Annotated in this window: 56 protein-coding genes (2 of these 56 only partly in view); 39 read left to right on the forward strand and 17 right to left on the reverse strand. The window is 59.9% G+C overall.

Annotated features, from left to right (window positions below; translation table 11 throughout):
* The 3 genes from ACVDG9_RS02830 to ACVDG9_RS02840 form a co-directional block, all read left to right on the forward strand.
* On the forward strand, nt 1–133 hold the 3' end of the coding sequence (locus tag ACVDG9_RS02830; RefSeq protein ID WP_031268898.1) for a phosphomannomutase/phosphoglucomutase. It extends 1,367 nt beyond the left edge of the window; 133 of the gene's 1,500 nt are visible here — the last part of the coding sequence; the start codon falls outside the window, past its left edge; its stop codon occupies nt 131–133.
* Nucleotides 134–213: 80 nt separating this feature from the next.
* Complete coding sequence (locus tag ACVDG9_RS02835) at nt 214–1,212, forward strand: aldose epimerase family protein (protein ID WP_447237256.1); 999 nt, start codon at nt 214–216, stop codon at nt 1,210–1,212.
* A 54-nt stretch (nt 1,213–1,266) separates the two neighbouring features.
* Complete coding sequence (locus ACVDG9_RS02840; protein ID WP_022999743.1) at nt 1,267–2,295, forward strand: histone deacetylase family protein; 1,029 nt, start codon at nt 1,267–1,269, stop codon at nt 2,293–2,295.
* A gap of 84 nt (nt 2,296–2,379) precedes the next feature.
* Here the strand turns inward: ACVDG9_RS02840 and ACVDG9_RS02845 are convergent, their stop codons facing one another.
* Nucleotides 2,380–3,000, reverse strand: a complete 621-nt coding sequence (locus ACVDG9_RS02845; protein WP_447237257.1) for an HAD family hydrolase — start codon at nt 2,998–3,000, stop codon at nt 2,380–2,382.
* 84 nt (nt 3,001–3,084) lie between these two features.
* Between ACVDG9_RS02845 and phnD the strand changes: the two genes are divergently transcribed.
* Nucleotides 3,085–4,029, forward strand: a complete 945-nt coding sequence (phnD, locus tag ACVDG9_RS02850; RefSeq protein ID WP_447237258.1) for a phosphate/phosphite/phosphonate ABC transporter substrate-binding protein — start codon at nt 3,085–3,087, stop codon at nt 4,027–4,029.
* Between the two features lie 27 nt (nt 4,030–4,056).
* Here the strand turns inward: phnD and ACVDG9_RS02855 are convergent, their stop codons facing one another.
* The 5 genes from ACVDG9_RS02855 to ACVDG9_RS02875 form a co-directional block, all read right to left on the reverse strand.
* Complete coding sequence (locus tag ACVDG9_RS02855) at nt 4,057–5,241, reverse strand: acetate/propionate family kinase (RefSeq protein WP_447238278.1); 1,185 nt, start codon at nt 5,239–5,241, stop codon at nt 4,057–4,059.
* Nucleotides 5,242–5,243: 2 nt separating this feature from the next.
* Nucleotides 5,244–6,656, reverse strand: a complete 1,413-nt coding sequence (locus tag ACVDG9_RS02860; protein WP_022999747.1) for a bifunctional enoyl-CoA hydratase/phosphate acetyltransferase — start codon at nt 6,654–6,656, stop codon at nt 5,244–5,246.
* A 195-nt stretch (nt 6,657–6,851) separates the two neighbouring features.
* The gene (locus ACVDG9_RS02865; RefSeq protein WP_022999748.1) at nt 6,852–7,442 is read right to left on the reverse strand and encodes a hypothetical protein; all 591 of its coding nucleotides are present in this window, start codon (nt 7,440–7,442) and stop codon (nt 6,852–6,854) included.
* A 1-nt stretch (nt 7,443) separates the two neighbouring features.
* Nucleotides 7,444–7,998 carry a TadE/TadG family type IV pilus assembly protein gene (locus ACVDG9_RS02870; protein ID WP_031268901.1) on the reverse strand — a complete coding sequence of 185 codons (555 nt, stop codon included), beginning with the start codon at nt 7,996–7,998 and terminating at the stop codon, nt 7,444–7,446.
* A gap of 27 nt (nt 7,999–8,025) precedes the next feature.
* Nucleotides 8,026–8,490: a pilus assembly protein N-terminal domain-containing protein gene (locus ACVDG9_RS02875; protein ID WP_055657461.1), complete on the reverse strand. Its 465-nt coding sequence runs from the start codon at nt 8,488–8,490 to the stop codon at nt 8,026–8,028.
* 527 nt (nt 8,491–9,017) lie between these two features.
* On the opposite strand from ACVDG9_RS02875, the gene ACVDG9_RS02880 reads away from it, so the two are divergent.
* From ACVDG9_RS02880 to ACVDG9_RS02920, 9 genes are all read left to right on the forward strand, one after another.
* Nucleotides 9,018–9,206 (forward strand): Flp family type IVb pilin, encoded by a 189-nt coding sequence (locus ACVDG9_RS02880; RefSeq protein WP_022999751.1) that lies wholly within the window; start codon nt 9,018–9,020, stop codon nt 9,204–9,206.
* A gap of 152 nt (nt 9,207–9,358) precedes the next feature.
* Nucleotides 9,359–9,865: an A24 family peptidase gene (locus ACVDG9_RS02885; RefSeq protein WP_022999752.1), complete on the forward strand. Its 507-nt coding sequence runs from the start codon at nt 9,359–9,361 to the stop codon at nt 9,863–9,865.
* A gap of 393 nt (nt 9,866–10,258) precedes the next feature.
* Nucleotides 10,259–11,029 (forward strand): Flp pilus assembly protein CpaB, encoded by a 771-nt coding sequence (cpaB, locus tag ACVDG9_RS02890; protein ID WP_031268903.1) that lies wholly within the window; start codon nt 10,259–10,261, stop codon nt 11,027–11,029.
* Nucleotides 11,030–11,067: 38 nt separating this feature from the next.
* Nucleotides 11,068–12,477: a type II and III secretion system protein family protein gene (locus ACVDG9_RS02895; RefSeq protein ID WP_077290872.1), complete on the forward strand. Its 1,410-nt coding sequence runs from the start codon at nt 11,068–11,070 to the stop codon at nt 12,475–12,477.
* A gap of 16 nt (nt 12,478–12,493) precedes the next feature.
* On the forward strand, nt 12,494–13,198 hold the full coding sequence (locus ACVDG9_RS02900) for a CpaD family pilus assembly protein (RefSeq protein ID WP_208984400.1): 705 nt from the start codon (nt 12,494–12,496) through the stop codon (nt 13,196–13,198).
* Nucleotides 13,199–13,207: 9 nt separating this feature from the next.
* The gene (locus ACVDG9_RS02905) at nt 13,208–14,515 is read left to right on the forward strand and encodes a CpaE/TadZ family protein (protein ID WP_367020181.1); all 1,308 of its coding nucleotides are present in this window, start codon (nt 13,208–13,210) and stop codon (nt 14,513–14,515) included.
* Nucleotides 14,516–14,546: 31 nt separating this feature from the next.
* Nucleotides 14,547–16,067 (forward strand): TadA family conjugal transfer-associated ATPase, encoded by a 1,521-nt coding sequence (locus ACVDG9_RS02910; RefSeq protein WP_367020180.1) that lies wholly within the window; start codon nt 14,547–14,549, stop codon nt 16,065–16,067.
* A gap of 7 nt (nt 16,068–16,074) precedes the next feature.
* Nucleotides 16,075–17,094: a type II secretion system F family protein gene (locus tag ACVDG9_RS02915; RefSeq protein ID WP_022999758.1), complete on the forward strand. Its 1,020-nt coding sequence runs from the start codon at nt 16,075–16,077 to the stop codon at nt 17,092–17,094.
* An 8-nt stretch (nt 17,095–17,102) separates the two neighbouring features.
* The gene (locus ACVDG9_RS02920) at nt 17,103–18,080 is read left to right on the forward strand and encodes a type II secretion system F family protein (RefSeq protein ID WP_022999759.1); all 978 of its coding nucleotides are present in this window, start codon (nt 17,103–17,105) and stop codon (nt 18,078–18,080) included.
* Between the two features lie 224 nt (nt 18,081–18,304).
* Here ACVDG9_RS02920 and ACVDG9_RS02925 read toward each other — a convergent pair whose 3' ends face one another.
* The gene (locus ACVDG9_RS02925; RefSeq protein WP_051990112.1) at nt 18,305–19,081 is read right to left on the reverse strand and encodes a tetratricopeptide repeat protein; all 777 of its coding nucleotides are present in this window, start codon (nt 19,079–19,081) and stop codon (nt 18,305–18,307) included.
* Between the two features lie 188 nt (nt 19,082–19,269).
* Between ACVDG9_RS02925 and ACVDG9_RS02930 the strand changes: the two genes are divergently transcribed.
* The 3 genes from ACVDG9_RS02930 (at nt 19,270) to ACVDG9_RS02940 (ending at nt 21,987) form a co-directional block, all read left to right on the forward strand.
* Nucleotides 19,270–20,658, forward strand: a complete 1,389-nt coding sequence (locus ACVDG9_RS02930) for a leucyl aminopeptidase family protein (RefSeq protein WP_075283133.1) — start codon at nt 19,270–19,272, stop codon at nt 20,656–20,658.
* Between the two features lie 72 nt (nt 20,659–20,730).
* Nucleotides 20,731–21,081, forward strand: a complete 351-nt coding sequence (locus tag ACVDG9_RS02935; protein WP_006934185.1) for a MarR family transcriptional regulator — start codon at nt 20,731–20,733, stop codon at nt 21,079–21,081.
* A 33-nt stretch (nt 21,082–21,114) separates the two neighbouring features.
* Complete coding sequence (locus ACVDG9_RS02940; RefSeq protein ID WP_447237259.1) at nt 21,115–21,987, forward strand: C40 family peptidase; 873 nt, start codon at nt 21,115–21,117, stop codon at nt 21,985–21,987.
* Between the two features lie 93 nt (nt 21,988–22,080).
* On the opposite strand, the gene ACVDG9_RS02945 is transcribed toward ACVDG9_RS02940, so the two are convergent.
* Nucleotides 22,081–22,647: a hypothetical protein gene (locus tag ACVDG9_RS02945; RefSeq protein ID WP_447237260.1), complete on the reverse strand. Its 567-nt coding sequence runs from the start codon at nt 22,645–22,647 to the stop codon at nt 22,081–22,083.
* A 78-nt stretch (nt 22,648–22,725) separates the two neighbouring features.
* Nucleotides 22,726–23,913 carry a DNA recombination protein RmuC gene (locus ACVDG9_RS02950; RefSeq protein ID WP_035908085.1) on the reverse strand — a complete coding sequence of 396 codons (1,188 nt, stop codon included), beginning with the start codon at nt 23,911–23,913 and terminating at the stop codon, nt 22,726–22,728.
* A 161-nt stretch (nt 23,914–24,074) separates the two neighbouring features.
* Here ACVDG9_RS02950 and def point away from each other — a divergent pair, with 161 nt between their 5' ends.
* The 5 genes from def (at nt 24,075) to truA (ending at nt 27,750) form a co-directional block, all read left to right on the forward strand.
* Nucleotides 24,075–24,593 carry a peptide deformylase gene (def, locus tag ACVDG9_RS02955; RefSeq protein WP_031268905.1) on the forward strand — a complete coding sequence of 173 codons (519 nt, stop codon included), beginning with the start codon at nt 24,075–24,077 and terminating at the stop codon, nt 24,591–24,593.
* A 37-nt stretch (nt 24,594–24,630) separates the two neighbouring features.
* Complete coding sequence (locus tag ACVDG9_RS02960; protein ID WP_206904084.1) at nt 24,631–25,263, forward strand: MarC family protein; 633 nt, start codon at nt 24,631–24,633, stop codon at nt 25,261–25,263.
* Between the two features lie 156 nt (nt 25,264–25,419).
* Nucleotides 25,420–26,358, forward strand: coding sequence for a methionyl-tRNA formyltransferase (fmt, locus tag ACVDG9_RS02965; RefSeq protein WP_447237261.1), 939 nt, complete (start codon nt 25,420–25,422; stop codon nt 26,356–26,358).
* Nucleotides 26,359–26,380: 22 nt separating this feature from the next.
* Nucleotides 26,381–26,920, forward strand: a complete 540-nt coding sequence (locus tag ACVDG9_RS02970) for a GNAT family N-acetyltransferase (protein ID WP_447237262.1) — start codon at nt 26,381–26,383, stop codon at nt 26,918–26,920.
* Nucleotides 26,920–27,750 carry a tRNA pseudouridine(38-40) synthase TruA gene (gene truA, locus ACVDG9_RS02975; RefSeq protein WP_447237263.1) on the forward strand — a complete coding sequence of 277 codons (831 nt, stop codon included), beginning with the start codon at nt 26,920–26,922 and terminating at the stop codon, nt 27,748–27,750. Before ACVDG9_RS02970 ends, truA begins: the two co-directional genes overlap by 1 nt.
* 19 nt (nt 27,751–27,769) lie before the next feature.
* Here the strand turns inward: truA and ACVDG9_RS02980 are convergent, their stop codons facing one another.
* Together ACVDG9_RS02980 and ACVDG9_RS02985 are read right to left on the reverse strand one after the other, a co-directional pair.
* Nucleotides 27,770–28,597 (reverse strand): DUF2189 domain-containing protein, encoded by an 828-nt coding sequence (locus tag ACVDG9_RS02980; protein WP_229005653.1) that lies wholly within the window; start codon nt 28,595–28,597, stop codon nt 27,770–27,772.
* A gap of 376 nt (nt 28,598–28,973) precedes the next feature.
* On the reverse strand, nt 28,974–31,157 hold the full coding sequence (locus ACVDG9_RS02985; protein WP_447237264.1) for a mechanosensitive ion channel domain-containing protein: 2,184 nt from the start codon (nt 31,155–31,157) through the stop codon (nt 28,974–28,976).
* Nucleotides 31,158–31,452: 295 nt separating this feature from the next.
* Between ACVDG9_RS02985 and ACVDG9_RS02990 the strand changes: the two genes are divergently transcribed.
* From ACVDG9_RS02990 to ACVDG9_RS03000, 3 genes are read left to right on the forward strand one after another with little or no spacing between them, the layout of a single operon-like run.
* Nucleotides 31,453–31,878 (forward strand): DUF805 domain-containing protein, encoded by a 426-nt coding sequence (locus tag ACVDG9_RS02990; protein WP_031268909.1) that lies wholly within the window; start codon nt 31,453–31,455, stop codon nt 31,876–31,878.
* A gap of 43 nt (nt 31,879–31,921) precedes the next feature.
* Nucleotides 31,922–33,094, forward strand: a complete 1,173-nt coding sequence (gene dapE / locus ACVDG9_RS02995; RefSeq protein WP_228869913.1) for a succinyl-diaminopimelate desuccinylase — start codon at nt 31,922–31,924, stop codon at nt 33,092–33,094.
* Entirely contained in the window at nt 33,091–33,684 is a 594-nt protein-coding gene (locus ACVDG9_RS03000; protein ID WP_022999774.1) for a hypothetical protein, read from the forward strand. Before dapE ends, ACVDG9_RS03000 begins: the two co-directional genes overlap by 4 nt.
* A gap of 75 nt (nt 33,685–33,759) precedes the next feature.
* On the opposite strand, the gene dapD is transcribed toward ACVDG9_RS03000, so the two are convergent.
* Nucleotides 33,760–34,614 carry a 2,3,4,5-tetrahydropyridine-2,6-dicarboxylate N-succinyltransferase gene (gene dapD / locus ACVDG9_RS03005; protein WP_088665171.1) on the reverse strand — a complete coding sequence of 285 codons (855 nt, stop codon included), beginning with the start codon at nt 34,612–34,614 and terminating at the stop codon, nt 33,760–33,762.
* A 262-nt stretch (nt 34,615–34,876) separates the two neighbouring features.
* On the opposite strand from dapD, the gene ACVDG9_RS03010 reads away from it, so the two are divergent.
* Nucleotides 34,877–35,782, forward strand: a complete 906-nt coding sequence (locus ACVDG9_RS03010) for an EamA family transporter (RefSeq protein WP_022999776.1) — start codon at nt 34,877–34,879, stop codon at nt 35,780–35,782.
* Between the two features lie 163 nt (nt 35,783–35,945).
* Complete coding sequence (locus ACVDG9_RS03015; RefSeq protein WP_075283123.1) at nt 35,946–38,621, forward strand: bifunctional diguanylate cyclase/phosphodiesterase; 2,676 nt, start codon at nt 35,946–35,948, stop codon at nt 38,619–38,621.
* 35 nt (nt 38,622–38,656) lie between these two features.
* On the opposite strand, the gene dgoD is transcribed toward ACVDG9_RS03015, so the two are convergent.
* Both dgoD and ACVDG9_RS03025 read right to left on the reverse strand, forming a co-directional pair.
* Complete coding sequence (gene dgoD, locus ACVDG9_RS03020; RefSeq protein ID WP_022999778.1) at nt 38,657–39,805, reverse strand: galactonate dehydratase; 1,149 nt, start codon at nt 39,803–39,805, stop codon at nt 38,657–38,659.
* A gap of 52 nt (nt 39,806–39,857) precedes the next feature.
* Nucleotides 39,858–40,607: a FadR/GntR family transcriptional regulator gene (locus ACVDG9_RS03025; protein WP_088665178.1), complete on the reverse strand. Its 750-nt coding sequence runs from the start codon at nt 40,605–40,607 to the stop codon at nt 39,858–39,860.
* Nucleotides 40,608–40,831: 224 nt separating this feature from the next.
* Between ACVDG9_RS03025 and ACVDG9_RS03030 the strand changes: the two genes are divergently transcribed.
* The 10 genes from ACVDG9_RS03030 (at nt 40,832) to ACVDG9_RS03075 (ending at nt 50,498) form a co-directional block, all read left to right on the forward strand.
* Nucleotides 40,832–41,815 (forward strand): arabinose ABC transporter substrate-binding protein, encoded by a 984-nt coding sequence (locus ACVDG9_RS03030; RefSeq protein WP_055657489.1) that lies wholly within the window; start codon nt 40,832–40,834, stop codon nt 41,813–41,815.
* 68 nt (nt 41,816–41,883) lie between these two features.
* Nucleotides 41,884–43,389, forward strand: a complete 1,506-nt coding sequence (gene araG, locus ACVDG9_RS03035) for an L-arabinose ABC transporter ATP-binding protein AraG (RefSeq protein WP_022999781.1) — start codon at nt 41,884–41,886, stop codon at nt 43,387–43,389.
* 15 nt (nt 43,390–43,404) lie between these two features.
* On the forward strand, nt 43,405–44,346 hold the full coding sequence (gene araH / locus ACVDG9_RS03040; protein WP_022999782.1) for an L-arabinose ABC transporter permease AraH: 942 nt from the start codon (nt 43,405–43,407) through the stop codon (nt 44,344–44,346).
* Complete coding sequence (locus ACVDG9_RS03045) at nt 44,346–45,239, forward strand: aldose 1-epimerase (RefSeq protein ID WP_447237265.1); 894 nt, start codon at nt 44,346–44,348, stop codon at nt 45,237–45,239. Before araH ends, ACVDG9_RS03045 begins: the two co-directional genes overlap by 1 nt.
* A complete protein-coding gene (locus ACVDG9_RS03050; RefSeq protein ID WP_447237266.1) occupies nt 45,232–46,011 on the forward strand; it encodes an SDR family oxidoreductase in 780 nt (259 codons plus the stop codon). Before ACVDG9_RS03045 ends, ACVDG9_RS03050 begins: the two co-directional genes overlap by 8 nt.
* 108 nt (nt 46,012–46,119) lie before the next feature.
* Nucleotides 46,120–46,893, forward strand: a complete 774-nt coding sequence (locus tag ACVDG9_RS03055; RefSeq protein WP_447237267.1) for an SDR family NAD(P)-dependent oxidoreductase — start codon at nt 46,120–46,122, stop codon at nt 46,891–46,893.
* A gap of 167 nt (nt 46,894–47,060) precedes the next feature.
* Nucleotides 47,061–47,531, forward strand: coding sequence for a MerR family transcriptional regulator (locus ACVDG9_RS03060; protein ID WP_447237268.1), 471 nt, complete (start codon nt 47,061–47,063; stop codon nt 47,529–47,531).
* A 90-nt stretch (nt 47,532–47,621) separates the two neighbouring features.
* Nucleotides 47,622–48,179: a GbsR/MarR family transcriptional regulator gene (locus ACVDG9_RS03065; RefSeq protein WP_022999787.1), complete on the forward strand. Its 558-nt coding sequence runs from the start codon at nt 47,622–47,624 to the stop codon at nt 48,177–48,179.
* A gap of 175 nt (nt 48,180–48,354) precedes the next feature.
* Nucleotides 48,355–49,002: a DUF4166 domain-containing protein gene (locus ACVDG9_RS03070; protein ID WP_447237269.1), complete on the forward strand. Its 648-nt coding sequence runs from the start codon at nt 48,355–48,357 to the stop codon at nt 49,000–49,002.
* A gap of 2 nt (nt 49,003–49,004) precedes the next feature.
* Complete coding sequence (locus ACVDG9_RS03075) at nt 49,005–50,498, forward strand: TIGR01777 family oxidoreductase (protein WP_447237270.1); 1,494 nt, start codon at nt 49,005–49,007, stop codon at nt 50,496–50,498.
* A 322-nt stretch (nt 50,499–50,820) separates the two neighbouring features.
* On the opposite strand, the gene ACVDG9_RS03080 is transcribed toward ACVDG9_RS03075, so the two are convergent.
* On the reverse strand, nt 50,821–51,579 hold the full coding sequence (locus ACVDG9_RS03080; protein WP_447237271.1) for an IclR family transcriptional regulator domain-containing protein: 759 nt from the start codon (nt 51,577–51,579) through the stop codon (nt 50,821–50,823).
* Nucleotides 51,580–51,784: 205 nt separating this feature from the next.
* On the opposite strand from ACVDG9_RS03080, the gene ACVDG9_RS03085 reads away from it, so the two are divergent.
* From ACVDG9_RS03085 to pcaF, 3 genes are read left to right on the forward strand one after another with little or no spacing between them, the layout of a single operon-like run.
* Nucleotides 51,785–52,516: a 3-oxoacid CoA-transferase subunit A gene (locus ACVDG9_RS03085; protein ID WP_062491943.1), complete on the forward strand. Its 732-nt coding sequence runs from the start codon at nt 51,785–51,787 to the stop codon at nt 52,514–52,516.
* Nucleotide 52,517: 1 nt separating this feature from the next.
* Nucleotides 52,518–53,186 (forward strand): 3-oxoacid CoA-transferase subunit B, encoded by a 669-nt coding sequence (locus tag ACVDG9_RS03090; protein WP_447237272.1) that lies wholly within the window; start codon nt 52,518–52,520, stop codon nt 53,184–53,186.
* A 1-nt stretch (nt 53,187) separates the two neighbouring features.
* Nucleotides 53,188–54,390, forward strand: coding sequence for a 3-oxoadipyl-CoA thiolase (pcaF, locus tag ACVDG9_RS03095; protein WP_447237273.1), 1,203 nt, complete (start codon nt 53,188–53,190; stop codon nt 54,388–54,390).
* A gap of 66 nt (nt 54,391–54,456) precedes the next feature.
* Here the strand turns inward: pcaF and ACVDG9_RS03100 are convergent, their stop codons facing one another.
* Nucleotides 54,457–54,837, reverse strand: a complete 381-nt coding sequence (locus ACVDG9_RS03100) for a hypothetical protein (protein ID WP_447237274.1) — start codon at nt 54,835–54,837, stop codon at nt 54,457–54,459.
* Nucleotides 54,838–54,967: 130 nt separating this feature from the next.
* On the reverse strand, nt 54,968–55,683 hold the 3' portion of the coding sequence (locus tag ACVDG9_RS03105; RefSeq protein WP_023002264.1) for a LysR substrate-binding domain-containing protein. 148 nt of this gene lie beyond the right edge of the window; the window shows 716 of its 864 coding nt (coding positions 149–864); its start codon lies beyond the right edge, outside the window; it ends in the stop codon at nt 54,968–54,970.

The raw sequence follows: 55,683 nt of genomic DNA on the forward strand, positions 1-55,683 counted from the left end.
CTCCAACAAACCGGAGCTGGTGGTCGTGGTCGAGAGCCCGGTTTCGGAAGACCGGCTCCACGCCATGTTCAAGGCTGTCGACGGCGTCCTGCGCGAGAACTCGGAAGTGGGCGACTACAACCAGACGCTCTGACCACTTGACCGATTGACGAAAGGCGGCGGATAGTTCCGCCGCCTTTTGCGCATCCTGCCGCCTTCTCGCCGGAGACTTTCATGATCAAGGAATTTGGGGTTCTGCCAGACGGGACCGTTGTCCAGGAAATTACGCTGGCAAAAGGGTCTCTGGCTGCCTCCATTCTCACTCTTGGAGCGATTATCCGCGACCTCAAGGTCGATGGTGAGACGGTGGTGCTGGGCTTTGACGATCTCCAGAGCTATCTGGATCATTCGCCCTATTTTGGCGTGATTGCCGGGCGCTGTGCCAACCGGATCGGCGGTGGCCAGATGACGATAGACGGGGTCACCTACCAACTCGACCAGAACGAACGGGGTATCAACCACCTTCACGGTGGCTCGCTCGGCTTCTCCAGCAGGGTCTGGCAGATAGAGCAGCACGACAAGGCCAGTGTCCTGCTGAAGCTTGTCTCCGAAGACGGCGACATGGGGTATCCGGGCCGGGTGGAGGTGCTTGCCCGCTATACGTTGACCGGCACCGGTGCGCTGCGTCTGAAAATCACCGCAACCACCGACAAGACGACGCCGGTCAATCTCACTCAGCACGCCTATTTCAATCTGGATGGCAGCAGCAATATTCTGGACCATACGCTGGAAATCGCTGCCGAGACCTATCTGCCCGTGGACGAGGCGCTGATCCCGACCGGCGAGATCCGCAACGTGGCCTGGACGCCATACGACTTCCGCGACGGGCGCAAACTGCGGCGTAAGGCGGGTGAGGAGAACGTGGTCTTCGATCACAACTTCTGCCTTGCGGATGCACCACGCGAGGGCGTGGAATTCGCTGCTGCCCTCGAAGACAGTTCCGGCAATCGCCGCATGGAAGTCTGGACGAGCGAACCCGGCCTGCAGCTTTATGATGCGCAGCGGATCTCGGTGACGGTTCCCGGGCTGGACGGCAGGCACTATGGGGCCCATGCCGGGCTGTGCCTTGAAGCGCAGCGATGGCCGGACAGCGTCAATCACGACGGGTTCACACCGGTTTTGTTACAGCCCTCAGAGACTTATACTCATGTTACGGAATTCCGTTTTTCCTGAAATGGGTTACATTAGCGCTGCTGTGTGAGACAACAGGGGACTTGGGGGCAACTCGTGAAGACGGTTTTTTCAAACACCCAGCTCGCGCATGCACCGGCGCAGGAAATATCAGACGGCGAACTGAAGCCTGCTGTCGAGATCCCGAGCCGCGCCGAAATCGTGCTCAAGACCGTGCGGGAGCGCAATGTCGGTGAAATCGTTGCGCCGGAGGAATTCCCCGTCCGTCCGCTGCACCGGGTGCACGCCCCCGAATACGTTTCGTTTCTGGAAAGCTTCTGGGAAAAATGGACAGCCGCAGGGCGGTCGCGGGAAGCCTTTCCCTTCGTCTGGCCTATCCGCAGCCTGCGTCAGGATGTTCAGGTCGAACATATCGACGGCCTGCTCGGACGGTACTCGATGGATGCCGGTACGCCGCTCGGCGAAAACACCTACAAGGCGGCGCGGGCGTCAGCCGACACGGCCCTGACTGCAGCCCGCCTGCTTCTCGATGGCGAGAAATCGGCTTTCGCGCTTTGCCGGCCACCAGGACACCACGCGGGCTATGACTTCTTCGGTGGATACTGCTTTTTCAACAACGCTGCTGTCGCGGCGCAGTATCTTCGGGACTACGGACTGCATCGTATCGCAATCCTGGATGTCGACTACCACCATGGCAATGGCACCCAGGCGCTGTTCTATGACCGGCCGGACATCCTGTTCCTGTCGATCCATGCCGACCCTAAACACGAATATCCCTATTTTCTTGGGTTTGCCGACGAGACCGGTGAACATGCCGGTACCGGGTTCACCCGTAACTGGCCTTTGCCGCTCGGCACCGATTGGGACAGCTACACACCGGCACTCGAGGAAGCCTGCCGTTGGCTGCTGGTGTACAAGCCAGAAGCGTTGATCGTCTCGCTTGGCATGGATTGCTACGAGAACGATCCGATCTCCGGCTTCAAGTTCAAGAGTGAAGACTACATCCGGCTTGGCCAGAGGCTCGCCAAGGTCGGCGTTCCGACCATCTTCCTGATGGAAGGCGGCTATGCGGTCGACGCACTGGGCACCAATTGCGTCAATGTGCTTGAAGGCTTCGAGGGGTAAGACCTCTTCGCCGGGACTTGAGTGCGACGGATCCTGAGAGGAGGCCTTGCCGCCTCCCAAATATTGGTCTCTTCCTCGTGGCAATTACCCGTTCAGCAGACCAAGCTGTTTCAGTTCCGCGCGCAGACCCTCAGCCCCCTTGAAGTGATGGGCTGACATGCCGGCTTCTCTGGCAGCCTCGACATTGCGCTCGCTGTCATCGATGAAGAGGCATTGCGCGGCGGTCAGTCCGTTTCGCTCCAGCAGGATTTCGTAGATGCGCAGGCCGGGCTTGATTTCCTTTTCAGCGCCGGAGACGACGATGTCGCGGAAGCTGGTCTTCAGAAACGGAAACCGTTCCTGGGCCTGGACAAACTTGTCTTCTGAAAAATTGGTAATTGCATAAAGGGGCGTCCCCTGAGCCTTGAGCTCTGCAAGCATGTCAGGCGTACCGGGAATTTCGCCGGGCACCATGTCGTGCCAACGTTCGCTGTAGGCGGCAATAAGCTCGGCCTTGTCCGGATGCTGGCGGGACAGAACATCAACGGCTTCCACCCAGGGTCGGCCAAGATCCTGCTGCAGGTTCCACTCCATTGTGCAGACCGTCGTCAGGAAGTCTTCGCGTGCATCGTCATCGGGAATGAGCTCGCGATAGAGATATTCGGGATTCCATTCGATCAGGACATTCCCTATATCGAAGACGACGGTCGTGATAGCATCGTTCATGTGGGCGATCCGGCTTTCTGGCGGAAGTTGTTCAAAAGGCGAGATAAAATTTTGCAAGTTTCATCAGAAGGTTATGTCGGCAATATGGCACTTGTAAATCTCCTGTTCCGCTGGCTGGCCCCCATTCTCGCGGCAGTCTTTCTCACCGCTGCCACCGCCAGCGCACAGGATCCGGAACCCCTGCCCGATCGGCTGCGCCTCGGTGTAGTCGTGGCGGCAGATGAAGGGGCCCGCGACCGGGTGGAGCCTTTCCGCCTAGCGCTTGAGGAAATTGCCGACCTGCCGGTTGACCTCTTTCTGATGGATACCATGGCCGATGCTGTTGAGGCGCTTGCTTCCGGAAAGATCGACTATGCTCGCCTTTCACCATCTGCTTATGCTGCCGTGCATCAGCTCTGCAGTTGCGTTGAGCCGTTGGTCACCGCCGCTCCGGATGATTTTCCGGCGCGCTTTTATGCCCTTCTGATCGCGAAGCGCGGCGCAGAGCAGGGAACCCTGGCAGACCTCAAGGGGAAGCGCCTTGCTGTCGGTGGTACCGACTCCGTGACCGGTTATCGTGTTCCGCTCGCCAATCTGGCGGCTGACGGTGTCGACGCGCGCGCGCATTTCACCGCTCTTGTTGAGGTGAAGGACCCTGTTGAGGGCCTCCGCGCCGTTCTGGACGGCCGGGTCGATGCGACCCTTGGCTGGTCGTCATTGGCGGGGGAGGCAAAGAATGGCTATACGGCCGGAACACTCAATGACTTTTATGTTTCGGGAGAGCGCGGTTTCAAGGATCTGGAAATCATCTGGCGCTCGCCGCCGATCCCCTATTCCGCTCACAGTGTGCGCAAGGATTTACCTGACGCGTTGAAACGGCGTCTCAGGGCCGGGTTGATGGACATGCGCCGGGAAGCACCCGACGCCTATCTGGCCATAGAACCGGACCTGCCGGGCGGTTTCGAGCCTGTGGTGCATGCCGACTACCGGCCGGTGCTGCGCACCTACGAGGACGATTACGCCACGCTGCTGGATCCAGCAGGCCGCTGAAGGAACCCTGCAGCGGTTGAACGATCGTCAGGCACCAGCGGCGGCGCTGCCCAGAAGCCGTTCGGTGTGGCGCCGGATCATTGCCTCTTCGTCGGTCGGAATGACCAGTACATTGATGCTGGAGGTATCGGTGGAGATCGTCTCTGCTCCTGCCTCGTTCCTGACCGGGTCGATTTCAAGACCGAGCCATTCCTGACCGGCACAGACCTTCTCACGGACCAGGGCAGCGTTCTCGCCGATCCCACCGGTAAAGACCACGGTGTCGAGACCGCTCAGAACGGCGGCCATGCCTCCGAGTTCCCGCCGGATGCGGAAGACGAAATAATCGATGGCTTCGGCGGCTTTCGGATCGTCGCTCTGCGTCAAGGTGCGCATGTCCTGGCTGATGCCGGAAAGCCCCTTGAGCCCGGACTGCTTGTACAGCAGATCGGAGACCGCATCGGGGCTCATGCCCTTTGTCGTCAGCAGATACAGCACCACGCCCGGATCGAGCTGGCCGCAGCGCGTGCCCATCGGCAAGCCGTCAAGCGCGGTGAAACCCATCGTCGAGCCGATGCTCTGGCCTTCTCGAATAGCGCACATGGAGGCGCCGTTGCCGAGGTGGGCGACGACTAACCGGCCTGTATAGATTTCAGGATGAGCCTGCTTCAGATAGGAGCATATGTACTCGTAGGACAGGCCGTGAAAGCCGTAGCGGCGTACACCTTCGTCATAGAGAGGCCGGGGCAGGGCAAAGGTATCGTTGACCCAAGGGTGACTGCGATGGAAGGCGGTATCGAAACAGGCGACCTGCATGGCCTCAGGAAAGGCTTCCCTGGCTGCGGTGATCCCTGCCAGATTATGCGGCTGATGCAGGGGCGCAAGCGGTTCGAGCGCCTTTAGGTCCTCAAGGATCTCAGCCGTCAGGCGAACCGGTTCGGTGTGGGTGACACCGCCGTGGACGACCCGATGACCTACTGCATCGACGCTGCGTCCACCAAGTTCCTGTTCCAGAACCGGCAGGAGTGCTGCGAGCGAAGCCCCGTGGCTTCTGCCTTCGTCCGCGGACAGTTGCCGGTCCACCCTTGTGCGGGAAACCCGTGAGGCAAGGGAGATATGCGGCTGGGCACCCAGTCCGGAAATCTGCCCCTTGAGTTGAACGGTGTCACCCGAATAGAGGGTGAACTTGATCGAGGATGAGCCCGAATTAAGGACAAGAATGACCGGGTCCATGGTCACTCGCCGTCCCGGTCGAGGATACCTGCCGGATTGCCGGTTGCCTGCCAGTGCATGTAGAGCAGGGCGAGGGCACAGGAGGCGAGGCGGGCCCGGCTGTCGTCGGCTCTGCTCGTCAGCATGATGGGGACCTTCGCTCCGATCACAAGCCCGGCCGCTTCCGCGTGAGCGATAAAGGTCAATTCCTTCGCGAGCATGTTGCCCGATTCCAGGTTCGGTACGATCAGGACCTCTGCATGTCCGGCAACCAGCGAGGTGATGCCCTTGGTCCGGGCTGCCTGCACATCGACCGCATTGTCCATTGCCAGGGGACCGTCGACGATCGCACCGGTGATCTGTCCACGTTCGGCCATCTTGGAAAGAACCGCCGCATCGAGACTGGACGGGATCGCCGGGTTTACGGTTTCGATGGCGGACAGGACCCCGACGCGCGGCATTTCCAGGCCGAGAGACAGGGCGGCGTCAATGGCGTTCTGGGTGATGTCGACCTTGGTATTGAGGTCGGGCGTGATGTTGATTGCAGCATCCGAAATCAGGACCGGGGTCTTGCGGCCCGGGATGTCCATCACAAAGACATGGCTGATACGCCGTTTGGTTCTGAGCCCGCCATCGCGTTTGACCACGTGGTGCAGAAGATGGTCGGTGTGAAGGTGACCCTTCATCACGGCCTTGACCCGGCCTTCATGGACCAGGGCAACGGCACGGCCGGCCGCTTCCATTTCATCTTCGATATCGATCAGCTCATACGGACCGAGATCTTCATCAAGTTCTTTGGCCGCAGCTTCAATCCGGCTCTTCGCGCCAATCAGAATCGGCATGATCAACCCCTCGCGGGCGGCCATCAAGGCACCTTCCAGCGAGTTGGGATCGTCCGGTGCAGCCACCGCGGTCGGCAAGGCAGGCAGTGTCTTTGCCAGTTCGATCATCCGGTTGAAGTGCCGGTGACGCTGCACCAGGATCGCTGGAATGTCGCTGGAATCGAATTCGATAAGCTCTGTCGGTGCGGCGACTTCGGCAACGCCTTCAACAAGGCGGGTACCGTCTCCCCGTGTTACCGACATGTCGAACAGGACAATGTTGTCCGGACGTTTTTCGGTTGCCGTGACCCTGACATGCAGTTTGTCGCCGACCGCAGCTCCGCTCAGAAAGCGGAACGACTGCGCCTTGTAGATCGTGCCGGGTCCGGGAAGGATGTTGCCGAGCACCGCGGAGGCAAGCCCCCCGACCCACATGGCCGGTGCGACCGGTTTGTCGACCAGGCCATCGCCGGTCCAGTCCGTGTCGGGAAGATGTATCGGATTGTGATTGCCGGAAGCGTGCGCGAAAACCAGAAGGTCGTTGGAGGAGCATTCGCGGACGATTTCTGCGGTATCGCCGACCTTGATCTGATCGTAAGTCTTGTTTGTCGCCATCGGTTCAAAAATCCCATACTTAAAAGTGCATATTGCGACGCAGCATTCCGGAGCAGATTAGCCGGAATGTGCGACGTTACAAATACGGGAGTTAGCGTAGGCGCGTGTCCGGCCGATTGAAACGGGATCACGTAACGCGAAACAGACAGGTTCTGGCGCTGCAGTTCCCGTTTCCAAGACGTTCGGCGTTTATCTTCAGCAGGCCGGACACTTGACGGTATCGGTCAATCGCGGGCGCAGATAATAGGTATCGCTCAGGTCGATCGAGGATGCCCGGGAAAAATACTCGGTAAAAAGCCCGGAGAACGTCGGCACATAGTTCAGGTTGGTCTGCGTCACGACGATGGAAGTGTTCGCTGCGGCCACCGTGGCAGGCAGTTCGATCGGCGGTGTCGACCCTTCCGCCCACGGGCTGCCGCCTTTGGACGAATAGCTCCAGTCGACAGCGGGATCACCGTCCTCGTCGAAGGTTACACTGGCGACAATCGTTTCCAGATTGGTATCCGGATAAGGATCCAGGATCTTGCCACCCAGAGCCATCATGGCGCTCAGGTCGGCAGGGGTAATGGTTTGCGCCTGGGCCACAAGGTCGGCGACCGAGTTGGCTATGCGGCTGACCTTCCGGTCATAGTTCAAGGTGCCCGTGACCTCTTCCATGCCGATCAGCAGGATCAGCAGAAAAGGCAGGATCATCGAAAACTCGATTGCGGACACGGCACGCTTGTCGGCGTGGAAGCTCCTCAGGCCGGCAAGCCGGCGCCGGAAGTGGCCGAAATGACGAGGCATCTTAGTTCCAGGGTTCATTTCGAAACACCAATGTAGAGGTGAGATAGCGTTCGCTGCCATGATCGGCGAGGTTGAGCGACAGAAGCGACGTGATCATCGGCCACCTGTAGATGACGTTGACCACGACGATCTCGCCCGCACCGGCGTCTTCGTAGTTGGACTCTTCCTTCAGGTTGCCGTCTTCATCGTAAAGACTTTCGCCGGCGGATTTGGCCAAGGCAAAGGCATCGACCTTGTCGACGTCGACCACCAGGCGATCCAGTGAACAGAGAAAGTCCGGCAGGTTGCCGCAAATCCGGGTCTTGAAGGTGGCAGCGTCATAACCGCCATCATGTGCCTGGCCGGTGCGGATTTCGCGGGACGCATTGATCACGGCATTGTCGACCATCCGGTTGACGAAATGGGACAGGCCCACCTCGATGATCCCGAAAACGACTGTAAAGAAGGGCAGGGCGATCAGTGCGAATTCGACGGCTGTAGCGCCACTGTCGTTCTTGCCGAAGGACGCACGCCCTCTTTTCCGTCTCGAGACGAGGAGCCGTTTCAACAAGCGCATTCGGTGACTACTCCGTTAGGGGACCCGTTACTGCTGCCCGCCGGCTGCCTTGGTCGCCAAATCATTGCGTGCGCTTGCCTGATCTGCGGTTTCCTTGAAGGCTTCAATCGAGTCCCCGAGGCGCAGGACCGGTTCGCATGCCGGATTGCAGGACAGCGATTCCCGCGAGGCCTTCCTGTATACGGAGACGACGTCATCATCCGACGCCTTCACCGTAATGACTTCGTCGACGATCGGCTTGTTGTCACCATCAAGGATCACGAGGTTCGTTGTGCCGTAGCTCTTGCCGGTAATGACGACGGTGTTCTGATCGAACATCGCGACGTCCGCGATAAAGGGGTTGCCGACAATAACCGCTGCGGCGCCGTCCTCGATCCGAAAGACCTTGGCGCGATCGACCGTAACAAGCACAGGGCCGTCCTGTGCGACCGCAACGGTCGCGCCAAAGGCAACGGCGAAAAGGCTTGTCCATCTGATTAGCTGCGCAAACATGCCTATGGATACTCCAATTGTGCATTTCCATAGAAGATCATGCGTCAAACGTGGTGAACGATCTGCTAACGACCCGGCGAAGGAAGTGTAAATGGATGTTCTTTTGCTTTTTCAGGGACAATTCTACGTTTGTTTTGCCTTTATTCGTGGGTGCGTGGATATTCTTCTCCCTCGGTAAAATTTCAGAGGCGGGAAGAAAAATAGAAGTTCGGGGAATTAGCGTATAAGGCCGATCAAGCCCAAAATAAAATCTAAGAAACAAACTGGACAAATCGCGTGAGTATGTAGATAATTCTGTATGAAATTGAATTATACGTGTTTATATTAAAGTTTTTTGATCGTATTAACGAAATTTTATTTATACGTCTTGTTAACTATAGTAATAATTGCCAGCATTCTTTTTGGTCGGGATGGTAAATTTAACTGCTTGGAAAGCTCTCTGTCCTAGGGTGAGCCTATGTCCAATCGGACACAAAAGATCCGACGGACTTGAAGCTGTCAATTCAGTGGTACTTGGAGCAAAACACATGAAATCTCTTATCAACCGTTTCGTAAAAGACGAATCTGGCGCAACTGCAATCGAATACGGCCTCATCGCTGGCCTGCTGTCCATCGTCATCATCGGCGCACTGGCAGCAACCGGTACGTCCCTGAGCGCGATCTTCACCCGCATTCAGACGCAGCTCGGCGTTGCAGCTACCGACATCGCTTCCTAAGCGTCGTCTGGCGGCTCAAGCTGCCAAACAGGTTGAACAAGAACGGGCGGTTTTTCCGCCCGTTTTTTGTTCTGCCGGGCCGTATTTCCGCGAAATGTTAACCTCTGCCCCCTAGCCTTGAGGCATCAGGTTTTCAACGAGACGAATGTTCCATGGTTCAGGCCGCAATTCTCGTCATTTTTCCGATGCTGGTCGCCTTTGGCGGCGCATCCGATCTGCTGACAATGACTATCCAGAACCGGGTTTCCCTGCTGCTGATCGCTGGGTTTGCCATTCTGGCGGTCGCGACAGGCTTGCCGTTGCAAGCCTGGGGGATGCATGCTCTCGCATTTGCGGTTGTCTTTGCCCCGTGTTTCCTGTTCTTCGCCTTCGGATGGATGGGCGGAGGCGACGTCAAGTTCATCAGTGCCATTGCGCTCTGGATTGGCTTTTCGCACGAACTGCTGATGTTCGTTCTCTTTGTTGCTGTCTACGGCATGTTCCTGACGCTGGGGCTTTTGGCCTTACGGCAGAATGCGGTGGTGCCGTCCGTGCTTTATAGGCAGGAATGGTTCGCTCGTCTGCATGACAGCAAAAGCGGCATTCCCTATGGCATCGCAATCGCGATTGCCGGTCTTCAGGTCTATTCCTCTACTTATTGGTTCGACCTCATTCGTTGAGGTCTTGTCCTGATGGGCTTTGGCTGCCGGGTCGAATCGCGCCTGGCCGAAGACCTGTTGGCGTTCGACTACCTTTATGGGTCATCACTTTGAAGTGAGCAATTTGCCCCTGGTTGGCAAATGCTAGCCGGCGAACGGATTTTTCTGCTTCAGGCCGCAGCAATCCAATTTGTCTGCAGGTGTTTCAGATAAGCAAAAACACGGTCTTTGAAGCTGTGAGACGGTGTTGTGGCTCAGTATTCGTTGCAGAATGCATCAATTTAAGAAAGTGTTCAGTAAAGTTAACGAATATTAACCGAAAACATCCATATCTGATTAACCATGTTTTGACCAATTACCCCTCATCCTAGTCGGGAACAGCGCATGTGCGCATTGGAATATTGGGTTTTGGTCATGAAAATCGCGCGAATTTTCGTCCTGGCAATTGCTGTAGCGGCAGGCATCATCGCTTTCCGCATGGTCATGATGTCGGGCAACAAGCCAGCAGAGCCTCAGATCGTACAGGCACCTGCCGCCGAGCAGACCAAAACGCAGGTTTTGGTTGCCCAAAGGGATATTCCGCTCGGTGCCAAACTCACGGCGGACGACATGAGCTGGGCGAAATGGCCTGAAGATGCCGTTCCCTTCGGAGCCGTAACGAAAGAGGCCTCGCCTCTGGCCAACGAGGAATATGAAGGCCGAATCGCCCGGGCACCGATTTTCGCAGGTGAGCCCGTTCGCCCCGAGCGTCTTATTAATACCGACAAGGGCTTCATGGCGGCGATCCTGCCCAAAGGCAAACGCGCCATCGCCGTCAGCGTGGAAGCGGAAACAACGGCAGGCGGTTTCATTCTGCCGGGCGACAAGGTCGACCTGATCCTGACCCGCAAGTCGGATACGGGCGCTCTCAGCGAAACGATCCTGGAAAACATCCGCGTCCTGGCAATCGATAGCACGACCGCAGGCGAGCAGGACCAGAAGAACCTGTCACCAAAGCGCACGGCCACGCTGGAACTGACCCTGCCTCAGTCCGAGGTGGTCGCTCAGTCGCAGCAGATCGGCACGATCGCGCTTGCCTTGCGCAGTGCCCAGGATTCCGCCGATGACGCAGACGACGAGGGCGGTCGCCGCCGAGGTGTCAGCTACGTGAAATATGGCGTGACGAGCCAGGCAGGTGCGCAATGAGCCCGGTTGAAAACAGAACGTCCAGCAAGAGGGGCGCGATGAAAAACTATCTTCACAAGCTGGCTGCCACGGCTGTTTTGCTCGGAGGACTGATGGGCGTGTCGGCTCCGGCAGCACAGGCGGAAGGCAACTTCCCGAGCCAGGTCCATATCGCCGCCGGTGAACGTGCAACGGGCCGCATCCTGAACGTCGGCGTCGGCCGGTCGGTGGTGGTCAATCTCGCGGAAGACGCAGCCGATGTGCTGGTGTCCAACCCGGAAATCGCTGATGCCGTCCTCAGAACACCGCGCCGCATCTTCGTGATCGGCAACACCGCGGGTCAGTCTCGACTGGTTCTGTTCAGTCGCAGCGGTCGGGAGCTGGCCAGCTTCGACGTCCGTGTCGAAAAGGATACGTCCGATATTACCCGGATCATCCGGAAGCTTATTCCCGGTTCCAACATTTCCGCAGAATCGATCAACGGCAGTGTTGTGCTCAGCGGAACGACCAAAAGCACGCTGGAAGCCCAGCAGGCAGCGGATATCGCGGCGAAGTTTCAAGGTGCCAAGGGCGCAAGCGAAGTCATCAATCTGATTTCCGTCGCTGGCAAGGATCAGGTTCACCTGAAGGTCACGGTCGCGGAAGTCGAGCGTTCGATCATCAAGCAGCTCGGAGTCCAGTTCCAGGGCACGATCGGCGTTGGCAATTTCACGCCCTTCATGTCCAGCCTGCCGAACTTCACCGTGAACCCTTCCATCGTGAACCAGGCAGTTGGCGGTACGCAGCTGTCTGCGGGAGCGACGAGCATAACCGCACAGGTGGAAGCCCTGCAGCGTGAGGGCGTCATCCGCACGCTGGCTGAGCCGACCCTGACCGCGATTTCCGGCGAAAACGCAAGTTTCCTCGCAGGTGGCGAATTCCCGATCCCGATTTCCCAGCAGGACGGCGAGATCAGCGTCGAGTTCAAGAAGTTCGGTGTCGGTCTCGACTTTACGCCCGTGGTTCTATCCGAAGGTCGGATCAGTCTGCGCGTGAAGACCGAAGTCAGCGAACTGAGCAACGATGGCGCGGTCTCCGCAGGTGGGATCACCATTTCCGCCCTGAAAGTACGCCGTGCGGAATCAACCATGGAACTGCCGTCCGGCGGCACGCTGGTGATGGCCGGCCTTCTGCAGGAATCCTATCAGCAGGCTATCGAAGGTGTTCCGGGGCTGATGCAGATCCCGATCCTGGGCGCGCTGTTCAAGAGCCGCGACTTCCTGCGTGAGCAGACGGAACTGGCGGTCTTCGTGACGCCCTACGTGGTTCAGCCGGTTGCAGTGAGCAAGCTGCAGCGCCCGGACAAGAACCTGATGGCGCCGTCGGATGCCGAGACGATTTTCCTGAACCGGCTTAACAAGATCTACAACCCGACCGGAGCCGCCGCCGAAGGCATCTATCACGGTCAGGTTGGCTTTATCTACAAGTGAGAACGGACGGATGAACATGTCAAACACGGTCCGCAGCAAGACGCTCTCGCAAACCGCACTTGTGGTCTTTGGGTGCCTGATCGCAGCCGGCTGCCAGAACCAGTCGCAGAGCCAGCTTCTGGCGTCTCACGACTACAGGCTGATGCACCCGATCGTGATCACCGAAGAGCCGGAAACGCTGGATCTCCCTGTTGGACGCAACACGCGTAACATCAACGGGCCGATCGAAAGCACCATTGCCGCCTTTGGCCAGCAGTCCCGGCAAAAGGGCGATGGATCCGTCGAGATCCTGGTGCCGTCTGGTGGGGCCAACGAGGCAGCGGTTCATTCCATCACGCCGAAGATCCGTCAGGCATTGCAGCGCGGGGGCGTTTCAAGGAACAGGATCAGCACCAGAACCTACTCGGTGGGTGATCCCGGAGCGGATGCACCGATCCGCCTGTCCTATGCGCGCATGCAGGCAACTGCGGGCGAGTGCGGGGCCTGGCCGAAAAACATCGGTGGCGGCTTCGGCGAAAACATCAACTACGAGAACTTCGGATGTGCCAGCCAGGCGAACCTGGCGGCGATGGTCGACAATCCGTCCGACCTGATCACGCCGAGAGCATCCGATCCTTCCGATCAGGGCCGGCGTGCTGTGGTCATAGAAAAATACCGGAAGGGCGAAGTCACCGCGGGTGACTTCAACGAAGGTGTCGGCGCCGAAGTTGCCGAGGACTAGGGGATAGCTATGAGTGCCAACCCAGACTTGAAAGATATGTCCGGCTACATGGATCCCATTTCCGAGCCTGCGGATAACAACTATGCGGGCAGCGACGATGGTCTCCATATCGGCTCCATCCCGCGCATCACGGTGCACGGCTTCTGCCTGACCGACGCCACCATGCGGGTGGCGGAAGCAGCCATGGAAGACCGGCGCATGGCAAAGGCGCACCTGAAGCTGGATATGGGCGGTATTCCGGCGGCGATCGAAACCTTCGAACAGGCTCCGACACCGAACCTGATCATCGTTGAGACGTCCGGCAGGCGGGAAGACCTTCTGTCGAGCCTCGATCATCTGGCGGAATACTGCGACGCCGGTACAAAGGTGATCGTCATCGGTGATGTCAACGATGTCATGCTGTATCGCGATCTGATTTCCCGCGGCGTCAGCGAGTATTTGATCACGCCTGTCAGCGTGTTCCAGCTGATCGGCTCAATTGCCAACCTTTATGCCGATCCCGAGGCTGAGCCGCTTGGCCGCACCATCGCGTTCTTCGGCGTAAAGGGAGGCTGCGGTGCTTCGACAATCGCTCACAACGGAGCCTGGGCACTTGGCCGCGTGTTCCAAAGCGAGGTCGTGGTAGCAGATCTGGATCTGCCATTCGGCACGGCCGGGCTGGATTACAATCAGGATCCTCTCCAGGGCGTTTTTGAGGCCGTGTCTTCTCCGGAGCGCCTGGACGAAACGTATCTCGATCGCATCCTGTCCAAATGCAATGAGCACCTGAGCCTGCTGGCCGCACCGGCAACGCTCGAACGCACCTACGACTACAGCGAGAAGTCCTTCGACCTGCTGGTCGAGACAATGCGCGCCGGGGTGCCGAGCGTCGTGCTGGACGTGCCGCATTCCTGGAATGCCTGGGTCAAGAACACACTGCTTGGCGTCGACGAGATCGTGCTTGTCGCGGAGCCGGACCTTGCCAACCTTCGCAATGCCAAGAACGTTGTCGACATGTTGAAGCAGCTGCGGCCGAACGACCGCCCGCCGCATCTGATCATAAACAAGGTCAACGTTCCCAAACGCCCAGAGATCAAGCCGGAAGAATTTGCCGGAGCACTCGGCCTGTCGGTTCACGCGATAATCCCATTTGAACCGCAGCTGTTTGGAACCGCCGCCAACAACGGTCAGATGATTGGTGAGATTGACGGCAAACACGCGATTGCGCGCGTATTCGATGACCTGGCACACACCATCTCCGGCAAGGCCCAGCCCGTCAGGGCGTCCAGGTCGAGCCTCGGTGGTTTGCTTTCGAAACTGAAGCGGAAGGCCGGCTAGGCCGGCCTGAGAGCGGAGCAGATAGTTCGTTATGTTTGGTAGACGTGGCAGCTCATCGTCTGGACCCCAGACCCTTCGGCCAGGTGGCATACCCGGGTTGCAGGACACGCCTGCGCCGGCGGAACAGGCTAAACAACCGGATCAACCGGCGCCGCAGAAGATCCAGACCGAGCCTTCCCAGCCGGCGGCCGCGCCGACACCTCCGCCACCGCCTCCGCCGCCCGAGCCCCAGCCGGCTGCCCCGGCAGCTCGGAAGAAGAACAGCGAATATTACGAGACCAAGGCCCAGATCTTCAACGCGCTGGTCGAGGCGATCGACCTGTCACAGCTGGCTCGTCTCGATGCCGAAGATGCTCGCGACGAGATCCGCGATGTCGTGAATGACATCATCGCGCTTAAGAACGTGGTGATGTCCATTTCAGAGCAGGAAGACCTGCTGGAAGACATCTGCAACGACGTACTTGGTTATGGTCCGCTGGAGCCTCTGCTGGCTCGCGACGACATCGCCGACATCATGGTCAATGGCGCGCACACGGTCTATATCGAAACCTCCGGCAAGGTTGAGCAGACCGGTGTGACGTTCCGCGACAACGCGCAGTTGATGAACATCTGCCAGCGCATCGTGAGCCAGGTCGGCCGCCGCGTTGATGACAGCAGCCCGATCTGTGACGCCCGTCTTCCCGACGGCTCCCGTGTCAACGTTATCGCGCCACCGCTCGCCATCGACGGGCCGGCCCTCACCATTCGTAAGTTCAAACGCGACAAGCTGACACTTGACCAGTTGACCAAGTTCGGTTCGATCACGCCGGAAGGGGCGACGATCCTGCAGATCATCGGCCGTTCGCGCTGTAACGTGCTGATTTCCGGCGGTACCGGTTCGGGCAAGACGACGCTGCTCAACTGTCTGACTGCCTATATCGAGAGCACCGAACGCATCATTACCTGCGAAGATTCTGCCGAACTGCAGCTGCAGCAGCCGCATGTGGTGCGCCTGGAGACGCGTCCGCCCAACCTGGAAGGGGAAGGCGAGATCACTATGCGCGATCTCGTCAAGAACTGCCTGCGTATGCGTCCTGAGCGGATCATCGTGGGCGAAGTGCGTGGCCCGGAGGCATTCGACCTCCTCCAGGCCATGAACACCGGTCACGACGGCTCCATGGGAACCCTGCACGCCAACTCCCCGCGTGAAGCCCTGTCCCGTCTGGAATCCATGATCACCATGGGCGGTTTCTCGCTTCCGTCCAGAACCCTGCGCGAGATGATCGTCTCGTCAATCGATGTGGTGGTCCAGGCAGCGCGTCTTCGCGACGGTTCCCGCCGCATCACCCATGTGACGGAAGTAATGGGCATGGAAGGCGACATCATCACCACCCAGGATGTCTTCCTCTACGATATTGTCGGCGAAGACCCGAACGGCAAGATCATCGGCCGCCACCGCTCCACCGGAATCGGTCGTCCGAAATTCTGGGAGCGGGCAAGATACTTCGGCGAAGAAGCCCGTCTGGCACAGGCACTGGATGCTGCCGAGATGCCTGAATATGTAGCTGATTGAGGACCCCATGTCCGGACTTGAAGAGTTTCTCACGCCTGAAATCACCGGCCTGGCCGTCGCCGCCCTGGTGATGCTTGCCGTTGGCGGCATCATCTACAGCCTGTTTCAGCCTGCTCTGTCCGGCTCCAAGCGGCGCGATCAGCGCGTGAACGCGGTCGCAGCGCGGCCCCAGAGCGAAAATCAGCGCAAGGCCCTTCGTGATGTCGACCGGCGCAAACGGTCGATCCAGGATCAGCTGAAGGAATTCGAGGTACGGCAAAAGGCCAAGCAGGACAAGCAGCAGAAGGTCTCGCTGAAGGTCAAGATCGAGCAGGCCGGCCTGGCCTGGGAGACCCATCATTTCGTGATCTTCAGTATCGTTGCCGGTCTGGTCTTCCTGATCCTGGGATTGATTTTCAGCGGAAATCTGCTCATTGCGGCAGCCTTCGGCTTTGCCGGCACGCTGGGTTTCCCCCGCTGGTACGTTTCCAGCAAGCGCAAGCGCCGCTTCAACGCGTTTCTCGACGAGTTGCCGAACGGCGTCGACATCATCGTGCGCGGCGTCAAGGCCGGTCTACCACTCAGCGACTGCATCAAGGTGGTTGCCCGCGAAGCCCGCGAACCTGTCGCGACCGAGTTCCGCAAGATCACCGAAACCCAGATCATGGGGATTTCGCTTGCCGAAGCGGTCGGCAAGTTGCCCGAACGAGTTCCGCTGGCAGAAGCCAACTTCTTTGCCATCGTGGTTGCCATTCAGCAGAAGGCTGGTGGTGGCCTGGCCGAAGCATTGAACAACCTGTCCAAGGTGCTGCGCGGCCGCAAGGCCATGAAGCGCAAGATCAAGGCACTCAGCGCAGAAGCGAAATCCTCCGCCGGGATCATCGGTTCACTTCCGTTTTTCGTCGGTGGGATCATGTACCTCATTTCGCCGAACTACATTCTGGTCCTGTTCGAGACCACAGCCGGAAACATCATCATCGCTGGCTGCCTGTTCTGGATGTTCTGCGGCATCATGGTGATGCGCGCGATGATCAACTTCGACTTCTAGGAGACGACATGGATATCGATACCATCGCATCCAGTCAGTTTCTGGCAGCTGTTCTGGCCATGGTGGCGGTCACGGGAACCATCTTTTCCCTGGTGATGCCACTTCTGTCCCGCGACACGTTGAAATCGCGGATGAAATCGGTCGCGATCGAGCGCAACAAGCTGCGCGCCAAGGAGAGGGCCCGTCTTCAGGCAGCCCAGGCAGACGCAAAGGCTTCCCTGCGAAACCAGCCCAAGGCGCAGATGAAAAGCCTTGTCGACCGGCTGAATCTCAAGGAAGCGCTTTCCGATGAGAGCACGGTCGAAAATCTCAGAATGGCCGGCTACCGCGGTTCCGCACCGCTTTACTACTTTCTGGTTGCGCGCATAGCGTTACCTGTCGGTATCTTCGCCTTTACGGTGGCCTACGCATTTCTCGTGCTGCCCGACGACTTCCCGGCATTGTCGAAGCTCTGCTTCTGTCTGGGTCTTGCCGGCCTCGGCGCTTTCATGCCGAACATCTATCTGAAGAACAAGATCGACAAGCGCAAGCTGACCATCCAGCGGGCCTGGCCGGATGCGCTGGATCTCATGCTGATCTGCGTGGAATCGGGCATGTCCATCGAAGAAGGCTTCAAGCGCGTTGCGGAAGAAGTCGGTGTGCAGTCGGTTGAGCTGGCAGAAGAATTATCGCTCACGACGGCCGAACTGTCTTACCTGAGCGACCGCCGTATCGCGTATGAAAACCTGGCGAAACGCACGGGTGTCGAAGGTGTGAAGAACGTCATGATGGCGCTTATCCAGGCCGAGCGTTACGGTACACCTGTCGGCACGGCCTTGCGCACGATGGCGGACGACACCCGCGAGCAGCGCATGCAAATGGCCGAACAGAAGGCTGCATCCCTGCCGCCGAAGCTGACGGTGCCGATGATCATGTTCTTCCTGCCTGTGCTGTTCTTCATCATCATGGGGCCGGCAGTGATTCAGGTGATCAACACCTTCCAGTAGGCAGCAGGTTTGCTCTCCGGCGGGCTTATCGCCGGAGGGCCAGGGGTCTCTCAGCGACAACCGAAAACCGGATGCGTCAAACGCGCAAAAGGAGTGCCGATGTTGAGCAGCACTCCTTTGGTCGTTTTTCCGAATTTTCTGGATTTAATTCTGGCCCGACGCGGGCAGTTCAAGGCCGTACAGTTATTTAGAAAAGCGGAATTTATTGAAACCGCGCTGTTGCCTCAGCCCTGCTGGCGCTTCTGCATCATGGTGCGCAGATAGGCGATGTTGGCCTGGGCCTGCTGCGGATCGATCTCGGACTGGGCCACCTGGATGGCTTCGTCAAACTTGCCCTGGATGCCAAGCACCAGGGCCAGGTTCTGGCGAACGCGGCTGTCTGCGCCGGGCAGGGTGGCTGCCTTGCGCAGGGTATATTCCGCGTCGGGCAGATCATTGGACAGCAGATATGACAGGCCCAGGTTGTTCAGGAGACTGGGATCGTTTGGCGCGATGATAAGCGCCTGCTTGTAGAGGCTGCGGGCCTTGTCGTGGTTGCCGGTCTGATCATAGATCGCCGCTTCAGCGGACATCAGCCTCCAGTCCGGCGTGTCCGGCCTCTGGGCACCACGAATGACGTTCAGCGCTTCGTCGAAACGGCCGTTCATCGCCAGAACCTTGCCATAGGCGGAAGAGATTTCCCGGTCCTTGGGATGTGCGATCACGCCGGACCGAAGAACGGCCATGGCCTGCGGTATTTGTCCGTTCTGGCTGAGAGCGCTGGAATAGCCAAGAATGGCACTGCGGTCTTTGCGATCGCGCTCATAGGCCTTGGACCATTTGGACACCTGTGCCAGTGCCTGCGAGGAGCCCGGCGAAGTGTAGCCGGAGGCAGGGGAGTGCGTGCCGGTGTTGGCGCGGTTGGAAGCACAGCCAGTGACAACGACAAGCGCCGACATGGCCAGCAGCGTCGTAGCGAGACGAGTGCGACGGCGAACGGAACCGGTTCTGGGCGATTGCATTTCCAACATCCTTGTTGTCGGCGGCTTTCAGGTTTCCTTATGAGAAATAGATAATTAACCCTAATGCTTGGTTAAGCACCGTTGCGAAATGCGAGAAGCGGTGCGCATCGACACGCACCATATTGCGTCCGAACGCCGGGCATCCTAGGTCTTGAAGATCGAATCCAATCTCCAACGGAGGTCCTCCCGTGCGCGAAAGCCTAGTCCGCAAGAGCGATGTTTCCAGCTCCACGCCCATCCACGCCGTCACCGAGGCAAGCCTGCCCCAAGTTCTGGACGGGCTCGGATCAGCAGCATTGAACTGGTGCAAGGTCAACGATTTTGCAGGCAAGCCCGCAACATCCCTGCTTGTCCCGGGAGCAGACGGTGCCGCGGTGCTGTTCGGCGTAGAGGATGGCGGTCTGTCGCATCCGCTGGCACTAGGCGGCCTGGTCGCGGGACTGCCGGAAGGCGATTACCATCTTGCCGAGGGGTTTCCGGATCCCGAACAGGCGGCGCTCGGCTTTGCCCTCTCCACCTATTCCTTTACCCGCTACCTGAAAAACGAAGGCAAGACCCGCCGTCTTGCCGTTGACGAGACCGTCGACCTGGATCGACTCGGAACGATTCTCGACGGGGTCCAGCTGGCGCGTGATCTCATCAATACGCCCGCGAACGATCTTGGACCGGGGGAACTGTCCCAGGCCGTTGTCGCCCTGTTCAAGCAGCATGGCGGCACTGGGCGTATCGTCATCGGGGAAGACCTTCTGGAAGAAAACTTCCCGATGGTGCACGCAGTCGGCAAGGCCAGCAGCCGGGCGCCGCGCCTGGCAGACTTCACCTGGGGTGACGAAGCCGCGCCCAAGGTCACTTTGGTGGGCAAGGGCGTCATCTTCGATACCGGCGGTCTCAACCTGAAACCGGGCTCCTCCATGGCGCTGATGAAAAAGGACATGGGTGGGGCGGCCAATGTGCTGGGCCTTGCATCCATGATCATGGCGTCAAAGCTTCCTGTTCGCCTGCGGGTCATCGTTCCCTGTGTCGAAAACGCTGTTGCCGGAAACGCCTTCCGGCCGGGAGACATCCTGCCGAGCCGCAAGGGGCTGACCGTTGAAATCGGCAACACCGATGCCGAAGGCCGGTTGATCCTGGCCGACGCCCTGGCGCTTGCAGACGAGGAGAGCCCGGAAATCCTGATCGATATGGCAACGCTCACCGGTGCTGCCCGCGTTGCTCTGGGGCCGGATCTGCCGCCTTACTACACGGACGACGAGGAACTTGCCGAGGACATCGCGGTCATGGCCGAGGCTGCGGCCGACCCGCTGTGGCGCATGCCGCTGTGGCAGCCCTATCTTAAATATCTCGACAGCAAGGTTGCCGATATCAATCACATCAATACATCCGGCGCTGGATTCGCTGGGTCGATCACGGCGGCGCTGTTCCTGTCCCGCTTTGTCGAGAACACCAGCAGCTGGGTTCACTTCGATATTTTCGGCTGGACCCCGATGGAAAAGCCCGGAAAACCGATGGGTGGGGAAGCCCAGGGCATTCGTGGTCTGTTCGATGTCCTCTCGGAGCGTTTTGCGGGCGCACAATAACGGCTCCGAAACGTTTTCGTGCTTCGATGGTCATGGAGATGGATGGGGGAAAAGGATGGGACCCTGTAACTCATGGCCGTCGAATTGCGCGCCTCGCAGGCGCTGAAACTGATGCACGAGGTCAATCTGGCGCTTGTTCGCGATAGCGAACAGGATCTTTCCGCGCGCCAGTTGACGATCCTGATGACAGTCTATCTGGAGCCACCGCCGCATACGGTGCGCGGGTTGGCTGCCAAGTTGAATGTCACCAAACCTGCCATCACCCGGGCGCTTGACACTCTGGGCGGTATGCGGCTTTTGTCGCGCAAGCGCGACGAAGCCGACAAACGCAATGTGATCATCACTCGCACGGTGGAAGGCGCGCTTTATCTGGAGCAGCTTGGCGATCTCGTGGTGGAAAAGGCCCGGGAACTGCCGCGCTGACAGTCCAATCCATTTCGGGATCGACTATCGACCATGACCGAGACCTTCGACCGCCGCCGCCATCCGGTCCGTGCCGACCTTGCCGCCATCGACTATGAAGGCCGGGCAACCGCTAGCCGTTTCGCCGAGGGCGAGGTGTTTCAGGTCATTGCCGACCAGCTGCCGATCCGGCCTGAACCGCGTCCGGACCGGCCGATCGACACCGAGGCCCTCAGCGGCGAGTGGGTGACGGTTTACGAGCAGGCACCGGAAGGCTGGGCCTGGGGACAGCTCGACACGGACGGCTACGTCGGCTGGTTCTCCTCCGACGACCTTGGGCCGGTGAAGCCGGCAACCCACCGGGTGCGCGCCCTTCGGACCTACCGTTACCCGGTTGCCGACCTCAAGTTTCCGCCACTCGGGCTCCTGTCCATTGGCTCGCTGGTCACGGTTATCGGTGAAACCGAAACGCGTGGGCTGGCCTATGCACTCCTCAGCGATGGTTCGGCGGTTGTTGCCAAACATCTTGTGCCGCTGGACGCCGTTGAGGATGACTGGGTGGCTGTCGCCGAACAGCTGATCGGCACGCCCTACCGCTGGGGTGGACGCTCGAGCCTGGGTCTCGATTGCTCAGCGTTGGTGCAACTTGCGGCGCAGACAGGCGGACATGGCCTGCCGCGCGACAGCGACATGCAGGAAGCGGAAGCCGGCGAAGCCGTTCCGCACGACGATCCGGCCGCATTGAAACGTGGTGATCTGCTGTTCTGGAAAGGCCATGTCGGCATCATCGCGGGCGAGAACCGCCTTTTGCACGCCAACGGCTTCACGATGACCGTCGCCTATGAGCCACTGGACAAGGCAATTGATCGCATCGCGGCAACGGAATGGGGCGCGATCACGAAGGCGCGGCGCCTGCCGGAGTTGTAAGTGGACAAGAGGTAGCAGTGCCCCGGGCATTCAAGTGCTCGCCCGGGGTCTTGTCGGCTGTGGTCTTGTGTTTGTCTAATCTACGCGAATTTCTCAGCCGGGGAACGTCTGGACGCCAATGGATTCGAGTGCGCCAGACTTCGGGTTCTTGACCAGGCAAAGCTGGCTTTCAGTTCCCTGAATGAAGCAGACCATGGGACGCTCTTCCTGGCGGGCCCGCTCATAGATCTCCCGTGTCACGCCTTCTTCTGCATAAAACGGAAATTCGCCGGCCTGCGGGCCTTCAGCACCTTCCGGCCAGACCGGCAGCTTGGCGGATGTTGCGACATCGGTATAGCCGCTGATCCAGTCCAGCAGGGCTGCCTGCATGTCGGTGAGGGTTTCGATGCCGTAAAAACCGAACAGGTCGTTCTGATCAAAGGTAGCCTGATATTCAATGCCACCGGACTGATTGAAGACCGCGAGCGAGACTTCCGCAGACCCGCATTCGCCCTGTGCATCGGCTTCAACCGAATAGGTGTCCAGCCAGACCGCTTCGACGGACTGCGAGCATTCTTCCGCCGCTGCATTCTGGCTCAGCGGGAACGCGAGCCCCCCAACCACCACGCCGGTGATTGCGATGTTAAGTGTCTTGGAAAAAAGGAAATTCCGGAACGACATACCTGCCTCCAAATCGACTCGGATCGAGCCGGCCGGACTGTAGACCCGAGGTAGAACAGCAGCAACAGATTTGCTGCGTCACCCCTTCGGTGTCATCGCCAGCTGGGGTTCGGCACTGGAAGTGTCCTTTGCCACGCTTTCGAGTTCTCCCAGCTCGAGATCCTCGATTCGGCGGCTGCGCTTGGAGATCTTGTCGGAGGAAATCAGGATCTGGTCGATATCCTTGTTCGCCTGGGCGAAATGGGCCTGAAGTTTGCCGACGCGGTCGTTCAACCGGCTGACATCGGCAACCAGGTGGCCGACTTCCGCCTGGATCAGATGGGCTTGCTCGCGCATCTTGGCGTCGCGCAGCACCGACTGGATCACCTGGATCGACAGCATCAGCAGCGACGGCGAGACGATCACCACCCGGGTGCGGTGCGCCTTCTGGATCAGATCCTCGAAGCTCTCGTTGAGTTCTGCAAACACGCTTTCCGATGGCACGAACAGGAACGCGGTATCCTGCGTCTCGCCGGGCAGAAGGTATTTCTCGCCGATGTCCTGAATGTGTTTGGTGAAGTCGCGGCGAAACTGGGCCTGGGCATATTTCAGCTGGTCGTCGGTTTCCGCATTGCGAAGCAGGTTGAAGGCTTCCAGCGGAAACTTGGCGTCGATGGCCAGGGGCGGCGCACCGTTCGGCATGTGGATCAGGCAGTCCGGGCGGCTGTTGTTCGACAGCGTTGCCTGGAAGGAATAGGTGCTGGGCGCCATCTGGTCCTGGACAATCGCTTCCATCCGGCCCTGACCGAAGGCGCCGCGGGTCTGCTTGTTGGACAGGATAGCCTGCAACTGGCCAACCTGGCCGGAGAGATCGGTAATCGTGCGCTGCGCCCGGTCGATCACCGCCAGCCGCTCGTGCAGGTGCCTGAGGCCGTCCTGCGTTCGCTTGCTGGTGTCGGCCATCGAAAGGTTCAGCTTGTGGCCCATGCCGTCCAGACGCTCGTTGACGGCGCGCATCATGTCGGACTGCCGCGAGCCGAACACTTCCGCCATGGTCTGCATGCGGCCGGTCATTTCCCCCTGAGATTTCAGCAGTTGCGAGAGATGGCTTTCCAGCTCGTGAATGCGCTCGCCGGCCACTGCGTCCGATTCGGCACGCAAACGGATCTCCCGCATGGTCTTCAGGACCAGCCAGACAATCAGCGCCAGAAGAAAAAGGCCGCCGGCGATGGCAGCTTCCAGAACCGTCACCGGACGGCCACTCAAATCGAACAGGATCTCATTCATGAAACAAACATAGAACGATTCGGGGCGAAGGCCCATCCGCGCGGCAGGAGAGAGCTGTAGACTTCTACCAGGTAGCAGGTCCGGTCGAAGGCGTTGAAAACGGGAGGCTGCCGCGCTATTTCCGCGTTGACCGGAGCGCTCCGATTTCTTATGTCAGGCGCATGACAATACGCCCGATCATCACCATTCCCGATCCGGTCCTGCGCGAGGTGTGTGCACCTATCGTGACCGTCGACGACGACGTCCGCAAACTGGCCGACGATATGCTGGAAACCATGTACGATGCCCCCGGTATCGGACTTGCCGCCAGCCAGATCGGGCTGCTGCAACGCATCTTCGTGCTGGACGTCGCCAAGGAAGACGCGCCGAAAGAGCCGATGGTGTTCATCAATCCGAAGATCGTCTGGTCGAGCGAGGACCTGTCCGTCTATCAGGAAGGTTGCCTGTCGATCCCCGATTACTACGAGGAGGTCGAGCGGCCTGCCGAAGTAACGGTCCAGTTTCTCAACCGGGAAGGCGCCGAACAGGAGATCAAGGCCGACGGGCTTCTGGCAACCTGTATTCAGCACGAGCTTGACCATCTCAACGGGAAGCTGTTCATTGACTACCTGTCGAAGCTGAAGCGCGAACGCGTTGTCAAGAAATTCACCAAGCAGGCAAAGCTGGCCGGAAAACTCTGATCCGCTGCTGCCTGGCTGAAACCGGGGGGCGGCATAAATGGATCAGGTCCTGTTCCTGAAACTCTTCGCTGCGCTCTTTGCAATCATGAACCCGATTGCAAACCTGCCGGTGTTCTTGTCGCTCACCGCCGACAAAGGGCCGGGGTTTGAGCGCAAGGTTGCCCTGACGGTGCTGGTTGGCCTTGCCCTTGGCTCCGCATTCATCGGCCTCACGGGCGACGCCATTCTCAAGGTCTTCGGCATCAGCCTGGATGCATTTCGGCTTGCCGGTGGTTTCCTTATTCTCCTGATCGCGCTCAACCTCATCTCCGGTGAGAAGAGCAAGGCGCATCATGGGACGGACGAGGAACAGGAACATCATTCCGAACAGGACAATCCTGCAATCTATCCGCTGACCGTACCAATCCTGCTCGGACCGGGAACGATCTCGACCATGATTATCTACCGTGGCCAGGTCACGGATCTTTCCCACGAAATTGCGTATATCGCTGCCATCGCCGCCTCCATCGCCGTTCTCGTAGGCACGTTCTTCGCCGCCCCGTTCCTGTCGAAGTTCCTCGGCCAGACCGCAACCAGCGTCATGAGCCGCCTGATGGGGATGATCTTGGCGGCTATTGCGATGGAAATGATGGTCGGAAGCCTAAAGGTCCTGCTGCCAGGCCTGGCTTGAAGCGAGCTGACGCCACGCGGCAGGCCTGATCGATTTCGCACTTCCAGGAAGGAGTAGCCCTGGGTGCAGGGGCGCCAACAACGCACGCTGCCCCCTTGCAACACCCGCCGCGAGACGCAATAAGGGCGCAGATCTTCAAAACCCCTCAGGAGCCTCATGTCCTTACGCGTCATCTTCATGGGCACCCCGGATTTCTCGGTGCCGACCCTCATGGAAATCGTCGGCCAGGGCCACGACGTGGTCGCCTGCTATTCGCAGCCGCCGCGTCCTGCGGGCCGGGGCATGGACCTGAAGAAATCGCCGGTTCATGAGGCCGCTGAATCTTTCGGTATTCCGGTGTTCACGCCGCAGAGCCTCAAAGGAGCAGAAGAGCAGGAGGCCTTTGCGGCCTTGAATGCAGATGTCGCGGTGGTGGTTGCCTACGGCCTTCTCCTGCCGAAACCGATCCTGGAAGCGCCGGAATACGGTTGTCTCAACCTTCATGCTTCCATGTTGCCACGCTGGCGCGGCGCTGCGCCCATCAACAGGGCGATCATGGCAGGTGACAAAGAAACAGCCGTTCAGGTGATGCGCATGGAAGAGGGGCTCGATACCGGCCCCGTGTGCATGTCGGAAACCGTTGCCATCGGCGAGAACATGACGGCCGGTGACCTTCACGACAAGCTGTCTTCGCTCGGCGGGGATCTGATGGTTCGGGCGCTGGCGGCCTTGTCGCGCGGGGCGCTTGGAGACCAGACCCAGGCAGAGGACGGTGTCACCTACGCGGCCAAGCTCTCCAAGCAGGAAACCCGGATCGACTGGTCGAAACCGGCTGCGGAGGTTCACAACCACATTCGCGGCCTGTCACCCTTTCCCGGTGCCTGGTGCGAAATGCCGCTCGGCGGCAAGATGGAACGGGTCAAGGTTCTGCGCAGCACGCTTGGCGAGGGCTCCGGCACGCCGGGAGCCTTCCAGACCGGCGGGGATGTGCCGGTGATTTCCTGCGGTGCGGGTGCCGTACGTCTGGAACAGGTTCAGCGGGCCGGCAAGAAGCCGATGAGCGGCGCGGAATTCCTGCGCGGAGCATCGCTTTCTGACGGCACGGTTCTGGACTAATCTGAGGTTCGAGGAGACCGACATGACCCAAGCTGCCGAAGCTGCCGGCCTTGCCATCAGAAACGTAACTTCTGACGATGAAGCTTCCGTCAGAGAGCTGGTCACCGCTGCCTTTCCATCCGACATGGAAGCCCGCCTCGTGCATACGCTGCGTCATTGCGGCGCTCTGGTGCTGGAACAGGTCGCGGTCGATGCCGACGGCCGGATCGTCGGACATATCGCCTACAGCCGTGTCACCCCGGCTGCCATCGGTCCGGGGCAGGGCATGCAGGTTGTTTGCCTTGCGCCTGTTTCCGTCTGGCCGGACCTGCAGAAGACCGGCATCGGTTCGACGCTGATCAAGGCTTCTCTGGAAAGCCTGAAGGATCTGGGAGAGGACCTTGTTCTGGTGCTCGGCCCGCCGTCCTATTATCCGCGCTTCGGTTTCGATCCCGTGCTGGCACGCAAGGTGCAGGGACCTTATGCGGGCGATGCCTTCATGGCGCTTGCGCTGACGGAAGCCGGATCGCGGGACCTGCCAATCGAGGTGGCCTTCGCCACGCCCTTTGAAGAATTCGAGTAATGCCCCGCTACAAACTGACGGTGGAATATGACGGCAGGCCGTTCAGCGGCTGGCAGCGCCAGGCGAACGCGCCGTCCGTCCAGGCGGTGATCGAACGTGCCGTCAAGGCATTCTCCGGTGAGGAGGTGACCATTGGCGGCGCCGGTCGCACAGACACCGGCGTCCACGCCACCGGGCAGGTCTGCCATGTGGATCTTTCGAAGGCCTGGGACGCAAGAACGGTCATGGGGGCACTGAATTTCCATTGCCAGCCCCATCCGGTGGTGATCCTGGATGCTGCGGAAATGCATGAAGGCTTCGACGCGCGCTTTTCCGCGATCCGACGCTCCTACCGCTATCGCATTCAAAATCGCCTGCCGCCGCTCACCCACCAGCTTGGGCTTGCCTGGCATGTGAAGGTGCATCTCGATGCGGACGCCATGCACGCGGCCGCGCAGGAATTCGTCGGTCATCACGACTTCACCACCTTCCGTCACACGCGCTGCCAGGCAAAAAGCCCGGAAAAGACACTGGAGGAATTCCGGGTCTACCGCGAGGGCGAGTTCGTCATTGCCGAATGCGCCTCACGGTCGTTCCTCCACAATCAGGTGCGCTCGATGGTCGGCTCCCTGCGCCTGGTCGGTGAGGGCAAATGGGGGCCGGGTGATGTCACCAGGGCCCTGCAAGCCCGCGACCGGAACGCCTGCGGCCCGGTGGCGCCGGCAGACGGGCTTTACCTGACCCGTGTCGACTACCGCTCGGCGGAAATGGACATCGAACTCAAGAAGGACTGGCAAGCCCGCAAAGCCATGTTGGACGCCGGAGAAGGCGAAGAAGACGGCGACGCGTGAGAGGATACTCTTTAGCTCGTCACAACGTCTCCTCGGGTATCTCCACGCATTTCTTGTAAAGGTGCCAGGTCGTATGACCGAGGATCGGCAGGGACACGACTAGACCCAGGAACGCCGGTGCCATCGAGACGATCAGAACCGCGGTTACGACAAAGGCCCAGCCGATCATCGGGACGGGCGATGTGAACACGGCGCGCACGCTGGTGATCATGGCTGTGATGAAGTCCCGGTCCTCCTCCATCAGCAACGGGAAAGACACCACGGTCAGCGAGAACAGGATCAGCGACAGGATTGCACCCACCACGTGGCCAACGGCCAGGAACATCAGGCCTTCCGGGGTGGAGATGACCTGGGTCAGAAACTCGTCGAACGAGGCAAACGACCGGAAGCCGAGGAACAGCGCGAGCAGCAGGCGCACCTGATACATCCACATGATCTGGATGAACAGAACCACGAAGGCCATCCAGGAAAGTTCCCGCCCCTTTTGGGCCCACATGGTGCCGAAGATGCGTGACCAGGAAAGCTCCTCACCATTTTGGAGACGCCGGCTGACCTCGTAGAGACCAACCGCGGCGAATGGCCCGATCAAGACGAAACCGGCCGCTGCCGGATAGGACAGGTAACTCATGTTGAGGGCGGCCGCGCTCAAGACGACGAACAGGCCTCCAAGAGCGAAAAACGCGCCGATCGCGAGGCCGTAGACCGGCGCCCTGCGGAAATCGGCCAGGCCCGCAGCGAACGCGTCGATCACGTCGTTGACGGTAATCTTGTTGACCTTTGGCATGGGCCGCAATCCAGCTGTTGCGGATGCCCCGCTACCGTGCGGGGTTGACGTGTTGTCACTCATCAGGCGGCTTCCTCCCAAAAGCATATTGCCTGCCCGCCTCCCGCGGACAGGCAATCTTAGGCACGGAACGGTGTCCGGCTCAATCGGGAGAAGGGCTTATGCGCCGGTTAAATCCGATCGGAAGCACGGGCTGAATCGCGTGACGGGTTATCCGGTCGTGAAAATGGGGAGCAGGGCTTTGGGCCCATCCTTCGAGACGGCCTGGTGGCCTCCTAAGGATGAGGCTGCGGTTTGCTGAAGCCTTTTTTCCCCGTATCGCCTCATCCTGAGGAGCCGCGATAGCGGCGTCTCGAAGGATGGGCCACAAACGCTGTGCCCACCGCTCTCACAGGCGAAGCGGCAGGCCGTTATGTTGCAGGCGAAGCAAGGCAGAGCCTCACTCGGTAGCCGGCTTCTTGTCCATGTCGGCGGCTGCGGCAGCCGCAGCTGCTGTGACGGCTTCCTTTTGCTTGTCGTCCAGCTTCGCGGTGTCGGGAATGTTGACCCGCACCTCCTTGCGCGCGAACTGGATGCCGTTTTCCTCGAACGCTTGTTGAACGCGCTTGTAGATTTCCTTGCGGATGCCGAACTGCTTGCCGGGTTTGGTGGTGTACTTGCCGCGCACCACGATGCCGACGTCGTCAACATCGGCAACGCCCTGTCCCTTGAACGGGGCCAGAATGTCGTCCTTGAACTCTTCCATCTCCATGATTTCCTGGCCGATCCGCTTGAAGAGCTTGCGAACCTTCTCGACATCCGTGTCGAAAGGAACGGTGAACTTCAGCTTCATGATCACCCAGTCACGGGACAGGTTGGTGAGCTTCGGAATTTCGCCATAGGGGACGATATGAACGGCACCACGCGTGCCGCGCAGCTGCAGGGACCTTATCGAGATTTTCTCGATAGTGCCCTGTGTACCGCCCGCATCGATGAATTCACCCAGACGGAAGGCGTCGTCCATCAGGAAGAAGATGCCTGAGACCACGTCGCGCACCAGGGTCTGCGCCCCGAAGCCGACTGCCAGGCCAACGACACCGGCACCGGCCAGAAGCGGCGTGATGTTGATGCCCAGCTGGCTGAGGGCGAGCAGTGTGGTCAGGGTCAGGATCGTGATCTGCACGACGACGCGGATCAGAGGCAGGATCGTTGCCAGGCGCGACTTGCCGGCCCCGCCCATCTCCGCGTCTTCATCTTCGTTGGAAGGCGGCGGCGAATCCTTGGCGAGCTGGTGGGCAACCCAGAGATTGGTGATTTCCCAGGCAAGGTAACCGGCGGCCAGAATAAGCAGGAAGATAACCGTATGCCGGGCGACCGAGGACCCGTCTTCCGCGCCGAGCGCGAGCAGATTGAGACCATAGATCCTGCCGACCATCAGCACCAGGAAGGCAAGCAGGGCCACGCGGGCAATGCGCACGTAGCTGTGCCGGGTCTGCATATGGGCAGCTTCCGCAACCGGACCTTCCCCGCGCATGGGCGGAACGATGTGGGAGACGATGCCGCGGACCATCGTGTCGAGAAACGGCGCGAACACGACCAACGCGATCACGGCGAGAGAGCGTCCCGCGGTCAGCGCTTCGATGCCCATGCTGGTTGTTATCTGAACCAGCAGCCAGTTGAAGGCGATGAAGGCAATCGAGAAGTAGGGCCAGAACCGGGCCATGCGTTCCAGGCCGCTGGTTGGCTGGTGCTCATCACCAAGAATGATGCTCGTCAGGCCATGACGGGCGTTCCAGATGACCATGGCGATCCAGAGATTGACGCCAAAGCCGATGAAGAAGCGGAAGGTTTCGGCAACATCTCCGTCGCCGGCCTCAATCATGATGTTACGCAGGAAGAACGTGACGCCAACAAAGGCGAAGAGGCTCGTGAAGCTGCGGTAAAGCGACTTGGCGGTGGTGTCGTCCGCAGTGACGAGGCGCAGCTCGCTCCGATGCGGGGCCAGGGCAAAACGCAGCAGGGCTGCGACGATGCGTGGCAGGAAAACGATCCAGAATACCGCCTGAAAGGCGAAGGCTCTGGCGACAGGATCGAAAATCGCGATCTTGCCGACAGCGAAGGCGACGATTGCAAAAACAATCAGCCCGCCAAGATCAAGCGCGGCACGTGTGGAGACCAGTTTGACAGTTTCAAAGAGGCTGTGGGGCGCATGGCTCTGGATCTTTTCCCGGCGGGAAGCGAAAAGCCGGTTGACCAGGAATTCGGCGGCAAACCCGGCTGCCAGGATGAGGGCGATCGCACCAATGAAGATATGCACCGGTCCTGCGACCGTTCCCGCAAACAGCGCGCCGATACTGGAGAAAAGGCTGCTGAAGAGTTCCGGCAAGGTTCTGAAATTGTTGGCAATCAGCGCGCCGAACTGATCGGCAGCGGTCTGTACCTTCTCGATCAGTTCGACTTCTTCTGACGGAGGCGGGGTCTGCGCGCCCTTGGCTGCGGCACCTTGCTGCAGCAGGGTCATCAGGTCGGTCAGCGCCTTCACCTGTTCCGGATCGAGATCGGAGACAAGCTTTTCCATGGCTTCGGGCTGAAGCTGCGACGGAAGGTTTTTTCCGGTGTCCTGTGCGTTGGCCGGCAGTGCCATAGTGGACAAGAACGCCAGAAATACTGAGAATGCACAGGCAGTTAGTCTAGTCTTCCAGGCACCGGTCATCAGCGAGCCCCCTCGTCGGCAGTGAACCTTTAAAATTAGGATTGGCACGCCGAACGTGCAAAATCCATTAAAATTACCCAAGGTAATAGGGGTGCAAACTATACGACTGGCACAATTCGCATGATTACGCACTGGCCAAGGCCGGTGCGACTGTGTAACAGACCTTGATCCGGCCCGCGTATGCGTCTACCTCCTTGCCAGATCAATCGAACCTGAGCTGGATGGAATGACAACGCCCCCACAGAGCGCGAATACTGCCCCGGGGCCGATCTGGGCCCTTTTGAGCCCTATCGGTCGTATGGGCCGGGAACCCTATTGGCTGTGTTTCCTTGTCAGCTGGATCATCTTCGGCATTGCGCTGCGGATATGGTGGCTTTCCTCCGCTGAAACGCCGACGCCTGAATCCATGATTTCCGGCGACTACATCGGCACGAATCCGCTGTTTCCGGTTCTGTTTTTCGTTCTGCAGTGGGTGGAACTGGCACTGGTCGTCAAGCGGCTGCAGGACATCGGTCAGAGCGGGTTCCTCGCACTTTTGATCTTCGTTCCGATCCTGAATGTGATCATGCTGATCTTTCTCGGCGTTGTGCCGAGCCAGGGCCAGCCGAACCGCCATGGCCCGATGCCAAACAGCTACTGGCGCAAGCGCTGAACGCGCGTGAGCCTTGCATACGACTAACCAAAGAGACTGTTTCATGCCCACTTCCGCCGTCGCAATCGCACAGGACCTGATCCGTTGCCCGTCCGTGACCCCTGCCGAAGGCGGCGCGTTGGCATCGCTGGAAGCGTTGCTCGGCAAGGCCGGGTTTGCCGTGTCGCGCGTCACGTTCCAGGACGAGGACACGCCGGACGTGGAGAACCTGTTTGCCTTCATCGGCAGCGGTGCACCGCATTTCGTCTTTGCAGGCCACACGGATGTGGTTCCGGCCGGTGCCGAGAGCGACTGGCGGCACGGCCCGTTTGAGGGGACCATCGACAACGGCATGCTGTTTGGCCGGGGCGCAGTCGACATGAAAGGCGGCATCGCGGCCTTTGCAGCAGCAGCGCTTGATTACGTTGCCGAAAAGGGCCCGGATTTTGGCGGCACGATTTCCTTTCTCATCACCGGCGACGAGGAAGGCCCGGCAGTCAACGGCACCGTCAAGCTGCTTCAGTGGGCCAGGGAACAAGGGCATGTGTTCGATGCCTGCATCGTCGGCGAGCCGACCAATCCGGATGTGCTCGGCGATGCCATCAAGGTCGGGCGGCGCGGATCGCTGTCCGGCACCATCACGGTCCGGGGTGTCCAGGGCCATGCCGCCTACCCGCATCTGGCTGACAACCCGATCCCGGGCCTGGTTCGCCTTCTGGCCGCGCTTGACGCGCTGGAGCTGGACAAGGGCAACGAACGCTTTCAGCCGTCCAATCTGGAGATTGTCTCCGCTGATGTCGGTAATCCGGCCTTCAACGTCATCCCGGCGCGGGCGGAAGCCCGTTTCAACATTCGCTACAATGACGAATGGACGCTGGAGAGCCTCAAGGCCCGCATCACCGAGACGCTTGAAGCGGTAGACCTTGGAAATCTAGCGCTTGGGCTGGAGTTCAAGCGCGATGCCAGCGAATCCTTCCTGACACGGGACGAAGTCCTGATTGAGGCCCTGAGCAAGGCTGTGGAAGCGGAAACCGGCCGGGTTCCGGAGCTTTCAACGGGCGGAGGAACATCAGACGCCCGCTTCATAAAGAACTACTGCCCGGTCGTGGAATTTGGCCTTGTCGGCCAGACGATGCACAAGGTGGACGAATGTGTCGCGGTTGAGGACCTTGACCGGCTGGCAGCAATCTACAAAAAATTCCTCTTCAGCTATTTTTCCGGAGCAGACGGGAATTGATCAGCAAGGTCGAAATTCGCGCGGCATTGGACGGGTCCTGGTTGCTTCTGCGCAACCGTCCGGAAGGAATGGCGTTTTTCGACCAGTCCATTCAGGGGTTCTGGCGTTCGTTCTCCGTCATCTTTCTGCTGGTGCCGGTTTACGTGGTCAGTTGCCTTGCGGAAAAGCGGCTCTTTTTCGCCGAGAACCTCTACCATCCCGACGCCTTTCCGAACGGTAGCTACTGGTTTGCCCAGTTCCTGGGAATGGGCGTCGACTGGCTGGCACTACCGTTGTTGCTGGCGTTGCTGGCAGCGCCGATAGGCATTTCGAACCGCTACGTGTCTTTCATTGTCGTACGCAACTGGACAAGCCTGCTCGCGTCGGTGCCGTATCTCTTTACCTACATCCTGTTTCTTCTGGACGTTATCTCGCCTGGCATCGTTGTCTTGTTATCGCTGACCTGCCTCTTTGTCGTGATCTGGTATCGCTACCAGGTCGCCCGCATCGCGCTTCAGACAACCGTGAGCCTGACCATCGGCGTCGTCGTCCTGGATGTGTTGCTCACGCTCGTGATTTCCCAGGTGGTCGGGCTTTTGTGGGGCGCATGAAAAACCCCGCCGGGTTAGGGCGGGGCTTTCCGGATTTCCAGATGTCGGAGCGCTCGCGGCGCCCCCTGGTCTGCGTCAGTCGCGCAGAAGTTCGTTGATGCCGGTCTTGGAGCGGGTCTTTTCGTCAACCGTCTTCACGATTACGGCGCAGTAAAGGTTCGGAGCGGCTTCGCCGTTGCCCATCACGCTGGACGTCGGCATGGAACCTGCGACAACCACGGAGTAGGGCGGTACTTCGCCGTAGGTGATCTCGCCGGTCATGCGGTTGACGATGCGGGTGGACTGGCCAATGAAGACACCCATGCCGAGCACGGAACCTTCGCGCACGATGCAGCCTTCGACCACTTCGGAGCGTGCGCCGATAAAGCAATTGTCTTCGATGATCACCGGACCGGCCTGGAGCGGTTCCAGAACGCCGCCGATGCCGACGCCGCCGGACAGGTGGACGTTCTTGCCGATCTGGGCGCAGGAGCCGACGGTCGCCCATGTGTCGACCATTGTGCCTTCGTCAACAAAAGCACCGAGATTGACGAAGGACGGCATCAGGACCACGCCTTTGCCGATAAAGGCAGAGCGGCGAACGATGCAGTTCGGCACGGCGCGGAAACCGGCGTTTTCAAAATCCATGCCGCGCCAGCCGTCGAACTTGGACGGCACCTTGTCCCACCAGGTGGCGTCGCCGGGGCCGCCCTTGATGATGTCCATCGGGTTCAGGCGGAACGACAGCAGAACAGCCTTCTTGGCCCACTGGTTGACCGCCCAGTCGCCATCCTTCTTCTCCGCAACGCGCAGCTTGCCACGGTCGAGCAGGTTCAAAGTTTCCTCGACCGCGTCCCGGACTTCACCGGTGGTCGTGGTGTCGATGGCGGCACGGTCTTCGAAGGCGGCGTCGATGATCTTGGACAGGGAAGCGAGATCGTGGGTCATCAGGCAGATGGTCTCCGGGCGTTAACATTTCTGGCGCGGACCTAAGCCGCCCGGCAAGGTGCTGTCAAGCACGGGAGGGTCGGCAGATGTCCTGTAGCCGTCAAACAAGCAGCCATTCTCGGGGGAATGCTGGCTGGATTACACCTGCCGTCCAGGTCGATGAGTTGAGAAAAAATAAAATGTTGGTTGCGATCACGGCAGTTTAAAGCGGCGACCAAATCGCTAGGGTGAAATCAATTCAACAAAATCGACAAGAGTACGTTCCGTGGAATTATGGATCCCGATCACCATTGCAGCAGCGTTCTGCCAGAACCTGCGTACGGCCCTCCAGAAACACCTGAAAGGTCAGCTTGGTACCACCGGGGCGACATTTGTGCGGTTCGGCTACGGCGTGCCTTTCGCGATCGCCTATGCCGCCGTGCTGCACGTCGTGTTCAAGTTCCCGCTGCCTGAACCGACACCGACGCTTTTGATTGCCGGTGCCCTGGGTGGTCTGGCGCAGATCCTCGGCACGTTTCTGCTGATCCACCTTTTCTCCTTCCGCAACTTTGCTGTCGGGACCGCCTATTCCAAGACAGAACCGATCCAGGCGGCGCTCTTCGGCTTCGTCGTTCTCGGCGAACACATTTCCCTGGCGGCTGGACTGTGCATTCTGGTCGGCGTCATCGGTGTGGTGGTCATTTCGTTGGCACGGGTTCCGTTGACACTGGCTGCCATCCGCACGTCGCTAGTCGGACGTCCGGCATTGATCGGCCTTGCCTCGGCTGCCTTTTTCGGTGCGTCCGCCGTCGCCTACCGCACGGCTTCACTGTCGCTGGAAGGCACCGGGGTGCCGATGCAGGCCGCCTACGCGCTGGTTTATGCAACGGCTTTTCAGACAATCGTCATGGCAAGCTGGATGGTGCTGCGTGAACCCGACCAGTTGCGCGCCAGCCTTCGCGCCTGGCGAGCAGCCGTCTGGGTTGGCGCTTCCGGCGTGGCCGGGTCTGTGGGCTGGTTCACGGCAATGACGCTGCAAAATGTCGCCTATGTGCGCGCACTTGCCCAAGTCGAGCTCGTGTTCACCTTTCTGGTGTCATGGCTGGTGTTCAAGGAAGCGATCGCCCGGTCCGAGATTTTCGGCTGCATGCTCATCGTTGCGGCGGTCGTGGGGGTTATCCTGCTACGTTAGAACAGCACATAAGCTCTGAAGCAATATCGCTCAATCCCTTCAGTCAAACTGTAAAGTGACCTTTAGGCATTTGTTTCGTTTTTAAGGTTATTCTGAGATAAGCTCCAAGACTGCGGTGTCCTGATCGTTGGCCATTGGAGATTTCTCGACCTAACGAGATGAGATGCCGAAGACATTTTTTTCCCGAATTGGAGCCAGTCATATTCTGACACGGCCCAGCCTGGCCAGCGTTGCGGCGATCGGCATTGCCCTTGCCGTGACAATTGCTGCCGGAATATTCGCGGAAGTTCAGAACCGGTCCGTGCATCTGCAAAGTGCGCGCGCGAATGTCGCCGAGCAACTCGGCATTGTCCGTGCCCGGCTGGAAGGCAACATCAACAGCAACCTGCAGCTTGTCCGGGGGCTTGTCGCGCTGATTGCGACACAGCCGGATATTGATCAGGACCAGTTCGGCCGGATTTCCAGTGGTCTCATCGGCAATCACTCGCAGCTTCGCAATGTCGCCGGCGCACCGGATCTTGTCGTCAGGCTGATGTATCCGATGACCGGCAACGAAAAGGCCATTGGGCTCGATTACCGGAAAAACGAGCAGCAGCGTGATGCGGCCCTTCGGGCGGTGAATTCGGGCGAGATGGTGCTCGCCGGTCCCGTCGATCTTTTGCAGGGGGGCAAGGGGTTCGTCGGACGCTTCCCTGTCTTTACCGAAAATGATGATGGCACAAGGCGCCTTTGGGGGCTGGTTGCTGCTGTCGTCGACGCCGACAGGCTTTATGCGGATAGCGGCTTGCTGGACGCTGCGCTTCCCGTGGAAATCGCGATCATGGGCCGCGATGCGACCATGGCGGACAAGTCGGTTTTCTTCGGGGACGAGAACATTCTGTCCCAGAACCCTGTGTTGTCCGAGGTGGTTCTGCCGACCGGGCGTTGGCGGATTGCGGCGATCCCGCGTGGTGGTTGGTCGGCAATGCCGGACAACGCCTGGAAAGTCCGCTTGCTGATGCTGGCCGGGGGACTGCTGGTCCTGTTGCCGATCTTCATCGCCGGACAGCTGTACGATCAGCGGCGCGGGCATATCCGCGAACTGAGACGCCGCCAGGTGCAGATGGAAGGTCTGTCTCAGCGCCTGAAGCTTGCCCTCGATACCTCCAAGATAGGGATCTGGGAACTGAATCTGGACACTGGTGTGTTGACCTGGGACAGCCGGATGCGGGAGCTTTACGATATCCCGGAGTGGCGCGACACGTCGCAATATGACGTCTGGTCCGAGTGCCTGCACCCGGAGGATCTGAAGCGCGCCGAAAAGGAATATTGGGACGCGATCGACACCGGCGGAACTTATCATTCCGACTTCCGTGTGATCCTTCAGGACGGCTCCACCCGCTGGATCCGGGCTATCGGCGCCGTTCACACCAACACTCGCGGCCAACGTTACATTCTGGGCGTCAACTGGGATGTTTCCCGGGATTTCCAGCTCAAGACCCGGTTGCTCAACGCCAAGCAGAATGCCGAAGACCGGAACCGCGAACTGGAGGATGCCCGTGCGCTGATGGAGCACCATTCGCTGCACGACAGTCTGACCGGTCTCCCGAACCGCCGGTTCCTGGACCGGCAGCTGTTGGACGAGCAGGCCCCGCACAAGCCGACGGCGCTGCTGCATATCGATCTCGATCGCTTCAAGCATATCAACGATACGCTTGGCCACGCTGCCGGCGACTCGATGCTTACCCATGCCGCGTCGGTGCTGATGGAAAACGTCAGTTCCAGCGAGTTCGTCGCCCGCATCGGCGGTGACGAGTTTGTCATTGCCATCACCGAGCCGACCGACGAGAAAAGCCTGGCCGCCCTTGCTGAAAAGATCATCGAGCAGATGCGTCAGCCGGTGACTTTCGAAAATCATCAATGCCGCTTCGGCGTGTCCATCGGCATTGCCATGGCCGACACGACCTTGAGCGACTACGGTCGGCACCTGCTGGTTGATGCGGACATCGCACTCTACCGGGCCAAGAGCAACGGCCGCAACCGGTTCGAATTCTTCTCCGACACGCTGAAGTCGGAAATCGTCCGCAACAAGCAGGTTGCCGACGACATCCTGTGTGCATTGGAGCGTCAGGAATTCCTGCCGTACTTCCAGCCGCAGTTCGATGCGAGAACGCTGGCGATCACCGGTGTCGAGGCACTGGCGCGCTGGAACCATCCCACCGAAGGCATTCTGACACCGGACGTATTCCTGAAAACGGCCGACGAGCTTAATGTGGTGCCCCTGATCGACCGGATTATTCTGGAACAGACCCTGTGGCAGTCCGCACGCTGGAAAGCGGCCGGGATCCACATTCCGAAAATGTCGGTCAACGTGTCGGCTGGCAGGCTCAACGACGCAAACCTGATGCAGAGCCTCGACGGTCTTGCCTTCGAACCCGGGTCACTGTCCTTCGAACTTCTGGAATCCATCTTCCTGGACGACAAGAACGATCTTATCGCCGCCAATTTCGAACACCTGCGGGACATGGGCATCGACATCGAGATCGATGATTTCGGCACAGGCTATGCCTCCATCGTCAGCCTCATTCACCTGCGTCCGAAACGGCTGAAGATCGATCGTCAGCTGGTCATCCCGATCACCCATTCGGAAGGCCAGCGCCGCCTGGTGGCATCGATCATCGAAATCGGGCAGTCGCTTGGCATCAAGGTTGTCGCCGAAGGCGTGGAAACCATGGAACATGCCAGGATCCTGCGTGATCTCGGCTGCGATGCCCTGCAGGGCTATGCCTTTGCACCGGCGATGCCCTCGGACAGGCTGATCGAATTCGTTCGCGAGGAGCGCTGGCGCGAGGCGTCCTGAGACGCCCCGTCAGGGTTCATTCAAGGTCGCTCAGGTCACCACTCGGCGAGACTTCCGTCTTCATGACGCCATATGGGATTGCGCCAGCGGTGGCCTTCCTTGGCGCGCTCGACGACATAATCCTCGTTCACCTCGATGCCGAGGCCTGGTCCCTGCGGGATGGCGGCAAAGCCGTCCGCATAGGCGAAGACATCGGCATTGGTGATGTAGTCCAGCAGATCGTTGGACTTGTTGTAATGGATGCCGAGGCTCTGTTCCTGAATGAAAGCATTGTAGGACACCGCATCGACCTGGAGGCAGGCGGCAAGGGCGATGGGGCCAAGCGGGCAATGGGGCGCGAGCGCAACATCGTAAGCTTCGGCCATCGCGGCGATCTTCCGGCATTCCGTGATCCCGCCCGCGTGTGACAGATCCGGCTGGATGATGTCCACATAGCCGTCGGACAAAACAGACTTGAAGTCCCAGCGGGAATAAAGTCTTTCGCCAAGGGCAATCGGCGTCGAGGTGTGATTGACGATATCGCGCAGGGCTTCCTTGTTTTCGGAAAGCACCGGTTCTTCAATGAACATCAGCTTGTAGGGATCAAGTTCCCGCGCCAGGACCTTGGCCATGGGCTTGTGCACCCGCCCGTGGAAGTCCACAGCAATGCCGATGTCCGGACCAACGGCCTCGCGCACACTCGCGATCGCCTCCACAGCCTTGTCCAGCCGTGAGTTGCTGTCGACGATCTGGAGTTCGGCGCAACCGTTCATTTTCAGCGCCTTGAAGCCGCGCTCGACCACCTGCCTGGCGTTGTCTGCCAGCTCCGAAGGCCTGTCGCCTCCAATCCAGGAATAGACCTTGATCCTGTCCCGCACCTGGCCGCCAAGCAGCGAGTGAACTGGCTGGCCGAGAGCCTTCCCCTTGATGTCCCACAAGGCCTGGTCGATGCCTGCAAGGGCGCTCATGTGTATCGCGCCGCCCCGGTAAAATCCGCCTCGATAAAGCACCGTCCAATGGTCCTCGATCAAAAAGGGATCCTTGCCGATGAGATAGTCGGAAAGTTCATGGACAGCCGCTTCCGTAGTCAGGGCACGGCCTTCGACCACGGGTTCGCCCCAGCCGGTGACGCCTTCATCGGTTTCGATCTTCAGGAAAAGCCAGCGCGGCGGCACGATATAGGTCGTGAGTTTGGTGATCTTCATTCTTTAAGTTTCCGGCAAAGGCGACGTCATCGGGCGGCAGGCGAAGGGGTGGTCAGAGATCGACACGCCCGGCAGCAGCCTGGGCCGCAGTCAGGTCATGCTCGGCCAGGTCCAGCATCCGGTTCGAGGCTTCCCGGGCTCGCGGCGCATCGCGCAGGCGCAGGGCATCCACAAGTTCGCCATGCAGTTCGATGGCAAGGTCCCGGCTCTCCACCGCAGTGTTGGACGCATGCAGCGTATAATGCAGGGCCGTATGAATGGCACTGGAAAGACGCCGAAACACCTGATTGTGGCTGGCGGCCATAAGCACGCTATGGAAATCGACGTCCGCCTCGGTGAAGGCTTCTGGGTCGGAATTTGAGTCGCGCATCCGCATCCAGGCCGCTTCCAGCGCCGCAATTTCCTGCAAGGTGGCACGTTTGGCCGCAAATTCCGCTGCTGCCGGCTCAATCGTGCGCCGGGCTTCCAGGATGCATCCAAGCAGGTCGAACTCATGGATGAAGGGGCCGATCCAATCGAGCACTTCCCCATCCAGTATGTTCCAGTCCTCCCGGTCGGTCACCACGGTTCCCACGCGAGGCTTCACCCGCAGCATGCCTTTGGATTCCAGAACCTTGATGGATTCGCGAATGACCGTGCGGCTGACGCCATAGATTTCGCACAGGTCGTTTTCTCGCGGGAGCTGAGCGCCGACCGGATATTTTTCAGAGCAGATGTCTTCCGCCAGAGCCGCCGTCACATTCTTTCGCACGCGAGGGCGCTTGCCACTGTTCTGATCAGCGGTCGCTGTCTCCTCCCTCAACGTTTCCAATGGCCTGCTCCCTGTTTGTGGCGGAATGAGATCCCGCATTTTTAGCGGATTTTTTGCTCTGCGCGAACTGCGCGTTTGACCGTCCGTCATCGAATGTCGGGCAATCTTATCCGATACATCATACAAAGGCAATTGACTGGTATGATGATTCACAGTAGGTCTGTTGAAGCGCCCCGGGAGGCTGGGCGCCTCGAAATGAATTGGGAGGTTCTGCAATGCGTGTGTTGAAGAAAGCCGTTCTGACCGGAGTGATGGCCCTTGCCCTCGTCGGTTCTGCCCATGCCGCTGACGTGAAAATCGGTTTCGTCGTCAAGCAGCCGGAGGAGCCCTGGTTCCAGGACGAGTGGAAGTTTGCCCAGAAGGCTGCCGAGGAAAAGGGGTTCACCCTTGTTGAAATCGGCGCACCGGATGGAGAGAAGGTTCAGGCAGCGATCGATAACCTGGGTGCGCAGGGCGCGCAGGGCTTCATCATCTGCGTGCCGGATGTGAAGCTCGGACCGGGGATCGTGGCCAAGGCAGCCGCCAACGACCTGAAGCTGATGACCGTGGATGACCGACTTGTCGGCGCTGATGGCGAACCCATCGAAAGCGTGCCGCACATGGGCATTTCCGCGGTAAAGATCGGCGAGACCGTCGGTCAGTCCATTGCGGCCGAGATCGAGGCGCGCGGCTGGGACATGTCCGAAGTGGGCGCGATCCGCGTTTCCTACGACCAGCTTCCGACGGCCGTTGATCGGGTCGAAGGCGCTATCGCAGCTCTGACGGCTGCCGGCTTCCCCGCGGAAAACATCTATGACGCACCCCAGGCCAAGACCGATACCGAAGCGGCCCTGAACGCTGCCACCACCGTGCTCAACCAGCACGCGGACGTGAAGAAGTGGATTGCCTTCGGTCTGAACGACGAAGCCGTTCTCGGCGCCGTCCGGGCCACGGAATCGGTCGGCATCCCGGCTGAGAACGTCATTGGCGTTGGCATCGGAGGTGCTGAATCGGCCATCAACGAGTTCAAGAAACCGAGCGCGACCGGTTTCTACGGTACGGTCATAATCTCGCCGAAGCGCCACGGTTATGAAACCGCACTCAACATGTACGAGTGGATTGCCAACAACAAGGCACCGGAGCCGCTGATCCTGACGTCCGGCTCGCTGGCCCTGCGCGACACCTATGTGGACGTGCGCAAGGACCTGGGCATCGAGTGATCCGTCCCGACTGACACCTGATCCGGCGACCGGTCTTGCGGTCGCCGGGGAACTGTTGCGCGAGCGTCATGTCTTATCTGTCAGTACAAAACATATCCAAGAGCTACCCGGGCGTTCAGGCCCTATCGGACATCTCCTTCTCGGTGCAGAAGGGAGCCGTACATGGGTTGATGGGCGAGAACGGTGCCGGCAAGTCCACCCTGATCCGGGTGCTTTCCGGCGACCAGTCCGCGGACAGCGGATCCATTTCCATCGACGGGATCGAGCAGAACTACGGGTCTGTGCGCGATGCCTTCGAGGCCGGAGTGATCGTGATCCACCAGGAACTCCAGCTGGTGCCGGAGCTGACGGTGGCAGAAAATCTCTGGCTGGGCCGGTTTCCCAACCGGGGTGGCGTCCTCGAAGGCCGGCGATTGGTCGAGACCGTGCGCGACCGGCTTGAGGAGATCGGCGTCGATGTCGATCCCAATGCCAAGGTCGCTTCGCTGTCCATCGGTGCGCGCCAGATGGTGGAAATCGCCAAGGCCGTGATGATGGAGGCCCGGGTCATCGCACTGGACGAGCCGACGTCATCCCTGTCCTCCAGGGAAAGCGAGATCCTGTTCAAGCTGATCGCCCGGTTGAAGGCCAAGGGCACGGTGATCCTCTATGTGTCTCACCGGCTGGAGGAAATCTTCCACCTCTGCGACAGCCTGACGGTTTTGCGGGATGGCCGTCTTGCAGCCCATCACCCCGACATTGCCAATGTGACCCGCGACCAGATCATCGCCGAGATGGTCGGGCGTGAAATCGGCAACATCTGGGGCTGGCGTGAGCGGTCGTTCGGGCCGGTGCGGCTGGAAGTGTCCGGCATGTGCGGTGAAAAGCTTCCCGGACCGGCCGAATTCTCGGTTCGGCAGGGCGAAATCCTGGGCTTCTTCGGCCTGATTGGCGCCGGACGCAGCGAGTTGATGCGCCTTGTCTATGGTGCGGACACGCGGCGCGGCGGCACGGTCTCCATCGACGGCAAGGAAGTGCCTGCGGACAATCCGCGCGGTGCCATCAATGCAGGGCTCGTGTTGTGTCCGGAAGACCGGAAACACGACGGCATTATCCAGGGGCGGTCCATCGAGGAAAACATAGCCATTTCCTCACGCAGGCACATGTCCTCCTTCGGCATTCTCCAGCTTGGCAAGGAAGCAGCTCTTGCGGATCGCTTTATCGCCCGGCTCAAGGTGCGCACGCCATCGCGGAAGCAGGACATCGTCAATCTCTCCGGCGGCAATCAGCAGAAGGTCATTCTGGGCCGCTGGCTGTCGGAACAGGGTGTGAAGGTGCTGATTGTCGACGAGCCGACACGCGGCATCGACGTCGGCGCCAAGTCGGAGATCTACGACATCCTCTACGAGCTTGCGGAAGGCGGTATGGCCATCGTGGTCGTTTCCAGCGAGTTGCCCGAAGTGATGGGTATTTCCGACCGCATCATCGTCATGTGCGAAGGCCGCATGGTCGGCCAATTCGCGCGGGAAACCTTTGAAGAGCGCAACATTCTGACCCTGGCCTTGCCGGACAGAAATGCTGCCCACACGGTGTGAACGGGGCCGTTTCAGATGAATTCTCTCAAGAAAATTTTGCTCGGAGACCAGGGCCTGGTCGTCATCTTCGCGGTGGCCTTCGCAATCGTTTCCCTGACCGTTCCCAACTTTCTCACCGAGCGCAACATCCTCGGCCTGTTGCAGTCGGTGGTGACAATCGGCATTGTCGCCTGCACGATGATGTTCTGCCTCGCTTCGCGCGATTTCGACCTTTCGGTCGGATCGACGGTCGCATTCACCGGCATGATCGCCGTCATTGCTTCCAACATGACCGGCTCCATCGTTATGGGGCTCATCATAGCTTTGCTTAGCGGTGCGTTGGTGGGTGCGGTCAACGGCTTCGTCATCGCCTGTTTCCGCATCAACGCGCTGATCACCACACTGGCCACCATGCAGATCGTCCGGGGACTGGCGCTGATCGTGTCCGACGGCCGGGCCGTCGGCATCAACGACCCCGGGTTCTACCAGCTCGCCCTGTCCCGCTTCCTGGGCATCCCCACGCCGATCTGGGTCATGGGTGCGCTTTTCATCGCTTTCGGTTTTCTGCTGAACCGGACGGTCTTCGGCAAGAACACGCTGGCGATTGGCGGCAATCCGGAAGCGGCCCGTCTTGCCGGGGTGAATGTGGTGTCCATGCGGATCTGGATCTTTGCCTTGCAGGGCCTGATCTGCGCTGTTGCAGGCATCATGCTTGCCTCGCGCATCACATCCGGCCAACCGAATGCAGCCACCGGCCTTGAACTCTCGGTGATTTCCGCCTGTGTCCTCGGCGGAGTCTCCCTGGCCGGTGGCCGCGCCGCCATGACGGGTGTCATTGTCGGCGTCATGATCATGGGCATTGCCGAAAATGTCATGAACCTCCTGAACATTCAGGCCTTCTACCAGTATGTCGTGCGTGGCCTGATCCTGCTCATCGCGGTTCTTCTCGACAATCTGCGCTCCACGGCAAGCCGCTGATGTCCGTGGGGGCCGGGCAGGACTGGACGCTCGCGCAAGGGGATCTGGTGGTCACCGCCAGCCCTGAGGGAGGTTCAATTGTCCAGGCCGCGTGGCGAGGCACGCCGATCCTGCAAGCTGCCGGTGGACCAGAGGGGAAGGCAGCCTGTTTTCCCCTGGTGCCCTTCGGAAATCGGATCGCCGGCAATCGCTTCACCTTCCGGGGGGAGAGCTTCACACTTCAGCCCAACACTGACGAACCGCTTGTTCTGCATGGTGACGGCTGGCTGGATACCTGGAACCTGACGGAAAAGACCGGCAATTCGCTTGATCTTGACCTGGTCAGGGAGCAACCCTCCCATAGTCCCTATGCCTTCAAGGCGCACCAGAAGGTTCATCTGGAAGAGGACTGCCTGTCCCTGAGCCTTCGCGTGACGAACCTTGGCAATAAGGCCCTGCCGTTCGGCATCGGGTTTCATCCGTTTTTCCGCCGAACTCCGGACATGACCCTGCAGACGAAGGTGCAAAACATGTGGCGGGAAGGCGAGGGACATCTTCCGGACGGTCTGCAGCACATTCCTTCCGAACTCGATTTTTCGATGCCGCGTATCGTGCCGCCGCGCTGGATCAACAATGCCTTCGGCGGTTTTTCCGGCAAGGCCCGGCTACACTGGCCGGATATTGAGCTCGCTCTTGATCTCAGCTGCGATCCGGTGTTCGACGTGATGATGATCTTTGCCCCGCAGGCACCTGCAGACTTTGTCTGTCTGGAACCCATGAGCCATCTGCCGAACGGTCACAATCTGCCGGATCTCGGTGGCCTGAGCGTTCTGGAGCCGGGGGAGGAACTGGCGGGAACGATAAAGATGACATTTCTGCATGTGTCGGAGACCAGGGAGAAGCACAATGGCTGATCGGCTTTCAGGAAAGCGTATCCTGATCACTGGCGCCGCACAGGGCATTGGTCTTGCCATCGTTCGAGCCTGTCTCGGCGAAGGCGCTGCCGTGTTTCTGATGGACCGGGACGAAGCACTTCTTGCCCGCAGTGTAGCGGATCTGGGCGGGGAAGGAGAGTATCTGACGGCTCTTGCCGGGGACATCACGAACACGGATGACGTCGCCGCTGTGGTCGCTCGCGCGCAGCAGACCATCGGTCCGTTGAACGCGCTCATCAACAATGCCGGGATAAATGTCTTCGACGAGCCTTTGTCCCTGAGCGATGAAGACTGGAACCGCTGCTTCGACGTCAACCTGAAGGGGGCGTGGAACTGTGCGCGTGCCGTGTTGCCGGGTCTGCTTGAACAGGGTGGCGGGGTCATTCTCAATATCGCCTCCACGCATGCTTTCACCATCATCCCGCACACCTTTCCCTACCCGCTTGCCAAACACGCCCTGCTGGGGCTTACCAAGTCCCTTGCGCTGGAATATGCCGCACGGAATGTCCGGGTGAATGCCCTGGCGCCGGGCTATGTCCAGACCCAGAAGGTGGTCGATTACTGGAACAGTTTTCCCGATCCCGAGGCGGCCCGGCAGGAGACCTTGCGACTGCACCCGGGCGGGCGTATCGCCACGCCTGAAGAAATCGCCAGGGCGGCTGTCTTCATGATTTCCGACGAATGCCCCTTCATGAACGCCGCCTGCCTGACTGTCGATGGCGGCCTCAGCGTCCAGCAGCACCCAGCCTGACGCGGTTATTTTTTCAATAAATCGGGCTTGACCCTGACACTAACGTCAACCGGCTAACACCGGCTTGGCGCGCAATGCGCAGGTGTTAATTCAGGAAAGCAAGCCAAGATGAATGAACGGACAAACTGGCAGGGCAAGGTTGCCATCGTTACAGGCGGAAGCTCCGGAATTGGAGAGGCCACCGCGCTGGCATTGACCGGGCAGGGGGCGAATGTTGTCATCACCGGACGTGATGCTTCAAAGCTTGCCGGTGTTGCCGGCAAGAGCGAGGCAATCGAGGCCGTGCAAGCCGACAGTGCCGACCCGGCAGGTAGCCGGCGCGCTGTCGAGGCAGCACTGGGGCGATGGGGCCGCCTGGACCTTGTCGTCAACAATGCGGGCGCGGGCAAGCCGCTGCCCATCGGGGCCTATGATGCCGAAACGCTTTCGGAAATCTGTGCGGTGAATATCGTTGCGCCGTCCCTTCTGTTGAAGGAGGCCCAGTCGGCCTTGCGGGACAGCAAGGGGGCTGTCGTCAACATCGGTACGGCTGTTTCCCAGAATGCGGCGCCGGGCCTGGCGCATTATGCGGCCACAAAGGCGGCGCTTGAGCATCTGACACGATCCTGGGCCATTGAGCTTGCAGGTGACGGAGTACGGGTGAACGCCGTCTCTCCCGGTCCCGTCAAGAGCGGCGCTCTCACGGGCATGATGGGTCTGCCGCCGGAAGTCGCGCAAACCATCGAGGAAACAGAAGCAGCTCAGGTTCCGATGGGACGGCGCGGACTGACCTCCGATCTTGTTCCATGGATCTTGCAGCTCGGCAGTTCCGCCAACGAGTGGCTCACCGCACAGGTGATCACGATTGACGGTGGCTGGTCGCTTCGGGGCCAGGCAGGCTGAGCATTTGCGACCAAGGGCAAATATGGGCATCCTCCCCTTGATGGGGAGGGGGCCCCTCGCCACTTGAAGGCCTGAAGCGAGCACTTCCGGCAAAACAGGGCTTGACCCTGACACTAGTGTCAAGGTGCTAGGGACCACACCCTAGGCCGGTGTTGAAAGGGGTCGACATGCAGATCAAGGAAGCAGCCGAACGGCTTGGCATTACGGAACGGATGCTGCGCCACTATGAAAAGTCGGGCCTGATGGAAGCTCGCCGTTCGGAAAACGGCTATCGCAGCTATGGTGCCGCAGACTTGCGCCGCGCCGCCCGGATCCGCGATTTCATTGCCACGGGTTTTTCGACGCGCGAAGTTCGTGCGATGGCCGCCTGTCTGTCGGACGAAGGATCCGGGCCTTGCGAAGGCGGTATTCCGCAGCTTCTGAAAAAGCTTGAGCACATCGACCGGCTCAGCGCCGATCTTGAAGCGAAACGCGAAGCCATTCTCGACCGCCTTGCCGTGCTGGAAGAAGCTCTCTCGGTGAGCGCAGACGAGAAAGGTGGCGCCGGATCCGGGATGACCACCCCTGTTCCAGGCCGGGGTTCTGGCACGCCCGGCAGAGGCCGTGTCGATCTGGAGCCTCACGCAAGTGGGCGCTGACGGGCTGACTTGCTGATTTTTTGACACGCGCCGCATCCCCTGGCGAACTTCGCCATTGACATCAATCGAGTTTCGTCACAAATTTCTGTCATGACAGAAATTACCGACAAAGCCGATCCTTCGGCAAAAGAGAAGTTCATCCTCTATTGGGGGGACATGGGCAGCCAGTGGAGCGTCAACCGTTCGGTAGCGCAGATCCATGCATTGCTGTTCCTGAGCCCGGTGCCGATGAATGCGGAGCAGATTTCCGAGGAACTGGGCATTGCCCGGTCCAATGTCTCCAACTCCCTGAAGGAACTTGTCGGATGGCGGCTGATCCAGAGAGTGCCTGTCGCGGGGGATCGCCGGGAGCACTTCGTGGCCGAGACGGACGTCTGGGAAATGGCACTGCTGATTGCGAAGGGCCGCAAGGAACGGGAGATCGATCCGGCGATCCGCGCCATCGATGTCTGTGTGCGCCAGGCGGAAAAGGAAAAGACGCTTGACCCCGTTGCTCTGGAGCGGATGCAGGAGATGCACCAGTTTCTGACCACTGCCGATCGCTGGTCGGAGCAGATGCTGAGCGTGCCGAAGTCGAAACTCGCCAGCTTGATGAAGATGGGCGACAAGGTTCTCTCGCTGCTCAAGATCGGCGGCAAGAAAGGCTGACAGCTGGGGCGAGTCAGGTCTTCGCCTTACCTGGAAGCTCCCATGGAAGTGCCGGACAGCGAGATAAGATCGGGTGAGAGGCCAGTAGGCTTGCCACCCGATTTCAGGCTCAAAATTTTTTGCTAAGTAATTTCTCTTTGTACAGAAATAACCGACATAACAGGAGGGATTGGAAATGCGAAACGCAAGCGCCACTCTGGAGCGGCCCGAAGCTGGCGATCGCCGTTTTCGCGATCTTCTGGGAGAAGCCGCCTGGCATGGCCTGCCAGCGGCCGTCCGCCGCCGGTTCGGCAAACGTCTGAGCGGCGGGGCAAGTGTCGTCTATCAAGGCCTGGTCGTGACCATGCGGATGAACCTTGCCGGAAGCATTCTGGCGCAGCTCGCGCGGCTTGTCGGCGGTCCACTCCCCTTTGACAGATCCTCTTTCAACCAGCCTGCCGTCGTCACCGTCACAGAAGATATTGCGAGCGATGGCCAGTTCTGGATCCGCCAATACGGGCGTAGCTCTGGCTTTCCGCAGGTGATCCACAGTTCCAAGCGGTTCGAAGGCCCAACCGGCATTGAGGAATATATCGGTGCGGGGATTGGCATGGCACTGCGGGTGAATGCGCTGACAGACGGTCTCAGTTTCGTAAGCGACCACTATTTTCTGCAGGCCGGACGGTGGCGGTTGCGGCTGCCCGCCTGGCTCCGGCCCGGAGCGTTGACGATCACACACCGCGACCTCGGCAAGGACCGTTTCCTGTTCACCCTTTCCCTCAAGAGCCGCGTCTTCGGTGAACTGGTTCACCAGGACGCACTCTTTCATGACATGGAGACTTGATCATGGATAATCCCGTTCTCTGGACGTTGATCTCCATCCAGATATTCATGGGCGCATTCGATACGCTCGTGCACCATGAAGGCAGCGAGCGCCTGGCTTGGCGTCCGTCGCAGAAAACCGAACTGCGGCTGCACGGTGTGCGAAATTTCTTCTACGCGGTGATCTTCCTCTGCTTCGGCTGGCTGGAACCGCATGGGGTCTTCACCATGCTGTTGACGGCAATCCTTGTCGCCGAGGTGCTGATCACGCTTTGGGATTTTGTCGAGGAAGACATGACCCGAAAGCTGCCATGGACCGAAAGGATCAACCACACGCTGCTGGCTTTGAACTATGGTGCGATCCTGGTCCTGGCCGCGCCGGTTCTGTGGCAATGGTCGTTCCTCCCCAGCGCGCTGGTGCCCGTCAGCTACGGCTGGTGGAGTGTGCTTTCCTCGGTTTCGGCATTTGGTGTCGGGCTCTTCAGCGCGCGGGACCTGCTTGCGGCCGCGCGCAGCGACAGGCTTGGTGGTCCAGATCCGGCGGGACTGGTTGCAGCCCTGCCACCGCGCCGGCATATCCTTGTGACGGGCGGCACCGGGTTCATAGGTCAGCGGCTGGTGGAAGCGCTGGTGAGAGGCGGCCATTTCGTCACGGTCCTCACGCGAGACCTGCACAAGGCGGATGACCTGGAACACCCTGTCCGTGTGATCACCAGTCTTGACCGGATCCACAATGCCGAGCGCTTCGATGCCATCGTCAACCTGGCAGGAGACCCGATCGCGAGTGGCTTGTGGACGAGCGGCAAACGCGACCAGATCATCGGCTCCCGTGTTCAAATGACCGAAGCATTGCAGGCACTGGTCGGTCGTCTTGACAACAAACCGGCTTGCCTGATCAACGGCTCCGCCATCGGCTGGTACGGTCTGCGCGGTGATGAAACGCTGACCGAAGACGCAAACTTCGAACCTGCCTTCGTCCACGAAGTCTGCGAGCGCTGGGAACAGGCGGCCCAAAAGCTGGAGCGGGACGGAGTGCGTGTCGTGCTCTTGCGGATGGGTCTCGTTCTCGGTGTCGAGGGTGGCATTCTGGCAAAGCTGCTGACGCCCTTTGAATTCGGTGGTGGCGGGGCAATGGGCTCTGGCCGCCAGCGGATGTCCTGGATCGAACGGGACGACTTGGTCCGCATCATTGCCCGCGCGGTGGTAGATGAAACCCTGTCCGGCCCCGTCAACGCCACGGCACCCGTGCCGGTTCGAAATGCGGAATTCACGAGGGCTCTGGCCAAGGCGCTTCACCGTCCGGCATTTCTGCGCCTGCCTGCCTGGGTATTGTCGACGGCGCTCGGCGACATGGGCCGGGAGACGATGCTGGCCGGCCAGCGTGTGGTGCCGGCGAAACTGGTCGCCGCAGGTTTCAGGTTTCGCCACCCGGAACTTGCCCCGATGCTGCAGGTGATCACGGGTGCAAGGGAAGGCGCAGCGCGGGGTGAAGAACAAGAGGCCCGGTCATTGGCTTGAATGGGGCTGAAATGACAAAGTGGTCATGCGCTGCGATCAAAAAGGGGCAGCCGGCTGACACCGGCTGCCCCGACTCACGATCTCCTGTCCATCGTCATCCCGGCCAAGCGAAGCGCGAGCCGGGATCGGAGAGCCACAGGCAGTGCTGTATTGTCCTCTATTGGAAAACCTCGGCTCTCCGATCCCGGATCTTCGCTGCGCTGCGTCCGGGATGACGAAGGAGAGGGCGAGGGAGAAGGTTGAGTGCGAACCTGCAGGCGAAGTGCAACCGAGAGGGAGGCGTTTCGCAAGCACACCCATTTGCCCCTCGTTCAAATACAATTCACGTCAGAAGCGGACGCAATTCCGACTGGACCTTCAAGAGGGCGGGCAGGAACTCCGTTGTTGCCGTTTCCGGCGTGGCGGACGTGCTGCTGTAGCCGATATTCAGCGCCGCAATGGTGTGGCCGTGGGAATTCAGCACCGGAACCGCGATGGAACACAGTCCTGGTTCGACCTCCTGATCGATCGTCGCGAACCCCTGGCTGCGGATACTGGCAAGTGCGGCCAGAATGGCGTCCACCCGGGTGAGGGTCTTTGGCGTCAGCGCTGTCAGGGTCATGGCTTCCAGCCTTGCTCGCGCCTCGCTCTCCGGCAGGGCGGCCAGCATGACGCGGCCCATCGACGAGCAATGGGCCGGCAACCGTGAGCCCGGCATCAGCGCGATCGACATGACTTTCGTTCGGGCGGCCCGTGCCACATAGACGATCTCGTCACCGTCGAGGATCGACACCGACGAGCTTTCGCCGATCTGTTCCGACAGGCGGTCGAGCAGGGGTTGCACCACACGTGGCAAGGGCATGGTGGCAAGGCAGGCAGTCCCCAGCCGCAGCACCTGCGGCGTCAGGGTGAAATACTTGCCGTCCCAGTTTGCATACCCGAGATGGGCCAATGTCAGAAGGCACCGGCGGGAAGTTGCCCGGTCGAGACCGGATGCGTTCGAGACTTCGGAGATCGACTGGCGAGGACGGTCTGCGGTGAAGGTTTCGATAACCTGCAAGCCCTTGGCCAGGCCGCCCATGATGTCCCGCTCTGCAATCATTCGCCGGTCTCTTGCTGATTTTGATTTGTGCGATATGTAAACAAATGAAGCATATCGCACAAATCAATTGGACGAAAGACACCCGCCGTCGCTATCTCCATGGACACGACAAGGGGCGAAATCTGGTCGGCCTTGAGGTGTTGGAACCTTTCGCACTCAAGGCGCACGCAGGAAGCTCCGGGCGTTGCCCGAAAAGGAGACAAAGATGGACAAGACGGTTTCCGACCTTGCCACCGCCGTGGCGGGGATCGAGGACGGCATGACGGTGATGATCGGCGGTTTCGGCGGCTCCGGATCTCCCATCGAGCTGATCCACGCGCTGATCGACCGCTATCGAGAGACGGGGCATCCGAAGGACCTCGTCATCATCAACAACAATGCCGGCAACGGCCATGTCGGCCTGGCTGCGCTCATCGAGGCGGGCATGGTCCGCAAGTTGATCTGCTCTTTCCCGCGCTCTGCCGATCCGGTGGTCTTTACCGAGATGTACCTTGCAGGCGGCATCGAGCTGGAGCTGGTGCCCCAGGGCACGCTCGCGGAGCGGATCCGCGCGGGCGGTGCGGGTATTCCCGCCTTCTACACGCCGTCGTCCTACGGAACGGATCTGGCAAAGGACAAGCCCGTCGGCGAATTCGACGGCCGCATGTATGTGCAGGAACGCTGGCTGAAGGCGGATGTTGCACTGGTGAAAGCCGAAACAGCAGATACCTTTGGCAACCTGACCTATCGCATGGCAGCCCGTAACTTCAATCCGCTGATGTGCATGGCCGCGGCGGAGGCCATCGTACAGGCAAGCCGGATCGTCGAAGCGGGTGGGATCGACCCCGAAGTCGTCGTCACGCCGGGTATCTTCGTTCAAAAGGTCGTTGAGGTGGCCAATCCGCTGCAGGAAGAAGACCTCAACCGCGCCAATGCCGCCTATCCGCTGGAGGCCTGAGATGGAAAAGCTTTCAAACAACCAGATTGCCTGGCGTGCGGCACAGGATATTGCCGACGGCGCCTATGTGAACCTCGGCATCGGCTTCCCGGAAAAGGTCGCCCAGTTTCAGCCAGAGGGACGCGAGGCGATCTTTCACACCGAGAACGGACTTCTCGGCTTCGGCCAGGCCCCGGAGCCGGGTTCGGAGGACTGGGACCTGATCAACGCCGGCAAGAAAGCCGTCACGCTGAAGCCAGGCGCGGCCTTTTTCCACCATGCCGACAGCTTCGCGATGGTGCGCGGCGGTCATCTGGATGTGGCCATTCTGGGCGCTTATGAAATTGCCGAAAACGGCGACCTCGCCAACTGGTCGACCGGCCCCAAGGGTGTGCCTGCAGTCGGCGGGGCGATGGATCTCGTGCATGGTGCCAAGCGGGTTGCCGTCATCACCGACCACGTCACCAAGAACGGCCAGCCGAAACTGGTCAAGCGCTGTTCGCTGCCGCTCACCGGTGTCGGCTGCGTCACTCGTGTCTATACCAGCCTTGCGGTGATCGATATCGAGAAAGGCCGCTTCGTGTTGCGTGAAAAACTGCCCGGCCTGTCGCTTGAAGATCTTCAGGCGGTAACCGGTGCTGAGCTTCTTGTTCCCGGCGCTGTCGCCGATCTTGTTGTTCCCGAGGTGTGAAATGGCTGAAGCCTTTATCTGCGACTATATCCGTACGCCCATCGGCCGCTTCGGCGGGGCGCTGTCCTCCGTCCGCGCCGATGACCTTGGCGCCATTCCGCTGAAAGCGCTGATGGAGCGTAATCAGGACATGGACTGGGCGGGGGTCGAGGAAGTCTTTTTCGGCTGTGCCAACCAGGCTGGTGAAGACAACCGCAACGTGGCGCGCATGAGCCTGCTGCTTGCCGGCCTGCCGGAAACCGTGCCCGGCACCACGTTGAACCGCCTGTGCGGTTCGGGCATGGATGCGGTCATCAGTGCGGCTCGGGCCATCAAGGCGGGTGAAATGGAGCTGGCGATTGCCGGCGGCGTGGAATCCATGTCCCGCGCTCCCTTCGTCATGCCCAAGGCGGAAACAGCGTTTTCACGCCAGAACGAGATTTTCGACACCACCATCGGCTGGCGCTTCGTCAACCCGCTGATGAAGAAGCAATACGGCATCGATTCCATGCCCGAAACCGGCGAGAATGTTGCCGAAGATTATGCCGTCTCCCGCGAGGATCAGGACGCCTTTGCCCTGCGCTCGCAAGAAAAGGCGGCGGCAGCACAGGAAAACGGACGTCTGGCACGGGAAATCACGCCGGTGACCATCCCCCAGCGCAAGGGCGATCCGATTGTCGTCGACAGGGACGAACATCCGCGCGCAACCTCGCTGGAAGCTCTGGCCAAACTGCGGGCACCCTTCCGCGAGGGCGGCAGCGTCACCGCGGGCAACGCGTCCGGCGTCAATGACGGTGCGGCAGCCCTGATCGTTGCGTCCGAGGCAGCGGTCCGGAAGTATGGTCTGACGCCGATCGCCCGCATTTCCGGCGGTGCGACGGCAGGCGTCGAACCGCGCATCATGGGTATCGGCCCGGCACCGGCAACCAAAAAGCTGTGCGAACGGCTTGGCATCAAGCCGACTGATTTCGATGTTGTCGAACTCAACGAAGCCTTCGCAAGCCAGGGCATTGCCGTCCTGCGCCAGCTCGGAATTGCCGAGGATGCACCCCACGTCAATCCGAATGGCGGTGCCATCGCACTCGGGCACCCGCTTGGCATGTCGGGCGCACGTATTGCCGGCACGGCTGCTCTGGAGCTGCAGCAGCGCGGCGAAAAGCGCGCCCTTGCAACCATGTGCATCGGTGTCGGCCAGGGTATCGCGATCGCGCTTGAAAGCGTCTGATCGTCGGTCGGCAATTGTCAGGTGGAACGGCCGGGCATCACGCCTGGCCGTTTCGCTATCTGCTCCTCAGGGATTGAGGACGATCACCTTGGTCTGACCGCCATTGCAGGTGTAGCAGCAGTTGGAACAGCGATTGCGGTTCTTGTAGCCCACGCCCCAGTAGAGATTGTTGCGATTTCGCACCCAGGCGCCATAGCAGACCTTTTCGCCGCGCTGGCAGGATATGTTGATCGTTTTCGTCGAAAAGTCGTCGAGCACGTAGATCTTCTTGTTGCCCGGCCAGACGTGTCCGCGGCGGGTATCGGAATAGAGTTCCACATCGACAATGTTCGGGTGTTTGCTTTCGAACCGCCAGTGCAGTGTTTCCGCTGATGCCGGCAACGCAGCGGCGGCAAAATAAACAAATGAGAACGCCAACAAGGCGGCGCTCAAAAGCCCCTTACGCATAATACTTCCCCCAAAGTATCCCCATGAAAAGCTGCGCCGGACCATTGTGTTGAATGGTTATCTGGCAGCTCGCGCAAATAATGGGGCCTTTTTGAAGAAGATGGCAAGCAGGCGTTGCCAATTGCAGTGTTCAGACAGTGGTTTGCAGCCAGTCGCGAAAGGCGGCCACGGGGCGGGTCAAGGTGCGGGCGGGCGAGCGCACAAACCAGTATCCGGTCTCCAGTTCAACCAGTTTCCAGTCCGGCATGATCAGGTGTCCTGCCTCCAGTTCCTGGGAGACGAAGCGTCTGTCGATCACGATCGCGCCCATGCCTGCTATGGCAGCCTGGATGGCAAGATCCCGGCTCTGCAGCACGGTTCCCGATTTCGTGTCCGAATGGCTGAGCCCGGCCTCCTCCAGCCAGCGCACCCAGTCGCCACGCCGCGAGGCGCTGTGCAGAAGTCTGAGGCCGCTCAGAACGGATGTGTCGGTGGCATCCTTGCCACGCAGCAGACCGGGTGCCAGGGCCACCGCCAGGTGTTCCTTCCACAAGAGGTGGCTCTCGACACTCGGCCAGTTGCCGGTGCCCAGCCGTATGGCGCAATCGTAGTTTTCGCGATCGAGATCAACCATGCGAGTGGAGGCGGACAACAGCAGTTCCACATCCGGCTGGCTCGCCTGGAAATCCGGCAAGCGGGGGATCAGCCAGCGGGTGGCAAAGGTCGAGACGGTGCTGATCCTCAGCTCCGTCCGGCCGCGCCGGCGGAAGCTGTCGACAGCCTCTTCGATGCGGTCGAAGGCATCGCCCATGCTCAGGGCCAGGCGCTGTCCTTCTTCTGTCAGGGTGAGCCCGCGACCATCCCGGT

The organism is Roseibium sp. RP-7 (assembly GCF_053005225.1).

Bases quoted from the DNA above. Each gene is read 5' to 3' on its own strand.
- ACVDG9_RS02875 (WP_055657461.1), bottom strand. From the start codon at position 8,490: ATGTTTGCGCAGCTAATCAGATGGACAAGCCTTTTCGCCGTTGCCTTT.
- ACVDG9_RS03030 (WP_055657489.1), top strand. From the start codon at position 40,832: ATGCGTGTGTTGAAGAAAGCCGTTCTGACCGGAGTGATGGCCCTTGCC.
- ACVDG9_RS02845 (WP_447237257.1), bottom strand. From the start codon at position 3,000: ATGAACGATGCTATCACGACCGTCGTCTTCGATATAGGGAATGTCCTG.
- ACVDG9_RS03065 (WP_022999787.1), top strand. From the start codon at position 47,622: ATGACAGAAATTACCGACAAAGCCGATCCTTCGGCAAAAGAGAAGTTC.
- ACVDG9_RS03015 (WP_075283123.1), top strand. From the start codon at position 35,946: ATGCCGAAGACATTTTTTTCCCGAATTGGAGCCAGTCATATTCTGACA.
- ACVDG9_RS02960 (WP_206904084.1), top strand. From the start codon at position 24,631: ATGGATCAGGTCCTGTTCCTGAAACTCTTCGCTGCGCTCTTTGCAATC.
- pcaF (WP_447237273.1), top strand. From the start codon at position 53,188: ATGGCTGAAGCCTTTATCTGCGACTATATCCGTACGCCCATCGGCCGC.
- ACVDG9_RS02870 (WP_031268901.1), bottom strand. From the start codon at position 7,998: ATGCGCTTGTTGAAACGGCTCCTCGTCTCGAGACGGAAAAGAGGGCGT.
- ACVDG9_RS02915 (WP_022999758.1), top strand. From the start codon at position 16,075: ATGTCCGGACTTGAAGAGTTTCTCACGCCTGAAATCACCGGCCTGGCC.
- ACVDG9_RS02935 (WP_006934185.1), top strand. From the start codon at position 20,731: ATGGCCGTCGAATTGCGCGCCTCGCAGGCGCTGAAACTGATGCACGAG.
- def (WP_031268905.1), top strand. From the start codon at position 24,075: ATGACAATACGCCCGATCATCACCATTCCCGATCCGGTCCTGCGCGAG.
- ACVDG9_RS02885 (WP_022999752.1), top strand. From the start codon at position 9,359: ATGGTTCAGGCCGCAATTCTCGTCATTTTTCCGATGCTGGTCGCCTTT.
- ACVDG9_RS02865 (WP_022999748.1), bottom strand. From the start codon at position 7,442: ATGCCTCGTCATTTCGGCCACTTCCGGCGCCGGCTTGCCGGCCTGAGG.
- ACVDG9_RS03090 (WP_447237272.1), top strand. From the start codon at position 52,518: ATGGAAAAGCTTTCAAACAACCAGATTGCCTGGCGTGCGGCACAGGAT.
- ACVDG9_RS02990 (WP_031268909.1), top strand. From the start codon at position 31,453: ATGACAACGCCCCCACAGAGCGCGAATACTGCCCCGGGGCCGATCTGG.
- ACVDG9_RS02920 (WP_022999759.1), top strand. From the start codon at position 17,103: ATGGATATCGATACCATCGCATCCAGTCAGTTTCTGGCAGCTGTTCTG.
- phnD (WP_447237258.1), top strand. From the start codon at position 3,085: ATGGCACTTGTAAATCTCCTGTTCCGCTGGCTGGCCCCCATTCTCGCG.
- ACVDG9_RS02905 (WP_367020181.1), top strand. From the start codon at position 13,208: ATGAGTGCCAACCCAGACTTGAAAGATATGTCCGGCTACATGGATCCC.
- dapE (WP_228869913.1), top strand. From the start codon at position 31,922: ATGCCCACTTCCGCCGTCGCAATCGCACAGGACCTGATCCGTTGCCCG.
- ACVDG9_RS02895 (WP_077290872.1), top strand. From the start codon at position 11,068: ATGAAAAACTATCTTCACAAGCTGGCTGCCACGGCTGTTTTGCTCGGA.
- ACVDG9_RS02900 (WP_208984400.1), top strand. From the start codon at position 12,494: ATGTCAAACACGGTCCGCAGCAAGACGCTCTCGCAAACCGCACTTGTG.
- dgoD (WP_022999778.1), bottom strand. From the start codon at position 39,805: ATGAAGATCACCAAACTCACGACCTATATCGTGCCGCCGCGCTGGCTT.
- ACVDG9_RS03060 (WP_447237268.1), top strand. From the start codon at position 47,061: ATGCAGATCAAGGAAGCAGCCGAACGGCTTGGCATTACGGAACGGATG.
- ACVDG9_RS03075 (WP_447237270.1), top strand. From the start codon at position 49,005: ATGGATAATCCCGTTCTCTGGACGTTGATCTCCATCCAGATATTCATG.
- ACVDG9_RS03050 (WP_447237266.1), top strand. From the start codon at position 45,232: ATGGCTGATCGGCTTTCAGGAAAGCGTATCCTGATCACTGGCGCCGCA.
- ACVDG9_RS02835 (WP_447237256.1), top strand. From the start codon at position 214: ATGATCAAGGAATTTGGGGTTCTGCCAGACGGGACCGTTGTCCAGGAA.
- ACVDG9_RS02985 (WP_447237264.1), bottom strand. From the start codon at position 31,157: ATGGCACTGCCGGCCAACGCACAGGACACCGGAAAAAACCTTCCGTCG.
- ACVDG9_RS03045 (WP_447237265.1), top strand. From the start codon at position 44,346: ATGTCCGTGGGGGCCGGGCAGGACTGGACGCTCGCGCAAGGGGATCTG.
- araH (WP_022999782.1), top strand. From the start codon at position 43,405: ATGAATTCTCTCAAGAAAATTTTGCTCGGAGACCAGGGCCTGGTCGTC.
- ACVDG9_RS03070 (WP_447237269.1), top strand. From the start codon at position 48,355: ATGCGAAACGCAAGCGCCACTCTGGAGCGGCCCGAAGCTGGCGATCGC.
- fmt (WP_447237261.1), top strand. From the start codon at position 25,420: ATGTCCTTACGCGTCATCTTCATGGGCACCCCGGATTTCTCGGTGCCG.
- ACVDG9_RS03100 (WP_447237274.1), bottom strand. From the start codon at position 54,837: ATGCGTAAGGGGCTTTTGAGCGCCGCCTTGTTGGCGTTCTCATTTGTT.
- ACVDG9_RS02880 (WP_022999751.1), top strand. From the start codon at position 9,018: ATGAAATCTCTTATCAACCGTTTCGTAAAAGACGAATCTGGCGCAACT.
- ACVDG9_RS03080 (WP_447237271.1), bottom strand. From the start codon at position 51,579: ATGATTGCAGAGCGGGACATCATGGGCGGCCTGGCCAAGGGCTTGCAG.
- ACVDG9_RS02945 (WP_447237260.1), bottom strand. From the start codon at position 22,647: ATGTCGTTCCGGAATTTCCTTTTTTCCAAGACACTTAACATCGCAATC.
- ACVDG9_RS02940 (WP_447237259.1), top strand. From the start codon at position 21,115: ATGACCGAGACCTTCGACCGCCGCCGCCATCCGGTCCGTGCCGACCTT.
- ACVDG9_RS02860 (WP_022999747.1), bottom strand. From the start codon at position 6,656: ATGGCGACAAACAAGACTTACGATCAGATCAAGGTCGGCGATACCGCA.
- ACVDG9_RS02980 (WP_229005653.1), bottom strand. From the start codon at position 28,597: ATGAGTGACAACACGTCAACCCCGCACGGTAGCGGGGCATCCGCAACA.
- ACVDG9_RS02950 (WP_035908085.1), bottom strand. From the start codon at position 23,913: ATGAATGAGATCCTGTTCGATTTGAGTGGCCGTCCGGTGACGGTTCTG.
- truA (WP_447237263.1), top strand. From the start codon at position 26,920: ATGCCCCGCTACAAACTGACGGTGGAATATGACGGCAGGCCGTTCAGC.
- ACVDG9_RS02910 (WP_367020180.1), top strand. From the start codon at position 14,547: ATGTTTGGTAGACGTGGCAGCTCATCGTCTGGACCCCAGACCCTTCGG.
- ACVDG9_RS02925 (WP_051990112.1), bottom strand. From the start codon at position 19,081: ATGCAATCGCCCAGAACCGGTTCCGTTCGCCGTCGCACTCGTCTCGCT.
- ACVDG9_RS02970 (WP_447237262.1), top strand. From the start codon at position 26,381: ATGACCCAAGCTGCCGAAGCTGCCGGCCTTGCCATCAGAAACGTAACT.
- araG (WP_022999781.1), top strand. From the start codon at position 41,884: ATGTCTTATCTGTCAGTACAAAACATATCCAAGAGCTACCCGGGCGTT.
- ACVDG9_RS03055 (WP_447237267.1), top strand. From the start codon at position 46,120: ATGAATGAACGGACAAACTGGCAGGGCAAGGTTGCCATCGTTACAGGC.
- ACVDG9_RS03085 (WP_062491943.1), top strand. From the start codon at position 51,785: ATGGACAAGACGGTTTCCGACCTTGCCACCGCCGTGGCGGGGATCGAG.
- cpaB (WP_031268903.1), top strand. From the start codon at position 10,259: ATGAAAATCGCGCGAATTTTCGTCCTGGCAATTGCTGTAGCGGCAGGC.
- ACVDG9_RS02855 (WP_447238278.1), bottom strand. From the start codon at position 5,241: ATGGACCCGGTCATTCTTGTCCTTAATTCGGGCTCATCCTCGATCAAG.